Genomic DNA, 50,987 nt, shown 5'->3' with positions numbered 1-50,987 from the left:
GGTGAGCCGGTGCCACCCCCGCCCCCAGAAGTCCAGCCCGCCCCGGCGCAGCAGATCCCGTTGCCGGGCAACGTGAATCCGGCGGACGTCGCGCTCGTGACCGGAACCGCGGTAGGACTGCGCGAGCTGCAGATAGGGCTGGCTGGCGTAGTGCGAAGTGCGGTTCCCCAGCATGTCCAGCCACTCGGGCAGGCTCGCGTGCCGGACGGCGCCGTCGTAGGTCAGTCCGTCCAAGCGCAACAGTCCCGGCGTGAACGACGCGGGCAGCAGCAGATCACTCGTCACGTGCGCGTGCGACAGGTTCAGCACGAGATCCCCGGCCCGCACCGCGAACGCGTGCCCGCCCTCGCACATGAGCCTGCCGCCGACGCGGGCCCCGACGAACCGGACGCTGCCGGTCTCGTGCCTGCCCTCGGCCCGGAAACCGTGGTTGATCATGACGTTGCTTCGCGTGCTCAGGTAGTCCGCGACCAGCGCCGGGCCGTGCAGGTTCGCCAGCCACGCGCCGGTCAGGTTCAGCTGCCCGCCGAGTTCCGCGCCCGACAACCGGACCGTCCCGAGCGGACCGCCGCCCTCGGCGCGGAAGCCGCGGTTGAGGAACACCCCGGCGCCCGTGCGGAGGTTGTTGCCCTGGAAGACCGGGCCCTCCCGGTGCCGGTTGGTGAGCTGGCTGCCGGACACGTCGAACACCGAACCGATCCGCGCGCCGCCGAAGTTCACGGCCCCCTCGGCGCTGTCGCAGCTCAGCCGGGCTCCGATGAGCAGCACGCCGCGTTCGATCCGCGCTTCCACCGCGATCACGCTGGTGCCCACCAGACCGCTGAGGTCCACAGTGGACAGATGACTGCCGGAGAGCCGGATGGCGCCTTCGGACCGGCAGTCCACCAGCCGCAGCGGCAAGTCCGAGGACACCTCGGCCAGATCGAGCCCGTCCTCGATGGTGGCGCCCCGCAACCGGATACCGCGCGGGTCCGGCTTGCGCTCGCCGGGCCACGGGAACCCGTCGAGGAGCAGCCAGCGCAGCGCCTCCCCGCGGACCGGGCGATCTTCGCCGGTCAGGTCCAGCTCCGTGCCCGCCAGGACGGCGTCGACGAGTCTTCGTTCCGTGTTGGTCAGATCCGCCAAGGTCGTGAAGGCCACCGCGGCAGCTTACGGGCGCCCGCAAGGCATTGGTCCATTCGCAGTAGCGAGATCCCGGGCGGGCACCGGAGGCGTCGGCGCCCGCCCGGGACTCCCCCAGTCAGAACGGCGTCAGTTCCACAGTGCACGACGACGGGGCGCCGTCCTGCACGTACGACGCCAGGCTGACCACATCGTCGAACGGGAAGCCGTAGGCCTTGCCGTCGACGGTGTTCGCGTGCATCGCCTGGGAGTAGTGGTTGGTGACCGATCCGGTGTAGAACGTCGCCGGATCCGTCGCGGGCTGCGTCGTCTGGGTCAGCAGCGTGGAGCGGTTGAAGCCCGCGCCCAGCACCGCGGCGACCGGGCCGGTGATCCCGTCGTTCGGGGCCGCCAGCGCGCCGTCGCAGTAGAACACATTCTGCGTCGTGGGCTTCGAGAACGACGCCACGCCACCGGAGAACTGCATCGTCCCGCCGGAAACCCGGCCGGTGTAGGTGCCGGAGTCCACCTTCACGGTCAGCGTCTCCGACGCGTACTTCTGCCACACCTGGTCGATGGAGGAGTCGAAGTACGTGGCCGGGAAGATCCCGGTGTCGATGCCGTGCCCCGGCGCGATCACCCGCAGGTCGTCCACCACGAGCGGGGCGAAATCGGCGTTGCCCTTGATCGCGGCGAAGATCTTGTCGCGGCCGCCGTCCACGAGCCTGCCGGTGGTCTGGCTCGACGCGCCGTCGAGCTTGATCGCCAGCGGGATGCCGAACATGTCGACCATCGTGGTGTTGCAGAACATGCCCGAGCTGTTGTACGTGAACTCGACGAAATCGTGCAGCACGTGGTAGCTCGGATCGCCGGGCACCCAGCCGGCCGGGTACTGCAGCGCGGCGTTGCCGTTCCCGTCGGTGACGACCTTGAACTTCACCTTGTCACCGATGGAGAAGTAGACGCGCCCGGACATGTCGGCCGGGATGGCCAGCTTCGTGTCCCCGTCACCGGCGAGCGGTATCGACAGGTCCGCGAACCCGTCGGAACCGTTGTCCGACAAGGAAACCGTACTGGTCGAGCCGTCCGCCTCGGCGTAGACCTGCTTCCCGGTGTTCAGGTCCGTGCCCACGATGGAGACGAAGATCTGCGCGTTGGGGTAGCGGTAGGTGTGGTTGACGATGGTGAGCGGCAGCCCCGTGCCGGCGGCGCGGGCGCCGCCGCCCGAGGTCTGCGCGGCCACCACGGCCGCGCCGATCGGGGCCCCCACCAAGGCCACCCCGGCCCCGCGCAGGAACGAACGTCGGTTGAACATCAGCCCTCCCGGGTCAGAAGGCGCCGAACGCCTTGGTGAAGTCCAGTGCCTGCTGGTCGATGCCGCTGCAGGTGGCCTGCGCGTACCCGGTGGCGCCGCCGGGGCAGGGCTGGTCGCGGGTGGCGGACCACATCGCGAGCCACGCGAGGTTCTTGCCGGTGGCGAAGTCGGTCAGCTGCTGGGCGTCCGAGACCCGGAAGACCTCGCTGGCCGTGTCGTTGACCCCGATCATCGGCGTGACGGCGACGTGCGACCACGCGTCGGCGTCGGAAAGGCCGAGCACGCCCTTGATCTGGGCCTGGGTGGCGGTGGCCGCGTCGATGGCGTACTGGCCCATCCGGCCGTCCGGGTTCGGGGCCGCCCCGTCGCCGTAGTCCATCGCCATCACGTTCACCGAGTTGACCGTGACGCCGTTGTCCTTCGCGTTCCGCACCAGGTTCACGCCGTCCTGGGTGAGCCCGGACGGCAGCACCGGCAGCGTGAAGGAGACGTCGAGCTGCCCCTGTTTCTGCAGCTGCGCGATCGCCTGCGCGCGGCGGGTGTTGGCCGCGGTGTCGGCGAGCGCGCCGCCCTCGATGTCGAAGTCCACTTTGGTCAGTCCGTAGGTGCTGATCACCTTGCTGTAGGCCGCCGCGAGCGAGGAGACGTCGGAACACGCCTGCGCGAGCTCGGTGCCGTTCGCGCCACCGAAGGAAACCCGGACGTCCCCGCCCTTCGCGCGCAGCTGGTCGATCTCGCCGGGCACGCCGTCGGTGTTCAGTTCCGTGGTGCCGCCCCATTTCGGCGTGCAGCCGCCGCTGGAGAGCACGAAGGCGAGGGTGAAGTTCTTGACCCCGGTGGCGTCCGCGGTGCCGAGCATGTCGTAGGCCGGGTAGAGCGAGGTGTCCACGTACGGCGAGAACCTGCCGGAAGCCTCGGTCACAGGCGCCGGGGAAGTCGTGGATGACGTTTTGGAGCTGGTCACCGGCGCACTCGTGGACGAGCTGGGCGGGGCGGTGGTCGTCGAAGCGGGTGGGGCGGTCGTCGTGGTGGGCACGGTGCCGCCGCTGCCGGTGGTGCAGTCGGCGCCGTTGATCGAGCACGCGGCCGGGTCTCCTGCGCCGCCGGAGACGACGAACCCGATGTCGAGGGAACCGCTCGGGGCGATCGCGGCCTGCCACGTGGGCGGCGTGACGGTCACTTGCTGCCCGTCGACGTGGTACGCGGCGTTCCACAGCGAGGTGAGCTTCGCGCCGGCGGGCAGGGTGAAGGTGAGCGTCCAGCCGGTCATCGCGCCGTCGGTCGGGTTGGTCACTTCGTACTGGCCGCTGTACCCGGAACCCCAGTCGCCGGTCTTCGTGTAGACCGCGCTGAGGCCTTCGGCGCTGGCCGTGCCCGGGACCGCGGCGAAGGCGACCCCGCCGGCCACCGCGATGGCCGCCGCCGCGCCGGAAACGAGCTGGCGACGGCGGCGCCGGTGCCGGCCCTTGTAGGACGACATTGCGTGTTTACCTCCTTGGATCGGGCTTTCGCGGGCGGACGCTAGCCCGCATCCGAGCGGTCACGGCCCGTGCTCAGGGACCGCGAAAGGTCTCTTAAGGAGGAGTTAAGGAAGAAGGTCCAGACCAGTGTGGATCAGGGGCGCGGCGGCGGGCTCAGGAGCGCGTCAGGCTCCGCGACCGCCGGTGCCGGGTGCGGCGCCCGGTGGTGGCAGCCGCGGGCGCGGTGCGCAGCCGGATGCGGATATCCGCGCCGCCCAGGGGGGAACGGCCGATGACGACGTCGCCGCCGGTGGACTCGGCCACGCGCCGCGCGATGTCCAGGCCCAGGCCCGTCGACCCGGCGCCGCCGACGCCCGCGCCCCGCCGGAGCGCGGCCTCGGGATCGGCGATGCCCGGCCCGGCGTCGAACACCCGCACGGTCACCGCGTGGTCGGTCGCGCGCACGTCCACCGCGAAGTCCACGCCCTCCGCCGTATGCCGGAAGACGTTGCCCAGCACGGCATCCACCGCGGCGACCAGGTCCGCGCGTGACACCGGCACGAGCGCGCGTCCCTCGGTGCCGGTCACCCGCCAGCGCCGGCTCTGGTCCTCGGCCAGCGCGGACCAGAAATCGGTCCGGTCGCGCACCACGTCGGCCGCGTCGCAGCCCAGCACGACGGTTTCGTCGTCGCCCCGGCCGCGGGCGGCGCGGATGATCTGGTCCACCTCGTGCTCCAGCCGCGCCACCGCGTGCCGCGTCTGGTCGGCGGCCTCGGTCTCCCCCAGCGCCGCGGTGTTGAGCCGCAGCACGGTCAGCGGGGTGCGCAGCCGGTGCGACAGGTCCGCGGCCAGTTCCCGTTCCGTGGCAAGGAGTTGCTGCACCCTGGCGGCCATCGCGTTGAACGCCGCGGCCGCCTCCCGCAGCTCCGGCGGCGCATCGCGGTCGCGGGCCGGGGCGCGGGCGCGCAGGTCACCGGAGCCGAGCTCGCGGGCCGCGGTGGCCAGCCGCCGCGCGGCGCCGACGATCCGGGTGCCGAGCCTGTCCGCCACCAACACCGAAATGAGCACGAGCGCCGCCGCCACCCCGCTCAACACCAGCCAAGCGGCGGTGACGCCCTGACTCAAAGCGGCCTCCGGCACGAAGACTTCGACGACCGCGATCCGCGCGTTGTCGACCGCGACCGGTTGCAGCAGCGCGAATCCGCCCGGCACACCGACCGTCGAAGACCGCCCGCTGGCCGTGGCCGAGGCCAGCTGCAAGGCGTCCGCCCGTGGCGTGCCGAGCGTGCTCAGCCCGCCGTCTTCGGGCACGTGCACCGCGATCAGGCCCTGCGCGCCACCGCTCGTACTGGCCAGCGCGCGCTGCAACGCCGTGTGGTCGGTGGTGATCGCCAGCGCCGGACCGAGTTCCGCGGCCTGGCGCTCGGCGGCGTTGAACGCGCGGTCGTGCGCCGTCTCGCGCACCATCAACCCCAGCGGCACGAGGAAAGCCAGCGCCACCATCGTGGTCACCGCGACGGCGACCCGCACCAGCGCCCACCTCATGAGCGCGGCGCCTCGAGCTTGACGCCCACCCCGCGCACCGTGTGCAGGTACCGCGGCCGCGCGGCCGTCTCGCCCAGTTTCCGGCGCAGCCACGACAAGTGCACGTCGATGGTCTGGTCCCCGCCGTAGGACTGCTGCCACACCGCGGCGAGCAATTCCCGGCGCTGCACCACGACTCCCGGCCGCGCGGCGAGGAACGCCAGCAGGTCGAACTCCCGGCGCGTCAGATCGAGCACCCGGCCGTCCAGCACCACTTCGCGGCGCCGCGGGTCGACCGAAAGCCCGCCGACGCGCAGCACCGGCGTCTCGCTGACCGGGCTGGAACGCCGCAGCACGGCGGAAATCCGGGCGTTGAGGTGCTCCGGCGAGAACGGTTTGACGAGGTAGTCGTCCGCGCCGCTGTTCAGCAACCGGACGATCCCGGCTTCGTCGTCGCGCGCCGTGGCGACGACCACCGGCACGTCGGTGACCCCGCGGAGCATCCGCAGCGCCTCGGCGCCGTCGAGGTCGGGCAGGCCGAGATCGAGCACCACGAGATCGCAGCCGACCTGCGTGGCCTCGCGCAACGCCTCCAGCGCCGTGCCGACACTCCGCACCGCGTGGCCCGCGCCGGACAGGTGCCGGACCAGCGCGGCCCGCACGGACACGTCGTCCTCGACCACCAGAACTGTCGCCATACCGCGCTACCGTACGCACCGCGATGAGGCAGGATGTCGGGCGATGAAGCGACCGCTGCTGCATTTGCTGGCCTGGGTGGCCGCCACCGCGCTGGGCATCGGGATGTCCTGGTTCGGGGTGCACGCCGTGCTGTCGGAGGACACCTCGGAAGCCGCCGCGCCGCAGGCCATCGCGGTGGAAGCGCCGGTTCCCGACACGTCGAGCCCGCCCCCGTCCCCGCCCGCGACGACCACCACTGAGCCGCCGCCGTCGTCGTCTTCCCGCACCAGCAGCAGTTCGGCGCCGACCACCACCACGACGCCGCCCCCTTCCTCGTCCGCGGCCCCGGACATCCGGAGCGTGCAGCTCAGGGGCGGGCGCGTGGTGCTGGAAATGACCGACACCTACGCCAAACTCGTGTCCGCGACCCCGGAGCCGGGCTGGCAGGTGCAAGCGTGGCAGGCGGATGGCTGGCTCCGCGTCGACTTCTCCCAGAACGGGACGACCTCGTCCTGCTTCGTCACGTGGAACGGCCACCCACCCGCCATCCAGACCACCTAGGTTGTGTTCGACAAGCGGCGGAGCCGCTTGCGGTGGGCCGTCACCTTGCACCGCCGGGGGTTCTGAGGTGGCCGCTGGCGAGGACAGCTCCGAAGTGGTGAAGGCTCCGTCGCGCGAAGCGTGTCCTTGAGGGTGGTGGCGGGTGACGGGAGGGGCCCCCACCCGCACCGCCACGCAAACCACTTTTCACAACAGTTCCTAGCAGGCGCCGTTGTCGGTCCAGACTCCGGCGGCTCCGCCGGGGGTGTCGCCGTAGGTCCACCACTTGGCGGTCCACTTGTGCCCGTTGTAGGAGACGACCGCTCCTCCGTTGTATGCGGTGGTCGCGCTCCAGGCCGCCGCCGCGCAGCTGCCGCCGTTGCCCGGCGTGGTCGTGGTAGTAGTCGTCGTGGTGGTGGTGCCCGAGGTGGGCGGGGTGGCGCCGGCGAACTTCGCGGTGTACTTCGTGAAGTCCCAGTCACTCTGCGGAACGTTGCTGCACACCCCGTTGTCGGTCGTGGTGGTGCAGGCACGGTCGCGGTTCACCGACCAGTACGTGAACCGGCCCAGCCCGTGGCCCGTCGCGTAGTCCAGCACGGTCTGGAAATCGGCCTGGTAGAAGTACTCGCCGGCGTCGCTCTTGCCGTTCATGCCGGAGAAACCCTCGTGGGCGTAGGCGGTCGCGCTGTCCCAGCCGAGGTGGCTCATCAGCAGCGAGTGGAACGCCTCCAGCGCGGAGGTCTGCGAGGACGCGCCGTTGAACCCGCCGTCGAAGGGCATGATCGAGAAGTTGTCCGGGGTGAAGCCGAGCGTCTTCGCCTTGTCCAGCAACTGGGTGCCGAACCAGCCGGTGCCCGCGGCGGTGCCCGGCATCGTGACCGACACGAACAGGCCGGGGTTGTCGCGCTGCAGGATCTGCGCGGCGCCGAGCTCGTTGTTGATCGCGGCGTCGTTCTCGTACTCCGGTTCTTCCAGGTCGAAGTCGAGGGCGTGCAGCGAGTACTTGTCGATCACCTGCTGGTAGGCGGCCGCGGTGGCGTTCGCGTCGGAGCAGGTCTGGCCGAGTTTCGTGCCGCCGTACCCGCCGACGGACACGGAAACGTCGCCGCCGGCGCCGCGGATCTTGTTGACCACGCCGGTGACCGTGGTGTCGGAGGAGACCGCGGACGTCCCGTCCCAGGTGGGGCTGCAGCCGCCACCGCTGGGCGCGAGGATGAACGCGAGCTGGAAGGCTTTCTGCCCGGTCGCGGACATCACCGCGGCCGGGTCGGGCGGGTTGTTGCTCTGGGGCATCAGGTACGGGGCGGAGGCGTACCAGTTGTCGCTCAGCGCGGCGGTGGCGTTGACCGAGGCCGAAGCTCCGTGGGTGGCGAGGGTGGCCGCGGTGCCGGCGGCGACCGCGACGGCGGCGAGGACCGGACCGATCCTGCGAGTGCGCATTTTTTCCTCCTCGGAAGCGGGAGTAGCACCCCGTAATGTGGACTAGACCAATACGCGTGGTCAAGACCACTGCCTACTTTCGGACGGGGTGCCCGGGCAGCGGGCTGAGGGACATCTCCGGGTCCGCCTCCGGGTCGTTCCCGATGCGGGCCCGCCGCCCGCACGGCAGGGTTGAGGCATGACGACGACAACCTTGACGAGGTCCCGTTCCGACCGGTGGATCGCCGGGGTCTGCGGGGGCCTCGCCGCCCGCTACGGCTGGCGGCCGGGCACGGTGCGCCTGCTCTTCGTGCTGTCCTGCCTGCTGCCGGGCCCGCAGTTTCTCATCTACCTGCTGCTGTGGGTGATCATCCCGAACGAACGGTAAGTCCACAATGGACTTTTGCGGATTCTCTCCCGCCGGTGCGCCCGCCGGTGGTAAGAAGATCAGGTGACCAAGTTTTCCGAGCTTGCCGGGTATCTGGACCTGCCGAGGGCGGCGGGCCTGGCGCTGTCGCCGGACGGCAGCCGCCTCGTGGTCGGCGTGTCCGTGCCCGAGGGCAAGAAGACCGAGTTCACCGGCTCCCTGTGGGAGGTCGACCCGGCTGGCGAACGCCCGGCGCGGCGGCTCACCCGCGGCAAGGAGGGCGAGTCGGGCCCGGCCTTCACCCGCGAAGGGGACCTGCTGTTCGTCTCCAAGCGGCCGGATCCGGCGAGCGAGGAGGAGGCGAAACCGGCGCTGTGGCTGCAGCCCGCCGCGGGCGGTGACGCGCGGATGATCGCCGCGCTGCCGGGTGGGGTCCGGCAGGCCGTGGTGGCGGCCGACGCCGGCACGATCGTGCTCGGCTCGTCGGTGCTGCCCTCGGCCACCAGCGTGGAGCACGACGCGGAGCTGCGGAAGGCCCGCAAGGAAGGCGCCGTGTCCGCGATCCTGCACGAGGGATACCCGGTCCGTTTCTGGGACCACGACCTCGGCCCGGACCGCACCAGGCTGTTCCTCGGCGGCGAAGGCGACTGGAAGGACCTGACGGCCGACGCGGGCGCGGCGCTGACCGACGAGGCGTCCTGGGACATTTCCCGCGACGGCACCACGGTCGCGGCCGCCTGGACGGTGCCCGAGGCGGGCGGCGCGCACAGGCAGACGATCGTGCTGATCGACGTCGCCACCGGCGAACGCCGCGCGCTGGCCGACGACCCCGGGCACGAGTACGACTCACCCCGCTTCTCCCCCGACGGCACGCAGGTGGCGTTCGTGGCGCGACGGCGATCCACGCCGGAAGACCCCGGTGACGTCTGGCTCGCGCTCGCCCCCGTGTCCGGCGGCGAAATCCGCGCGCTGACGCCGGAGTGGGATCGCTGGCCGGGCGGGCCCCGCTGGACGCCGGACGGCGCCGCGCTGGTCGTGGCGGCCGACGATCTCGGGCACTGCCCGTTGTGGCGGGTCGACGTGGCCACGGGCGTCGTCGTGCGGCTGACCGAGACAGGCGCCTTCAGTGACCCGGTGGTGTCGCCGGACGGGCGCTGGGTGTACGCGCTCCGGTCCGCTGTGGACAGTCCGCCGCGCCCGGTTCGCGTGGCGCTGGACGGTTCCGGGGTGGAGTTCCTGCGCGGCCTGGAGCCGCCGGAGCTGCCCGGCACCCTCGACGAGGTCACCACCACGGCGGCCGACGGCAGCCCGCTGCGGGCGTGGATCGCCTTGCCGCACAACGCTTCCGCGGACGAGCCCGCGCCGTTGCTGCTGTGGATCCACGGTGGTCCCTTGAACTCGTGGAACGCCTGGCAGTGGCGGTGGAACCCGTGGCTGGCCGTGGCCCGCGGCTACGCGGTGCTCCTGCCGGACCCGGCGCTGTCCACCGGGTACGGCATCGAGTTCATCCGGCGCGGCTGGGGCGCCTGGGGCGGCACGCCGTTCACGGACCTGATGACCGTGACCGACGCGGCCGAGCAGCGCCCGGACATCGACGCCACGCGCACGGCGGCGATGGGCGGTTCCTTCGGTGGCTACATGGCGAACTGGGTCGCCGGGCACACCACGCGGTTCTCCGCGATCGTCACGCACGCTTCGTTGTGGGCGCTGGACCAGTTCGGCGGCACCACCGACGAGTCGAGCTACTGGCACCGCGAGCTGACCCCGGAGATGGCGGAAGCGAACTCGCCGCACCGGTTCGCCGACGACATCACCACGCCGATGCTGGTCATCCACGGCGACAAGGACTACCGCGTGCCGGTCGGCGAGGCGCTCCGGCTGTGGTGGGACCTGCTGTCCAGGGCCAAGGGCGAGGACGGGACGAGCCCGCACAAGTTCCTGTACTTCCCGGACGAGAACCACTGGGTCCTCACCCCGAACCACGCGAAGCTCTGGTACGAGACGGTCTTCGCGTTCCTCGCCCAGCACGTACTCGGCGAGGCGTGGCAACGGCCGGAGCTCCTCGGCTAGGCCCCGGTCGTCGAACCGGGGCGGAGGATCATGAGGATGGTCACCGCCGCCCAGAGCAGGTTGAACACCCCGGTGAACATCGCGAGCTGCTTCGCCGTGGCGGTGACCGTGGCGGCCTGCGAGCCGCCTTCACCGGCGGGCTGCAGCGCGGCGTCCAGCGCGGCCTGCTGGCGCGGCAGGATCATCACCGCCAGCACGGCGGCCGCCAGCGCGGTCAGCCCGATCGAAGCGATCACCCACGCGTCGCCCATCACGTGCATGGCGCCGGCGGTACCGAAGCCGAAAACCGGGACGGCGATCCCGATCACGGCGTAAACCCGGCAAAGTCTGTGGAGCGAAACGGCGTCCTGGGGCGTGGCGCGCACCACGGCCGGGAACCGGCTGGCGGCCACCGCGACCGGTCCGATGGCGAGGATCGCCGCCAACACGTGCAGTATGAGGAAAACCTTGGTCACGGAAGTGAACCTAGCCGGACGCCGACGGGGCCGGACAGTGGCCTGAACGCCGCGGTTCGACGGGATCTCGCCAGCCGCGCCCCGTCCCGGGGTACGTTGAGCGCCATGCACACCGTGGCCGTTCTCGCGTTGGACCAGGTGATCCCGTTCGACCTGAGCACCCCGCTGGAGGTGTTCGGCCGCACGCCCGGCTACCAGGTGCGGGTGTGCGCCGCGGAGCCGCACGTCGACGCCGGCCGGTTCACGCTCACGGCGCCGTGGGGCCTGGACACGCTGGAGGACGCGGACACGGTCATCGTGCCCGGCACCGAGCACGGGGCGAAACCCGTTTCCCCGATGGTGCTCGACGCCCTGCGCGGCGCGGCCGCCCGCGGCACCCGCGTCGCGTCGATCTGCGCGGGCACGTTCACGCTCGCCGCGGCCGGGCTGCTCGACGGGTTGCGCGCCACCACGCACTGGCTCGCCGCGGGTGAGCTGGCCCGGATGTACCCGACGATTTCAGTGGATCCCGATGTCCTGTACGTCGACAATGGACAGATCCTCACCTCGGCCGGCGCCGCGGCGGGGCTGGACCTGTGCCTGCACATGATCCGCCGGGACCTGGGCTCCGAAGCCGCCGCCGACGCCGCCCGGCGTTCGGTGGTGCCGCTGGAACGCGAAGGCGGCCAGGCGCAGTTCATCCCGCACGAACTGCCCCCGGCGCCCCACGGTTCGACGCTCGAGCCGGTGCTGGAGTGGCTGCGGGCCAACGCGGGCCGCGACCTCACGCTCACCGAAATCGCCCGGCAGAGCGGGATGAGCACCCGGACCCTGTTGCGCCGGTTCCGCGACCAGCTCGGCAGCACGCCGTTGCAGTGGCTGCACCGCGTCCGGATCAGCCAGGCGCAGCACCTGCTGGAAACCACGTCGGAATCGGTGGACCACATCGCGAGCCTGACCGGTTTCGGCTCCCCGACGGCATTCCGCGACCGGTTCAAACGCATCGCCGGAGTGAGCCCGAACGCTTACCGCCGCTCCTTCCGGGCTTAGGTTCTGTTTGACAAGTGGCGGAGCCGCTTGCGGTGGGCCGTCAACCAGCACCGCCGGGGGTTTGAATCGGCGGAGTCGCGCGCAGCGCGCCCGTTGAGGGTGGTGGCGGGCGACGGGAGGGGCCCCTACCCGCACCGCCACGCAAACCACGTTCGAAAACACTTCCTAGCCCAGCGCCGAACTGACCACCGTATAGCCGAGGAGCGCGGCGCCCAGTCCGGCGACCACGCTCACCAGTACGTTCAGCGTCGCGTAGAAGTACGCTCGTTGTTCGGCCAGGCGCAGGGTTTCGAAGCTGAACGTGCTGAACGTGGTCAGCGCCCCGCAGAAACCCGTGCCCGCCAAGGCAAGTATCGACGCGGGCAGTGCCGTGCCCGCGCCGCCGAGCCCGCCCAGCACGAAGCTGCCGCAGACGTTCACGACGAACGTGCCCCACGGGAACGGGGTGTCGTGCCGCGCCTGCACCAGGCGGTCGGTCACGTACCGCAGCGGCGCCCCCACCAGCGCCCCGACGACGACCAGTACCAGCGTCATCGCGCCGGCTCCGGGAAATGGACCACTTCGACGTCCTCGAGCGTGACCAGCCTGTCCCCGGCCAATTCGGCCAAAGCGGGCAGGAAATCGCGGATCCGGTCGTCGGCGTCGACGACGACCACCACGACCGGCAGGTCCTCGGCGAGGCTGAGGATGCGCGTGGTGTGAATGGGCGAACCCGCGCGGTATCCCTCACAGCCGCGCAGCACCGTGGCCCCGGCGAGACCGGCTTCCTTGGCGCGCCGGACGATCTCGTGGTGCAGCGGCTTGTGGTGCCAGGTGTCGTCCTCGCCCACGTACACGGAAAGCTTCGTCGCGATCGGCATTTCAGGCCCTCTCTCCCCGCCCGGCGAGCGCGCGGGTCAGCCACACCCCGCACACCACGGCGACCATCGCCCCGGCGAGACTCAGCAGCAGGTACGCCGCCGCCACCAGCATCGTGCCCGGCTGCAGCAGCGCGCGGATTTCGTTGGTATAGGTGGAAAACGTGGTGTAGCCGCCGAGGATCCCGACGCCGAGGAACGGCCGCGCCAGCCGGTGCGCCGACCACACCTCCGTGATCAGCACCATCAGCACGCCGATCAGGAAACAGCCCGACAGGTTGACCAGGAACGTGCCCCACGGGAACTGCCCCGGCCGCGTGGGCAGCCATTGGCCGATCCCGTACCGCCCCAGCGCGCCGATCGCGCCGCCGGCGGAGATCACGGCGAGGACCGCGCCGTGCGCCCGCCACCAGGACTCGCGGCGGCGCGGCAGTACGGCCGATTCGGCCACTTCGGTGTTTTCGGGCATGAAAGTCTCCTACTCGCGGCGGTCTCCGAGTAGGGACTGTTGGCGGCTGGGCGCCGCGGTTCTCCCCACGCTGGGAACGGCGAGCCCCACCGCCGTCGCGACCACTCTACCGATACCGCCCGCGACGGTCCCGTTAGGATCCGCCGGTGCCCGAAAACAAGTCCCCCGAACGGCTGGTGTTCTTCACCGACGCCGTGGTCGCCATCGCCATCACCCTGCTGATTCTCCCGCTGGCCGACGCGGTGCCCGAGGCCGTCGCCGAGCACCAGAGCCTGACCGAACTCTTCAGCCACAACCTCGCGAAGATCTACAGCTTCCTGCTCAGCTTCGCGGTGATCTCACGGCTGTGGGTGGTGCATCACCACGTGTTCGAACAGGTCAAGTCCTACAACCGGCGGCTGATGTCGCTCAACTTCGGCTGGCTGCTGACGATCGTGCTGCTGCCCTTCCCGACCGAGATCACCGGCCTGTACGGCAACGAGGAGTTCACCTCGGCGCTCTACATCGGCACGATCCTGGCCGCGTCGCTGTTCCAGGTGGGTATGGTGCTCGTCATCCGGCGTGACCACCGGCTGCGCGACGACGACTCCGAGCTGGCCACGCAGCCGGTCCTGGCCACCTCGTCCAACGCGGTCGTGCTCGCGATCGCCTTCGTGGTGGCGGTGTTCGTCCCGCAGATCGGGTACTACATGATGCTGCTCCTGCTGCTGCCCCCGCTGGCCGAGCGCATTCGCGGCGCCAGGGCGCAGGTGGCTTAATCGCCTTCGCCGCGGGCCGCGAGGGCTTCGCCGAGTTCGTCGGCGTGGCGCAGGGTGCGGACGAGGAACGGCACGACGAACGCTGTCGGTGAACGGTCCGCGCCCCGCGCACGCGCCGCTTCCCGCACCTCACCGGCGATTCCGCTGAGCGCGGCGACCGCTTGCAGCGTCAGCCCGGCCAGCAGGCCGATCCGTTCCGGGCGCGCCCCGAACCGCCGCAGCGGGCCGGCCGCACGCTCCACAGTGGACACCAAGTCCTCGATGCGGGTGGTGGCGGTGAACAGGTTCGCCGCCCCCAGCGCGGCGGCGATGCGCAGGCACACCACCGCCGCCGTCACCGGATCCAGCAGCCACCACTGCACCGCGAACACGACGACGACCAGCACGACGATCGCGCGCAGCTGCCGCAGCGCGCGCCGCGCGGGGATTCCCGCGACGAAGTAGCCGAGCACGACCAGCACACAGATCACGCCCAGCCACAACGGCGAGCCGAGCAGCACGACGAGCACGGCCAGCGCGAACATCGCGACGAGCTTCACCCCGGCGGGCACACGGTGCAGCGGGCTGGTCCCGGGTTCGTAGCCGACGAGCGGGTTCATTCGACGAGCTTCCGGTAATGGCGCAGCGCCGCGCCCGGTTCGTCGTCCGCGGCCACCCGGCCCTCGTCGATCACGACCACGCGGTCGAAGCCGCCGAGCAGGTCGAGATCGTGGGTCACGAGCACGATCTGCTGCGGCAGCGAGGTGAGCAGCTCCGTGAACCGGCGTTTGTTGCGCAGGTCCAGCAGCGTGGTCGGCTCGTCGCAGACCAGCACGTCCGGCTCCAGCACGAGCATCGCGCACAGCGCCAGAAGTTGTTTCTGGCCACCGGAAAGCTGATGCGCGGGATGATCTTCGTACCCGGCCAGCCCGTGTCCGGCGAGCACCTCAGCGGCCCGGCGCTCACGCTCGGCCTTGGACAAACCGCTGCGGCGCAAGGAAAACGCGACGTCCTCCCCCGCCGTCGGCATGACGATCTGGCTGTCCGGGTTGGTGAACACGAACCCGACCTTGCGGCGCACCGCGCGCCCGTCCTCGCCGGGGTCGAGCCCGTCCACGCGCACGCGCCCGGTGGTGGGCCGGACCAGGCCGTTGATCATCCGCGCCAGCGTGGACTTCCCGGACCCGTTCGCGCCGACGAAGGCCACCCGCCGCTCGGCCAGCGTCAGGTCCACATCGGACAGTACGGTCCGGGTTCCGTAGCTGTGCCCGACCCCGTCGAACTCGATCACGAAACCGCCTCCCACCACGTCGCCACACCCACCCCGCCACCCGCGGACAGCGCGGCCAGCCCGGTGCGCCCCGCGGCCTGGCGCACGAGCCTGGAGAACAACCGCACCACCAGTATCGCCCCGGACGCGCCCCACGGGTGCCCGAGCGCGATCGCCCCGCCGTCCGGGCTCACCGTCAGCTCGTCGATGCCCGCCGCGTCCAGGCAGGCCAGCGCCTGCCCGGCGAAGGCTTCGTTGAATTCGACGACGTCCGGAGTCCCGATCATGACCTGCTTCATCGCCGGGACGGCGCCGAGGCCGAGCCGGTTCGGGTCCACTGCCGACGTGGCCGCGCCGCCCAGCCGCAGCCCCGGCACGCCGAGCCGGCGCCGGGTTTCCTCGCTCACCACGAGTACGGCCGCGGCGCCGTCGTTGACGCCGCACGAGTTGGCCGCCGTCGCCGTGCCCTCGGGGGTGAACGCGGGGCGGAAGCGCGCGAGGCGTTCGACCGTGAACCCCGCGCGAGGACGCTCGTCGTGGTCGATTCCCGCCACAGCAACGATTTCCGCGTCGAATCGGCCCGCTTGCTGGGCCGCCACCGCACGGTCGTGGCTGCGCACGGCGAATTCGTCCTGCCTCGCGCGTGAGATGCCCGCCTCCGCGGCGACGAGGTCGGCGGCCGGGCCCATGTCGGGGTCGCCGATGTCGGCCGGGGCGAACGGCGCGCGGCTGTAGTGCCTTGAGGGATCGTCGCGCCAGGAACGAAGGGGAGCCGTGGAAGCGCTTTCCACGCCACCGGCCAACACGGCTTCGGCTTCGCCCGCGCGGATCATCGTGGCGGCGTGGGTGATCGCGGCGAGCCCGCTGGCGCACTGCCGGTCGATGGTCACGCCCGGGACGGCGTTGCCCAGACCGGCTCGCAGCGCGGCCACGCGAGCCGGATTTCCCCCTGGACCGAACGTGTTCCCGAGGACGACATCGTCCACAGTGTCCAGTCCGGCATCCGTGAGCACGGCGCTCAGTACGGGCGCGGCCAGCTCGTCGACCGTCTGCGCCCGCAGTGCACCGTTGGCGGATCCGATGGGCGTGCGCCGCGCGGCCACGACGACCGGAGTGCGATCGCCGGTCACGTCAGGCGCTCCAACGTCCCGTCGGCCAGCTGCCCGGCCAATACCGCTCGCGCCGGTTTTCCGGAAGCCGTGCGGGGCAAGGCTTTCGTGCTATACCAGCGATGCGGCCGCTTCCCCGGCTCGAGCCCGGCCCGCACCTGTTCCCGCAACGCTTGCAGCTGCACGCCGTCCGTCTCGACCACGGCTGTCACAACCTCGCCGAGGGTCGGGTGCGGCGTCCCCGTCACCACCACGTCGCTCACCCCGGGAACCGCGCGCAGCACGCCTTCGACCTCTTCGGCGGACACGAGTTTGCCGCCGCTGGACACGACCGTGCCTGCCCGGCCGAACAGCGTCAGCACGCCGTCCTTCAGCTCGGCGAGATCGTCCACTGTGGACCACTCGTCGTCGACGGGGCAGACCTCGCCGCCCCGGAGGTAGCCACCGAAGACCATCGGCGAACGGACCCACAGTACCCCTTCGCGGATCTCGACATCGGCCACCGGCCGCAGACCGTCCGCGCCGCGGCGGATCGCGATCAGGGAATGCTCCGCCGCGCCGTAGTACTCGATCAGCTCCGCGTCCGGCAGCACGCGGGCGAACCGTTCGCGCACGGCGTCGTCGAGTTTCGCCCCGCCACAGACCACCGTTCGCAGCGCGCTTCCCGGGTGTCGTTCGAGGACGGCCAGCAGCGAGGACAACATACTGGGCACGAGATGCACGGCCGTAGCGGTGCGGCACGCCTCCGCCGCGGCGGCCGGTTCCCACTTCGGCAGCAGGCGCACGGAGTTGTCCGTCCACAATGCATGGAGCGCGCCGAAGAGGAACAGCGAGGAGCTGAGCGGCCCCGGGATCAAGACCTCCCCCGGCGCGAACCGGCCCAGCACCTCGAAGCTGCGTAGCCAGGATTCCCTGGTACGCAAGAGAACCTTGGGGCTTCCGCTGCTCCCGGAAGTGGTCGGCAAATAGAACCAGGGACCCGCGGCGGCTTCCACAGTGTCCGTTGTGGACGGTGCGGATCCGGTGACCACCACATCCGGCGCCACGTCGGCGAGCACGGCTTCGCGTTCGCGCGGGGTCCAGGCCGGCTCGACGACCAGCGCGGCCGCGCCCAGCAGGTCTGTGCCGAGGAACCAGGGCAGCACGTCCGGCGAATCGATCGCGACGCGGTTTCCGGGCTTGATGCCGAGCCCTGCCAGGTGGCGGGCCGCGCCGTGGGCCCGGGCCAGCAGTTCCGGGGAAACCCGGCCGTCGCCGGTGATCGGCGGGTTGGCGGGAGTCACTCGCTTCGCGCCCCCGCTTTCGTGAACCGGCCGGGCAGCGCGCGGTGCACCACGGATGCCACGAGCGCGGCGATGACCACCTTCACCAGATCGCCGGGCACGAACACCATCGACTGCACGAAGGCGGTGCCCATGTGCCCGGTGTAGAAACCGAGGTACGGGATGCCGATGACGTAGTCCGCGACCACGCCGGCCAGGCAGGCGAGCAGGAGCCAGGCCAGGTTCGGCTTGCGGAGCCTGCCGACGATCAGGCCGGTGACGAACGCCGAGAGGATCCAGCCGTAGAGGAAACCGCCGCTGGGCCCGATGAACGGGCCGATCCCGCCGCGGCCGCCGGACAGCAGCGGCAGTCCGATCGCGGTGAGCGCCAGGAGCAGGACGACGGAGGCGGTGCCGCGCCGGGCGCCGAGGATCGCGCCCGCCAGCATCGGCCCGATGTTCTGCACGACGATCGGCACCCCCGAGCCGCCGAGGTAGAGGCCGGGGAAGAGGCCGAGCACGGCGATGAACGCGGCGAACACCACGGTCCGGGCGAGGTCGGCGGCCGGCAGCGAGGCGGGGGTCTTGGGCACGAACGCACGGTAACCCGCTTCCCGGGTCAACCAAAAAGACCGCCGTCACATTGTGCGGAGTCCACAGTGCACTGGCTCACACCCGCGCCCGGGGTGGGATGCGCCAGCGGGTGAGTGGGCGGTTACCGCCGGGTGGGGCGGCGGAGGCGCGAGGACCGCCGCTCGCTCACCCGCCCCGCGCCGGCGAGGCAGCGGCCGAAGCACCTCCGCACCGAACCGGATGCGCAAGCGGGCCCAGCCGCGCACCGCGACCCTCCGCCAGGGAGCGGCCACGCACCACCACACCGAACCAAATACGCAAGCGAGCCAACCCCACCAGCCACGCACCGCGACCCTCCACGAAGCAGCGGCCACGCACCACCACACCGAACCAAATACGCAAGCGAGCCAACCCCACCAGCCACGCACCGCGACCCTCCGCCAGGCAGCCGCCCAGCAGACCGAGCGCCGCCCTAAGCAACCTCCGCGAGGCGGCCGTCCAGCGCCACCCCGCCACCCGCCGTGTCCCGCCGGCCACGCAGCCTCCAGGCCCGAGCGCCGCCCGCCGCGACCTACGCAACCTCCGCGAGGAAGCGCCTCAGCAGGTCCGCGCCGCGGGCCGGGTCCTGCAGCATCCACCAGTGCCCCAGCCCGTCCAGCACCTCCGTGCGGGCGCTCGCGCGGCCCGCGGCGCGGCGGCGTTGTGCGTCGGTGCCGACGTAGGTGTCCTCGGTGGCCAGGATGTTCAGCCCGGGTCGCGCGGCCGCGATGGGCAGTTTTTCGCCCAGTGCGGCCAAATACTCCGGCCCCGCCGACCGGTACAGCGCGAGCACGCAGCGCCCCATCTCCTCGCCTTGCCCGGCCGCCACCGCTTCGGCGACGTCGGCGGGCAGGCCGAGCCCCGCCATCCGCTTCGTGCGCTCGGCGAGCGGGGCGCCCAGCATCGCGGAGATCAGCTCCTCACCTTTCCCCGGCGTCCGCCAGATCTGGGCGAGGTCGTGCCACACGTATTCCGGGTCGGCGAGCCCGAGCACGTCGGAGGCCCAGCTGCGCAGGAGGTCCGGCCGGGTGGCGGCGACCGCCAGGACGTGCCCGCCACCCCAGTCGTGCCCGACGAGGTGCACCGGCTCACCGAAACCTTCGAGTTCGCGGACGAGCCAATCCCGGTACTCCTCCGCCGTGGCGCCGAAGCCCGGCGGCACCGGGGCGCCGAACCCGGGCGGCGACAGGCAGACCACGTCGTCCCGGCCCAGTTCGTCCAGCAGCGGCCCCCAGATCGCGTCGGTTTCCGGATTCCCGTGCACCAGCGCCACAGTCATGGCCCCAGGCTAGGGCAACGGAACACCCACCGCCCGCGTGTTGTCTTCGTCAGGCACGAACAACCGGCTGAAAGGGGAAAGGCCATGTTCACGAAGCGGATCGCCGGCCTGGGGGCCGCTTTCCTGATGTGCGGGATGATCGCGATAGTGCCGCTCGGCTGGCCCGGAGCGGGCGCCACCCCGGCGGGAACCGGCTGGAACGCGACCCCCGCCGGGTCCGGCTGGAACGCCACTCCGGCCGGGTCCGGCTGGAACGCCATCCCGGCGGGCAACAACTGGGAGTGACGGCACCCGCGTCTTCCGCGCCGGGTTCGTGCGCACAGTCGCGGCTCCGCCATCCCCGGTGCCCCGGACGTGTGGTTTCCCGGGCGGCCCGCGGTGCTACCTCGTCTGTGCATCCCGCCCGGAGGAGGACTCATGTCGGCTCGGCTCCACGCGGTCACCGCGGAGGTGGACTTCGGCCGGATCGCGCGGGCGGTCGACACGACGCTCGAAGACTTCCTCGAGGACCGGGCCCGGCATCCGATCGATCGCTGCCTGCCGCCGCTGGTGGACGTGGTGCGCGAATTCCTCGGCGGAGGCGGGCGCTCGCGGCCCCTGTTCTGTTACTGCGGCTGGCTGGCCGGGGACGGCGACCCGGCGGGCGGGCCGGTGCCCCGGCTCGGCGCGGCGCTGGAGTTGTTCCACGCCTTCGCCCTGATCCACGACGACGTCCTCGACGGCGCGGCGCTGCGCGAGGGCAGGCCGACGGTGCACCGCCTGCTGCGCGGCGGCTACCACGGCAAGGACGACTCCGCGGCGGGCCGGTTCGGCGTCAACGCGGCGATCCTGCTCGGCGACCTCTGCCTGACCTGGGCCGACGAACTGCTCTACACCGGCACCGCGGACCAGGACCGCATCCGCCGCGCGGAACCGGTGCTGCATTCGATGCGCAGTGAGGTGCTCATCGGCCAGTACCTCGACCTGGAGGGCGGCTGGACCGAGGACGTGCTCGACCGCAGCTGGCGCACGCTGCGGCACAAGACCGCCGCCTTCACCGTCGAACGGCCGCTGCAGGTCGGCGCGCTGGCCGCCGGTGTGCGGCCGGAAGCGCTGCGGGCGTGCGGCGCGTACGGGCGCCCGCTCGGCGAGGCCTTCCAGCTGGAGGACGAAATGCTCGGCGTGTTCGGCGACCGGGACTCGCTCGGGGCGCTGCGCGCGGGCAAGCGGACCGTGCTGATGGCGCTCACCTGGCGCCGAGCCGGGAAACGGCAGCGCGAGCTGATCGGCAAGCTCTACGGCGACCCGGAGCTGGATCGCGACGGCGCCGAACGCCTGCGCACCATCGTCCAGGACACCGGCGCCGACCTCGCGATCGGCGACCTCATCGAAGCCCGCAAACGGGAAGCCCTCGCCGCGCTGGCCACGCCCGCCCTGCCCCGAGTCGCGCGCGGCGCGCTCGCGCGGCTCGCGGGCGGCCGCTGAGGTGTCTCAAACTGCGACCGGCGGCGGGCGCCGCGCGGCCTAGCGTGCCCAAGAGAGTGCCTCGCCACCGGAGGCACGGGCGCGGGAGGCTGTCATGAAAGCGCTGGTGTACCACGGTCCTGGCCGCAAAACCTGGGAGGACGTCCCCGACGCCGAGGTGCGTGAGCCCGGCGACGTCGTCGTCCGCGTGGACACGTCGACCATCTGCGGCACCGATCTGCACATCCTGCACGGCGACGTGCCCGCGGTGACCGATGGCCGCGTGCTCGGCCACGAAGCCGTCGGCACGGTGACCGAGACCGGCAGCGCGGTCACCGGGTTCCGCACCGGCGACCGGGTGCTGGTCCCGGCGATCACGAGGTGCGGGCGCTGCGCGTACTGCCGGCGCGGGATGCCTTCGCACTGCCAGACCGTCGGCGGGATCGGGTGGATCTTCGGCCACCTCATCGACGGCACGCAGGCCGAGTACGTCCGGGTCCCCTACGCGGACTCCTCGCTCTACGCGGTACCGGACGAAGTGACCGACGAGCAGGCGATCTTCCTGGCCGACTCGCTGCCAACCGGCTACGAGGTCGGCGTGCTCGCCGGGCAGGTGCGGCCGGGCGACGTGGTCGCCGTGGTGGGCGCGGGCGCGGTCGGGCTGGCCGCGATCCTGACCACCGGCCTGTGGGGCGCGTCGCGCGTGATCGCCTTGGACACCAACAAGTTCCGGCTCACCAAGGCCGTCGAGTTCGGCGCCACCGACGCCGTGGAAGCTGGCCCCGGCGCCGTCGCCGAAGTGCGCGAGATGACCGACGGGCTGGGCGTGGACGTGGCGATCGAGGCCGTCGGCTTCCCGGAGACGCTGCTGACCGCGGCGGCGCTCGTCCGGCCCGGCGGGGCGATCGCGAACATCGGCGTGCACGGCGTGCCGGTGGAGCTGCCGATGCAGGACCTGTGGATCCACAACGTGCGCCTCACGATGGGCCTCGTGGACACGGTTTCGATCCCGACGCTGCTGAAGATGGTGGCGAGCGGACGGATCCCGGCCGAGCGGATGGGCACGCACACCTTCGAGCTCGACCGGATCGACGAGGCCTACGACGTGTTCGGCAACGCCGCCGCGCACGAGGCGCTGAAGGTGGTGCTCACCCGCTGACCCGCGCGGGGAACCACGGCACCACCGCGGAGGTTTGCCGTTGGTACTCGGCGTACTCCGGGTACCGGCCGCGGCTGATGCTCTCGGTGAACCGCGTCGATCCCACGAACAGCAGGGTGAGCAGTACGGCGCCGAGCACCGTCCACTGCCACAGCGAACCGGCCGCGATCACGCCGAAGAAGAACATCACCCACCACTGCGCCTGCTCGAAGAAGAAGTTCGGGTGCCGCGAGTAGCGGAACAGCCCGGTGCGCAGGAACCGGGGCTCGGGCCGCCGCCCCGCGGCGATCTCGGCGTGCTTCCACTGGTGGAAGTTCCACTGCTGCTGATCGGCCACCGTCTCCCCGGCGAGGAAGGCCAGGAACACCACGGTGGCCACGACGTCCCAGGCCCCGAACGGCGAAGGGTGGCTCCACGCGGTGTACGCGGGCAGCGTGATCAGCAGCAGGATCACGTTCTGGTACACCGAAATGAAGAAGAAGTTGAACAGTTGGTACTGCCAGGGCGCCATCCGCTCGCGCAGCACGGCCCAGCGGTAGTCCTCGCCGCCGCGGGCGTAGCCGCCCTTGCGCGCGAAGTTGAACGTCAGCCGCGCGCCCCAGAGCACGCCGAGCACGAACATCACGTTCAGGCGCGCGTCGGAGAACCCGAGGTCCCCGGCGAAGATCCCCAGGTAGACAAGCGGGACGATCGACCAGATCCGGTCCACCCAGGAGTACTCGCGGGTGATCACCGACACCAGCCACGTGACGAGGCAGACCCCGCCCCACACCACCAGGCACACGCCGAGGACGTTCATGATTCGCACCTTAGACCGCGCCTAAACTGGAAGGGTGCGAACGCGGCCGACCCTGACGTGGACTCCCACCGGAGAGGTGTGGCCCACCACCGAAAGCCTCGACGAGGTGGCCGGCGTGCTCGCCGAGGGCAACGTGCTGGTGCTCTCCGGCGCGGGGCTGTCCACCGAGTCCGGCATCCCCGACTACCGCGGCGCCACGGGCAGCCTCCGCAAGCACACCCCGATGACGTACCAGGCGTTCGTCGAAAGCGCCGATGGCCGGCGCCGGTACTGGGCGCGCAGCCATCTCGGCTGGCGCACCATCGCCCGCGCGGCGCCGAACGACGGCCATCGCGCCGTCACGCTGCTGCGTGCAGCCGGGTACGTCTCCGGAGTGATCACGCAGAACGTCGACGGGCTGCACCAGGCCGCGGGCACGCCGGAAGTCGTGGAGCTGCACGGCAGCCTGGACAGGGTGATCTGCCTCGGCTGCCGCCGCACGAGCGCCCGCGAGGAGCTGGACGCCCGGCTGCGCGCGGCGAACCCCACGTTCGAGGCCGCGGCCACGCGCATCAATCCGGACGGGGACGCGGAGATCTCCGGGGCCGCCGTCGCGGATTTCCGGCTGGTGTCCTGCGCTTCGTGCACCGGCGGCGTGCTGAAGCCGGACGTCGTGTTCTTCGGCGAGAACGTGCCCAAGGAACGCGTGGACCAGTGCCACCGGCTGGTCGAGGGCGCGGATTCCGTGCTGGTGCTGGGAAGTTCGCTCACCGTCATGTCCGGCCTGCGGTTCGTGCGCCGCGCGGCGGAGGCGGGAAAGCCGGTGCTGATCGTCAACCGCGGCGCCACGCGCGGCGATCGTTACGCGACCGTACGCGTGGATCGCGCGCTCGGGCCCGCGCTCACGGAACTCACGCGCAGGCTGGACGCGGCGTGAATCCGGGCAACCGGCACAATGTGGCGGATGCGAGTGAGCGAACTGCGGGCGGTCTGGGAGAAACTCGGCAGTGACGACCCGTTGTGGGCGGTGCTGTCGGACCCCGGGCGCAAGGGCGGCCGCTGGGATCTCGGGGAGTTCATGGCCACCGGCCACGAGCACATCGACTACGTGCTGAGCCTGCTGGAGCGCCACGGACTCGCGCTCGGCCACCACGTGCTCGACTTCGGCTGCGGCGTCGGCAGGCTGACGCAGGCGCTCGCCACGCACGTGCCGCGGGTGACCGGAGTGGACATCGCGGCGTCGATGATCGGCAAGGCGCGCGAGCTGAATTCCTTCGGGGAGAAGGTTTCCTACGCGCACTACGACGGCGGGCCGCTGCCCTTCGACGACGACAGCTTCGATTCCGCGGTCAGCCTCATCGTCGTGCAGCACATGCCGCCCGCCGCGCAGCTGCCGGCGATGCTGGAGCTGAACCGCGTGGTGCGCCCCGGCGGGCTGATCGTCTTCCAGGCTCCGCGCGCCCCGCGTTCCGCGCAGCCGCTGGTGGCGGACAACTGCCGCGCCGAGATCATCCCGCTGGAGGGCCCGGAATCCCTGCCGCCCCAAGGGATCGGCACCGTCCGCGCGAGAGTTCGCAACATCGGGCCCGCGGCCTGGACGATGGACCATGACATCAAACTCGCCAACCACTGGCGCCGCCACGGCGAGATGGTGACGCGGGACGACGGCCGCACCGAGCTGCCGCACCGTGTCGCGCCCGGCGAAGCGCTGGAGCTGGAGCTGGCCGTGTGCGCGCCCGCCGAGCCGGGGCGGTACGAGCTGGAGCTGGACATGGTCGAGGAGTTCGTGGCCTGGTGGTCCGACCACGGCAGCCCGACCGTGCGGCTGGAAGTGGCCGTCGGCGAGGAAACCGGGGCCAGCCAGCTCGCGTTCAGCGCGCCGGAGCCCGACGACCAAGTGGACGAGGCGGCGCCCGAGCCGGAGGACAACGAGGGCATCGAGATGCACCCGGTGCCCGCTCCCCTGGTGCGTTCGGTGTTCGAGCACCTGGGCGCGGAGCTGCTCGCGACCGACGACTACGCGCTCGCCGGGCCGGAATGGGCCAGCCGCACGTACTTGATCCGCGCCGGACGCCGCTAGGGATTCCGGTGCAGGCGCCACAAAGCGAGCGTCGGCTGCAGCCGCAGGCGGCCGTTCGGTTCGCGGACCGGCCAGCCGAGTAGCCGTTCCGCCTGGGAAAGCCTGTCCTGCAACGTCGAATGGTGCACGACGAGAGCGGACGCGGCGGCCCACAGGCTCGGCTCCGCCGCGACCGTGACGAGTGTGGCGAGCGTGGCGAGCACCCACGGAGCTGCCTGCGCGGCCCGCTCCACCGCATGCACGTCGGGTACCGGCTCGGTCTCCGGGCCGACAGCGGCGGCGAGCACGCTCAGCCCGCCGGGCTCGTCGGCGTGGACTACCCGCGGCCCCGGATCCCGCGCCATTCCCTCCGCCGCGAAGCGCATCGCAACCCTGACCGCGGCCAGGGAATCCGGCAGCTCCAGCACGCCCACCGCCGGGCCGACGCCCGCGCGGCTTTCCGGTCGGGCTCGGAAACCCTTGCCACACGGGCGATCCCACCACTCAGCGCGATCGCCCGCGCCTGGTCTCGTTCGCCGAAACCGAGCTGCCGGGCCGCGCGCAACCGCGCCGACTCGGGGGCCGCCGCGTCGAACACGACCGACGTGGGTTCCGCTCCCCTGGTCCGTTCGAGTACGCCCCGCGCGGCGGCGCCCGCGCGTTCGAGGATCATCGCGTCGACCGCTGTGGCCGGGCCTTCGCGCTCGAGCCACAGCTTCGCCGAACCGGTCGGCCAGGTTTTCGGCCAGGTGTTCGGCCAGTCCGGGTCGGTCGTCTCGGACTTCAGCGCGCGGCCGTCCGGCGCGGCCAGCTTGCCCAGCGGGTCTCTCATGACCCATCGTGCCCTCAGGTGTCGAGCAGGCCGTCGAACCCGTGGAAACCGCCCGGCCACACGTGCAGCTCGGCCTGGCCGCCCGCGCGCCAGAGCCGGGAGGCGTAGTCGACAGCAGCGTCACGTCGGGATCTCCGGCCGGGCCGGGCACGCGGCGTTCGGTGGCCTCGAACCGGCCGCCCATCCGCAGGTCCTCGTCGGTCGGGCGGTGTTCGGATTCGAGCTCACGCAGCCGCGAAATCAGATCCGGCGTGAAAGTGGTCGGACCAGCGCGGCGGCCAGCTCCGGGTCGAACGGCGGCGGCGGGCCCACTTCACGGGCCGGGACGGTACCGGTCATTTGCGCTCCTTTGCCCAAGTGCCGCCCATTTTCGACGCAGGGACAGGTCCGCCGACAGTGCCACGCGGCGGGCGTTCCCCGCCATCTGGCGGGTTTCAGCGCGCGGCGGTGGCCCGCTCGAAGAGATCGGCCAGCTCGCTCGCGTAGCGGTCGAGGTCCATCGACGGGTCGGCCGCATAGGCCTCCGCCGCGCCCTCGATGGCGTGCGCGATCGTCCGCGCCATCACCGAGGGCACGAACTCGCCGAACGCGCCTTCGCGCTGCCCCTGGGAAAGCAGCCGTTCGAGCTGCCCCGCCTGCAGGTCCTTCAGCATGGGCCCGGCGACGGACCAGCCGTCGGGATCGTCGGCGTTCGCCGCCACCTCGCGCAGCACCCGCACGCACTCCGGGCAGTCACGCAGGAACGCCACCTCGGTCTCGATGTGCGCGCGCAGCATGACCGCGCGATCGGCCGTGCCGGCGGCGCGTTCTTCGAGGAACTTGCCCTTCATGTCCAGCACCGTGCTGACCACCGCCTGCACCAGCCCGGCCTTGCTGCCGAAGTGGTAGCCGATGATCCGGGTGCTGCTCAGCCCGGCCCGCTCCTTGATCCGGGCGAAGGTCGTCTTCCGGTAGCCGGACTCGGCGATGGCCGCGATGGTCGCCGAGATGATCTGCGCCCGGCGGGCCGCCTCGGTGACGCTGAGCCCGAGCTCGGGCTGGAGGTCCACTTGTACTTGCACGAGTTAAAAGTAACTCATGTAGATAACAAGGGGCAAGCGGATTTCCGGTCGGCCGGGCGGGCAGACTCGGTATCGGCGGGAACGAGAACGGAGGCCTCGATGAACCACGCCGCGGGCGCGCTGACCTTTCTGTGGCTGGGCATGGTGCTGGCGATCTCCTTCCTGGAGGCGCCGCTGAAGTTCCGCGCGCCGGACGTGACGATCCCCATCGGACTCGGCATCGGGCGGCTCGTGTTCCGCGCGCTGAATCTCGCCGAAGCGGCCCTCGGCGTGGCCGTGCTGGTGCTGGCCATCGGCGGCGGTTCCGGCGCCGTGCTGGGCTTCGCCACCGGGGCGCTCGTCGTGCTGCTCGCGCAAGTCGCCCTGATCCGGCCGACGCTGAACCGCCGCTCCGACCGGGTGCTCGCCGGGGAGGACCTGCCCCGCTCGCCCGCGCATTTCTGCTACGTGGGCGCGGAAGGCGTGAAGGTGCTTGTATTGCTGGGGCTCGGGATCAGCGCTCTGGTTTAGGACGTTCTTCGTCCTCGACGGGGGCGCCGCAGGCCGGGCAGCTCGTGGCGGCCGGGCCCTCGCGCAGGCGCCCGCATTCCGGGCAGACGAGGTTCAGCCAGCAGACGGGGTCGCCACCTTCACTCACTCCCCCAGTGTGTCAGAACTGGCAAGACGCCTTCGCGAACGGACCGGACGCGGTGGCGGTCTTGGCCTGCTTGCCGTCCACGCTCACGGTGCAGGTGACTTCACCGCCGGCCTGCCCCGCGGTGACGGTCAGCGAGCCGCTCTTGACCTCCCCCTTCGCCGAGACGTCCTTCGACCACGGCAGGTGCGGCACCTGCTCCTGACTGGTCGAACTGGTGCCGTCGCCGCCGAGCGAATACGAGACCGTGGCGTCGTTCGCCGTGCCGGTGACCCCGTAGTGCACCGTGACGGTCCGGTCGTTCGCGGTGCTCTGGGTGTGGGTGAACAGCAGCACCCACAGCACGCAGATGATCAGCCCCAGCACCGAAAGCACGAGCCCGGCGATCGCGAGTCCCGTGTTGTTCGCCTTGTCCTTGCGCACGCGCGCGACGCCGACCGCGCCGAAGACGGCACCGAGGATCACCAGCGGCCACGCGATCACCCCGATGATCGGGATGACCGAGAAGATCGCGCCCGCCAGCCCGAGCACGAACCCGGCCGTGCCGGGACCATTGCGGTATTCGACCGGGCGCGTGAACACCCCGGGCGGCTGCACGGGACCCGGATAAGGCGGATACATCCTTTTCCTCCGAACTGTTCGGGCACACTGGGACCATGACGAGCGGTTTCCCGGACGAAACCAGCAGAAAGCGCTATCAGCGGGTCTACGACTCGTGGCTCGATTGGCCCGTCCCCCGCCGAGGACAGGGTTCTCGAGGGGCCATTCGGCCGTACGTATATGCGGTGCAGCAACGCTTCGGGCACCGGCACCCCAGTGGTGCTGCTGCACGGCGTACTCGCAACCTCCTTGTCCTGGCAGGATTCCGTCGCCCGGCTCGCGGCCGGGCATCCCGTGTATGCCGTGGATTCCCTGGGAGAGCCGGGAAGGAGCGTACAGACCGCGCCGATCACCGGCGCACGCGCTGTCGCCGACTGGCTGGACGGGATCGACCCCATGCACCGGGACCTCGTGCGCGCCCAGCTTCGCGCGGCCGATCACGGATGAGGACTGGCGCCGCATCCGTGTTCCGGTCACGCTGGTCCTCGGCGGCCGGAGCGTGCTGCACGACTCGCGGCGGATCCTCAGCGACGTTCGAAGGTCAGCTCCAGGCGATACGGCGAGTTCAGGCTGAGCCCCACCTGCCGCGGGATCTCCGCGCCGGGCTTGAGGCGGAAGTTCGTGGCGCGCGCCAGGAGCTCCTCGAACGCGATCGCCAGCTGTAGCCGGGCGAAGTGCAGTCCGAGGCAGCGGTGGATGCCGAGCCCGAAAGCCAGGTGCTGGTTGTGCTCGCGGCCGAAATCGAGCTCGTCGGGGTGGGCGAACCGGGCCGGGTCGCGGTTGGCGGCGGTGAAGAAGACGGCGATCCGGTCGCCCGTTTTCACCGGCGTGCCACCGAGTTCGGTGTCCCGCGTCGCGGTGCGGGCCATGAACGCGACCGTGGTTTCCAGGCGCAGGAACTCGTCCAGCTCGCCGCGCCACCAGTCCGGCTTGCGCAGCAAGGGTTCGACGTCCGGCCGGGTCGCCAGGTGGTACGCGATGTTGGTGAGCACGCCGCGGGTGGTGTCGAGTCCGCCGAGGAACAACGTCGTCACGATGCCGAGCCGCTCCTCGAGGGTCAGCTCGCGGTCGCCGATCTTGGCCGTGACGAGCGCGCCGAGCAAGCCGTCCGGCGACGCCTGGCCGAAAGCCTCGACGGCCAGGCCTGCCAACGTCTGGAACGCCTCGGGCGTGCTGGCGACAGCGGCCTGTTTCGCCGCGGCGACGCCCCTGTCGACGAGTTCGGTGTTGTCGGTGGCGAACACGATCCGGGCCAACGAGCCGGCGCTGAACGGCACCGCGAAGTCGCCGACCACTTCTAACTCGCCGCGGTCGAGGAACGCGGCGATGGCGTGCCGCGCGATCTCCCGCATCTGGTCCTCGTAGCGCAGCAACGCTTCGCGCGTGAAGAACGGGTTGAGGATCTTGCGGTATTCGCGGTGGTCCGGCGGGTCGGTGTCGATCGGGATGAGCCGCACCGGGACGCCGCGGAGGCTGGGTTGCGCGGAACTGAACGTCTCTGCGTCCGCGCAGACCGCGCGCACGTCTTCGTAGCGGGTGAGCACGTAGTAGCCGCCGTCGGCCTCGCTGCGCAGGACGGGACGGCTGCCACGCGCTCCGGCGACCGCGTCCAGCAGATGCTCGCGCTGGTCCTCGTCGTAGAGGTCGATGCCGTCCAGGATCTCGTCGACCGACTTGGTCATGGGGCCTCCCCGGCTAGCGGAGCCACCACGGTAGAGCCGGGCGGGGCAGCTGGGCATCGGCCAGCCGGGGGAAGCCCTTTCACCGGGCGACGCTCAACCGACCGTCCAGGGGTCCGTCGACAGGGTCTTTCCGGTCTCCAGCAAGGACTTCAGGTTCGACAGCACCGCGGGCCAGCCACCGGAGACCGCTTCGAGGTCGCTCTCGCTGGGCAGGTCCACGTGCGTGACGGTGAGTTTGACGATCCCGTCGTGGCGCTCGATGTCGAACGTGACCTGCGACGGCGCCGCGCCGTCCGGCGAGTCCCACGTGGTGACGAGCCGCTTCGGCGGGGTGCTCTCGACGACCGTGCCCGTCACGTCCGCGATGCCGGACCCGTCGAGCCGGACGTGTTCCCACTTCGAGCCGGACTGCCAGTCGGAAACGTTGCTGTGGCCCCAGTACCGGGCCGTCAGGTCGGCGTCGGTCAGCGCCTCCCAGACCTTATCCGGGGTGCTTTCGATGTAGGTGACGTAGACGTAGCTGGGTTTGTCGGACATGCCGTCCTCCGCCTTTCTCTTCACCGCGCTCAGCGCGCTCAGCCGCGGGCGCTCGAACCGCGCGATCCAGCGTTCGGAGATCTCGTGCAGCGGCACGGGATTCAGGTAGTGCAGCTTCTCGCGGCCGCGCCGCACCGTGCTCACCAGGTTCGCCGCCTCGAGTATCCCGAGGTGCTGCGTGGCGGACTGGCGCGTCATGTCGAGGCGTTCGCATAACTCGCCCAGCGTCTGCCCGTTCCGCTCGCGCAGCAGATCGAGCAGGTACCGCCGGGTCGGATCGCCGAGCGCCTTGAATACCTCGTCCATCGCGCCGCCAGAATAGGCAGGCAAATGCCTGCATGTCAACCTGGCGAAAACCCGTACGCAGCGGTCCCCTGGTTGCTACGGTCCCTTCCCATGAAGCTCGCGGCGATCGCCGTACTCGCCCTGTTCCTCACCGCCTGTGGCAGTTCCGCCAGCGGATCCGGCGCGCCGAAAGCCGATCCGGACGCGCTGTGGAGCGCCTACGTCACCGCCTTGCCCAAGGCCGACGCCTCGGCCGTGTGCCCGCTGTTCACCGGCGAGGGCGCGCACGCTTTCGCCCAGGCGTGGGAGGCCACGGACTGCTCCGGCGCGGTGAGCAAGGCGGCGGCGGAGTTCTCGGGCACGCACGCGAGCCCGCACACCAAGGACACCAAGGGAAACCTCGTCACGATGACCGACTGCGGCGTCGGATCCCTGACAGCACAAAAGGTCGACGGCGGGTGGCAGTTCTCGGACTACGCCCCGCCGCCGACCGTGGGCTACTGCGGCGGCTAGGTTCTGTTTCACGAGCGGCGTAGCCGGTTGCGGTGGGCAGTCAGCCGCACCGCCACGCAAGCCACTTCGCAACACTTCCTAACGCAGCCCCGACCGCACGAAGGCGTCCATCACCTGGCGCTGCAGCACGAGGTACAGCGCGAAGATCGGCAGGCAGGCGATCCCGGACGCGGCCATCACCGCGCCCCAGTTGTCGCCCTCCGCGGACAGGAAGCTCCGTACCCCGATCTGCAGCACGGAATCCGTGCGCTGCAGCACCAGCGCGGGCCAGAAGTAGTCGTTCCACGCCGAGATGAACAGCATGATCGTCAGCGACGCCAGCGCGGGCCGCAGGTTCGGCACGACGACCGTCCACAGTGTCAGCCACGACGAGCGCCCGTCCATCCGCGCCGCGTCGAGCAGTTCCTTCGGGAACGCCTGCAGATGCTGGCGCAGCAGCATGACCGCCATCGTGGAGCACACCGTGGGCACCACCACCCCGGCCAGCGCGTTGAGCAGGCCGAGCTGCGAGAGGTACACGTAGTTCGGGATCATGGTGACCTGGAAGGGAACCAGCCACGCGCCCACGAACAGCAGGTACACCAGGTTCCGCCCGGGAAAGGTCCAGGCCACGAAGGCGTAGGCGGCCAGCAGCGCCACCAGCAGCTGCACCACGCTGCTGGAAGCCGCCACCAGGAACGTGTTGAACAGCATCTTGGCGATCGGGATGACGTGCCACACGTAGTCGTAGCTCAGCGGCGAAAGCGGCCACGGCACCGGGCTCGTGCCGAGCACGTCCTCCGGGCGGCGCAGCGAGGTCGCGTACATCCAGTAGATCGGGAAGACCGCGAACAGCGAGAGCACCACCAGCAGCACGTGCCCGGCCACCGACCGGCCGCGGGTGATCTCCCCGACCGGCCGGTCGCCGGCGTCGGCGGTGACGGGCGGCGGCGCGGCGACCGCGGGCGGGTCGAGTACGGCGAGAGGCATGGGGTTTCCTCAGTTGTCGTAGAAGCTCAGCTTGTCGGACAGCCACACGAAGACCACCGCCAGCACGCCGAACCCGGCGAAGAACACGGTGCCCGCGGCCCCGGCGAACCCGGCGTCGAAATTGCGGAAACCGTACTGCCACAACAGGTAGTAGACGTTCGTGGTGGCGCCGTCCGGGCCGCCCTGGGTGAGGATGTCGATCAGCGGGAACGTGATCTGCACCGAGAGCAGGGTGGTCATCAGCACCAGGAACAACACGGTCGGCGACAGCAGCGGCAGGGTGATCAGGCGGGTGATCTGCCAGCGGGACGCCCCGTCGAGCGAGGCGGCCGCCGGGTACTCGGCGCTGATCCCGGTCAGCCCGGCCGAAATCACCAGCGTCGCGAAGCCGAGCAGGCTCCACCCGGACACCACGATGATCGCGATGATCGCCGCGTGCTCGTCGCGCAGGAAGTTCACCGGTTCCCCGCCCAGCGCCCGGATCACCCGGTTCACGGGCCCGCTCTGCGGGTCGAACAGCCAGCGCCACACGGCCGCGCTGGCCACCGGCGTCACCAGCGTGGGCAGGAAAATCAGCGCCTGGTAGACGGTTTTCGCCCGGCCCCGCACACGGCGGGTCAGCAGCGCCGCGGCCGTGGGCACCACGACGGTGAACGGCAGCAGCGCGAGGATGTAGACGACCGTGTTCCCGACAGCCTGGCCGAGTTCGGGCAGGGACAGCACGCGGGAGAAGTTGCCCAGCCCGGCCGGGGTCATCGGCGAAGTGGGCAGCAGGTTCCAGTTGTAGAAGGAAAGCTGGACGGTTTGCACCAGCGGCCGGTAGGTCCACAGGTAGAGGAAGACCAGCGCGGGCGCCAGGTACAGCAGCGGGACGAGCCAGCCTCGCAGGCGGCGGGCCACCGAAGGCCGGCTGGACCGGCCTCCGGTGCCCACCGCCGGCGCGGGGGCGGTGACGGGAACGAGCATCAGTGCGAGTATTCGGCCGCCGCGGCCAGCATTTCGCTGATCGCGCCTTCGTAGACCGTCTCGCTCGCCCCGACCGGGACCGAGATCGCCGTGGCGGTGTCGTCGTACACGTCCACCCGCGTGCAGGCGGCGCCGACGATGCCGCGGATGCGGTCCGGGCCCACCAGCACGTCCTGGGTGTAGGCGTTCGCGCCGCTGATCCACACCGGGATCCCGGCGAGCGCCCCGGCCGCGGCGTGGTGCGCGTGCCCGCTGAGCACGATCTTGACGTCCGAACCGCGCAGCACATCCGCCAGCTTCTCCGGCTCGTGGAAACCGACCTCCGCCATGATCGGCAGCGGCGACGGCATCGGCGGGTGGTGCAGCGCGAACACAGTGCCGGCGGGCGCCGGGGTGGCCAGTTCTTCCTTCAGCCAGGCCAATTGCTCGGGCGTGAGTTCGCCGTAGTGGTGGCCGGGAACGGTGCTGTCCATGACGATGACACGCAGCCCGTCGATGATCCGGCTGTAGTCGTAGGGTTCGGTGCCTTCGGCGTCGAGCAGGCCGGCCCGGAACGCGGCGCGCTCGTCGTGGTTGCCCATCATGTAGAGCACGGGCAGGCCGGTGCGCTCGCTGAACTCGTCGACGTGGCCGCGCAGGCGCTTGTACGCGGACGTGTCGGCGGTGTCGGCGAGGTCACCGGTGAGCACCACGGCCTTGGCGGTGCCCAGCTCCTCGACCGCGCGGAACGCGGCCAGCAGGTTCGCCGTGGTGTCCACCTTGTCGTGCAGCAGACCGCCCTCTCCGACGATGTGGGTGTCGCTGATCTGCACGAGGGTGTGGGTGAGCGTGCTCAAGTGCGTTTCCCTTTCGCTTCAACGGGTTCGACGAGCGCCGTGCGCAGCGCCGCCAGCTCTTCGGTGGTCGCGCCGTGGGCCAGCAGGAAGTTCTCGACGCTGCCGTGCGCGGTGGTGACGCGGTCCAGGGTGGCCAGGATCAGTTCGGGCGGGCAGGCGATGACGAGCTCGTCGAAGCCCTGCGGCAGCCCGAGTCCGGCGTACTTCCGCCGCACCTCTTCCAGGAACGCCCCGCCGAGGTGCACCGAGGTGAGCGCGTAGTCGGCGGCGATGTCCTCGTGCGCGACCCCGGCCACCGACAGCGCCAGCGCGATGACGACGCCGGTGCGGTCCTTGCCCGCGGTGCAGTGCACCAGCGCGGGCAGCGCGTCCGGCTCGGCCAGCGCCCGCACGGCGGCGGTCAGCCGCGCGCCGCATTCGTCGACCATGCGCTCGTAGACCCTGGCCAGCTCCAGCCCGCCGTCCGCGGGCATGTTCCCGTCGAAAACCGGGAACCAGCGCAGCACGGGCACTTCCCCGGTGAACGGTTCGGGCGCGCCGTCCCGTTCTTCCTGTTCGCGCAGATCGATCACCGTGCGCAGGCCGATCCCGGCCAGCCGGGCCTGGCCCTCGGCGTCCAGCCTCGACAGCCCGTCCGCGCGAAGCAGCGTCTGCCAGCGGATCGTGCCGCCGTCGCGGGTGCGGTATCCGCCCACGTCGCGGACGTTGTGGGTACCGGCCAGCGGCAGGTGCCGCCCGGGCCTCGGACTGTCCACAGTGGTCATTTCGGCATCAGCTCCTGTGCCCTCGCCTGGGCTCCGGCGAGCGTGGACCTGGCGTCCGCGCCCTGGTACACCACATTCTCCACGGCCTGCATCATCAGGTCCCTGATCTGCACGTAGTTGTCGCCGGGGAACGAGGTCCACGGCTCCAGCCGGTCCAGCTGCGCCAGGTTCGGCTTCAGGTAAGGGTTCTTGGCCGCCCAGGCCTGCAGCCCGTCGGGGTCGTCCACGAGCCCGGTGCGCAGCGGCAGGTACCCGATCTTCGAGGAGATCGCCGTGTATGCCTCGTCACTGGTCATGAACTTGATCAGCTCCCAGGCGGCGCGCTGCTTGGCCTGGTCGTCGGAGAAGATGAACAGGCCCGAGCCCGAGTTGGTGGGCACGGCCTGTTTCCCGTCGTACGAGGGCTCCGCCGCGGCGCGCAGCTCCCACTTGCCCGCGGACTGCTGCTGCAGAGTTCCTTGCAGCGCACTCGTTTCGAGGAACATGCCGAGCTGGCCGCGGCCCATCGCGTCCATCGCCTGCGACTGGGCGAGGTCCGGGGTGGCGCCGGAGGACACCATCTGCTGGGCCATCGTGATCGCGTCGACGGCGGGCTGGTCGCCGAAGGTGAGGGTCTTGCGGTCCGCGGAGATCACGGTGCCGCCGGCGGAGCGGACCAGCGACTGCAGGCACCAGTCCCCGGAGGTCTTGGTCAGGCAGTCGAGGTAGGCGCCGTCCGCGCCGGCCTTCGCCTTGATGGCCAGCGCGTCCTGCTGGACCTCGGCCCACGTCGTCGGCGGCTTGTCCGGGTCGAGACCCGCCTTACGGAACAGGTCCGCGTTGTAGAACAAAACCGGCGTGGAGAACACGTACGGCATACCGTAGGTTTTGCCGTTCAGCTGCGCGAGAGGGCGGGCGCGCTCGTGAATCGGGTGCGTGCCACCGAAAGCGGCCTGCACGGCGTCCGCGCCGAAGAGGTCCTCGAGTGCCTTGGGCTTGAGCTTGTTGACCGCGTAGTCGAGATCGCCGAAGGTCAGCTGCGCCACGTCGGGCGCCTTGCCGACCATCAGCTGGCTCTGCACGCTGGAGACGGTGTTGGTGCCTGCCGATCCCCCGCCCTGCGGCGGCTGGGCGTGCACGGTGATGTTCGGGTGCAGCTGGTGGAACTTCGCCAGCAGGTCGTTGATGGTGTTGGTCCAGGTCCCGGCGGTGGCCAGGTTGTAGCTCTCGAAGGTGATCTCGACCTGCTGGTTCGGGTCGAGCTCGGGCACCGGCGAAGCGGAACTGCCCGTGGTGGCGGTGGCGCCGAGCCCACCGCACGCGCTGGCGAGCACAGCCACGGCGGCGAGCATCACACCCGCGCCATGACGACGGCGTGGCAATCTCACGATTCTCCTTGGGGTATCGGGGTTTCAGGCGGCGGCGAGTACGGGTTCGGGCCGCCAGACGAGCCGGCGGCCGGTCGGCGCGTCGAAAAGATGGACGTGCGCTGGATCGGCGGCCAGCGCGACGTTTTCGCCCGGGGTGAGGCCGAGCGGGCGCGGGCCGCGCACCGCGACGGTGGCGCCGCCGAGCTCGCAGATCGCGACCTCTTCGCTGCCCAGGTTTTCCACCGCGGTCACGGTGGCGCGCAGCAGCGGGCGATCGCCCGGCTCCTCGGTGAGCGGGGCGAGTTTCAGGTGCTCGGGCCGGATCCCCAGCACCACCTCCTGTTCCGGCGTCTCGCCCGTCCACAGTGGAACGTCGAGGTGCTCGCCGACCACCCGCACGCGCCCGTGCACGGTCCGGGCGAGCGCGGGCAGCAGGTTCATCGGCGGCGCGCCGAGGAAGCCGGCGACGAACACGGAGGCGGGCTCGTCGTAGACGTCGGCCGGGGTGCCGACCTGTTCGAGCCTGCCGCCGTTGAGCAGCGCGATCCTGGTGGCCATCGTCATCGCTTCGACCTGGTCGTGCGTGACGTAGACGAAGGTCGAGCCGAGCCCGCGGTGCAGCGCGGCCAGTTCGGTGCGGGTCGCGGTGCGCAGTTTGGCGTCCAGATTGGACAGTGGCTCGTCCATCAGGAACGCCTTCGGCTCCCGCACGAGCGCGCGGCCGAGCGCGACGCGCTGCCGCTGTCCGCCGGAAAGTTCCTTGGGGCGACGGCGAAGCAGCGCCGAGAGGTCGAGCTGCGCGGCGACCTCGGCGACCCGCTGCCGGATCTCCGCCTTCGGCCGCCGCCGCACGCGCAGCGGGAAGCCTATGTTGCTGGCGACGCTCAGGTGCGGGTAGAGGGCGTAGCTCTGGAACACCATCGCGAGGTCACGACGCTTGGGCGGCAGGTGCGTCACGTCCTCGCCGTCCACCACCACGCGGCCGGCGCTCGGCGGCAGCAGGCCCGCGATCATCCGCAGCAGCGTGGTTTTCCCGCAGCCGCTGGGGCCCAGCAGCGCGAGGAAGTCGCCGTCCCCGATCTCCAGGTCCACCCGGTCGACCGCGGTCGTGCCGCCGAACCGGCGGGTCAGCTCTTCGAGGTGTATCCGTCCCACGACATCCTCCCGTGAATCCACGTTACAGAGATTCGTTGATCTCTGGTACGCGCTTACACAGGGAGTGTTGGCGAGGGACATGAACGGAGGGTGACGCGCGGCGGAGCGTTTTCCGTCGCGGGGACCAGGATTCGGGAAGCGGGCGTAAAGGTCAGCTACGCCGCGTATCGGGCGTGATCACGCTCCACACCTCGTCCAGCACCTCGGCCGAGACGTCCGGCCTGCGGAACCCGGCGATGAGCTGCAACGACACCAGCAGCGTCAGCTGCGCGACCGGGCCGGCCATGACGTCGTTGCCCTGCAAGGGAAGCGTGCCGGTGACGAGCGTGATCCCGGCCACGCCCGCCAGCGGCGAGCGGGCGAACGACGTGACGCCGACGACCGTGGCGCCCGCCTTGTTCGCGGCCTCCGCGACGCGCAGCGTCAGCTCGTTGGAGCCGCTGGAGCTGATCGCGACGCACACGTCCTCCGGCGCGAGTAGCCTGCCGATGATCTGCTGGCTGACCGCCTCCGGCGGCGCCTCGGCCAGGAACCCCGAGGTGACGAACCGCAGCGCGGCGGCCTGCGCGACGAACGCCGAAGCCCCATTGGCCACGAACAGGATCCGGCGCGCGGAGGTCAGCACGTCGGCCGCTTCGCGCAGGGCGGCGGGCTCGATCGCGCCCATCCCCTCGGCGACCGCGGCGCTGACCGAGGCGAACACCGCGCCGGCGATCGCCTCGGGCGTGTCCTCCGGCCCGAACTCGGGGCGCGCCGGCTCGGCGCCGGTCCCGACGTCCCGCGCGAGCAGCAGGCGCAGCTGCTGGAAACCGCGGAACCCCAGGTGCTGGCACGCGCGCACCGCGGTGGCCGAAGAGGTGTTCGCCGCCGCCGCGAGATCGGCCACCGACCAGTCGATGACCTCGGTCGGCCTGGCCAGCACGACCTCGGCCACCCGCTGCTCACTGGGCAGCAGGGCGGGCAGCGCCGCCCTGATCACGGCGAGCGTGTTGCCGACGGGCTGGTCGCTCATGCGCTCATGGATACCACTGCCCGCACCGGCGGCGACAATCGATCCCACGACATGTCTTGCGCCAGAATGAAATTCACCCGCGAGTTGGCCCCTCCCGTCGGCATGTTGGTCGCCCCGGTGCGCGTGTTGGCCGCCCCGGTGCGCGAGTTGGCCGCCCCGGTGCGCGTGTTGGCCGCTCCCGTCGGCATGATGGTCCGCAGCGGGCAACTGCGGGCCGCGGCCGGACCACCCGCGCCGTACGCGCCGCCCGGGTGTCCGCGGTGTCCGCCGGTTCCGGACAGGCATCCGCCCTGCGGACGCGCCGGGCGGCTAACCTGCTCCTTATGCGTCGAGACGGCAACCCGGAGTTCATCGAGGCCCTCGCCCGTGGGCTCGACGTGCTGCGCTGCTTCCCCGCGGGCCGCGCGAGCATGACCCTGACCGAGGTCGCCACCGCCGCCGGGCTGGCCAGGCCCACCGCGCGGCGGATCCTGATCACCCTCGAACAGCTCGGCTACGTCCGCGGCGGCGAAGGCGCGTTCACGCTGACGCCCCGCGTGCTGGAGCTGGGGATGGCGTACGTCGGCTCGATGAACCTGTGGGAGCTCGCCCACCCCCACCTGCGCGCACTCGTGGACCGCACGCACGAGTCCTGCTCGATCGCGCAGCTGGACGGGTCCGACATCGTCTACGTCGCGCGGGTCGCGGTGCCCAAGCTCGTGACGCTCGCGGTGACGATCGGGACGCGCTTCCCCGCCGCGCAGACCTCGCTCGGCAAGGTGCTGCTGGCGGCGTTGCCCGCCAAGGAACTGGAGCGTGTGCTGGCCGAGCCGAGCCGTTCGGGGATCACGCCGCGCTGGCAGCCGAACCGCCGCGAGCTGACCGCCGCGCTGCGCGACGTGCGCGCGAAAGGCTGGGCCGTCACCGATCAGCAGCTGGCGCTGGGCATCCGCTCGGTCGCCGCGCCCATCCGCGACGGCGACGGCAAGGTGGTCGCCGCGGTGAACGTCAACGCGCACGCCGCCGAGACCACCGTCGAGACGCTGACCGGCCACCACCTTCCGTTGCTGCTGCACGCCGCGAGCGCGATCGCCGCCGATTGGGACGCCTGGCATTCACGGCCACTGGAGACCGTGACTCGCTGAGCGGCGTCAGTCGGCCGGTTCGAGATGCCGCCGCAGCACCGCGGCCTCCGCGCGAAGCTGCCCGGCTTGCTCCGCTCGTCCGAGGCGCTCGTAATCCTCCGCGGCGCCCGTGCGTTCACGGACCTCGTTCTCCACGATGGAACGCACATCGGCCTCGGTGAGCGTGCGGCGCCGGGCTTCGGCGGCGCCCACCCCGAGGGCCGCGCCGGCCACGTGTTCGTTCCCCGCGGTCGTGTCCACCGACTGGTCTACCGGGATCGCCTCGGCGTTGTCGATGGCCGCGAGAGCGGACCGCAGCGCACTGATGGCGGAGCGGTCCCGGCTCTTGAGGGCCGTCTTCAAGGCGTCACGGAGATTGTCGCGCATGGCCGGAGCCTAACCGGACGGCAGGCGCTCCCGCGAGCCGATTTCAGGTGGCGATGTCGGGGTAGGGCAGCGTCCGGTCCGAAAGGCGCCGCGCGTACTCGCGCTGGAAACCCAGCGGCGGGTGGTCGCGTTCGAACATCGCGATGAACAGGGTCAGCGTCAGGAACGGGTGCGCGCCAAGGTCGAACAGCGCCGGATAGTCGTGAGTGGACAGTGCGTCCCGCTCGCTCTCCTCGAACCGCAGCCAGGAAGAGGACTCCGCGCCGTGGCAGTTCAGGATCACGTTGGCGCGCTCGGCCTCCCACCACGCCACCGTGCCGCGCGGGTCCTCCCGGTAGCGCTCGACGAGCTCCGGGTCACGGTCCACTGTGTACAGGAACTTGTCCACGAGGTACTTGCTCACCGCGCACCCCCGGGATACCAGGTGAAGTACGCCTCCATCGTGTGGAACAGGTCGTAGGTGTCGGCGTAGTCGGCGCGGGCGCCTTCGCCGGCCACGCCCATCATCAGCATGAAGTCCATGAACCCGTGGGTGGCGTTCCCTGGCAGGTGGAGGCTTTCCAGCGTCACCTCGCCGAGGCATTTCTCCAGGTCCCCGCCCGCGATCCAGTCCACGGCCCTGCGGTCGAACTCCGGATCCGGCCCGTGCGCCCCGAACTGCCGCGGCCCGCCCAGTTCGAGCGAAAGGTGCCCGGTGCCGATCACCGCCACCCGCTGGTCCGAGGGCCAGGACTCCACGAGCCGCCGCAGCGTCTGTCCTAACTGGACGAATCGCTTCGGCTGCGGCAGCGGCGGGGCGAAGATGTTCGTGTACACCGGGACGATCGGCAGGTCGTTCCGCGGGCGCAGGGTGAGGATCGGGCAGGTTATCGAGTGATCGATGCGCAGCTCGTTGGAGAAAGCCAGGTCGAACCCGGCGTCGAGACCTTCCCGCAGCACGTAGGCGGACAGGTCCTCCTGGCCCTTGAGCACCATGCGCGGCAGCCCGAACTCGCGTTCCTCGTTGTACCAGTTCGCGTCGTACACCGGCGCCTTGCCGACGAGGAACTGCGGCATGTTGTCCAGCCACAGCTGGTGGAAATGGTCCGAGCCGACCATCACCAGCACGTCCGGCCTTGCCCGCGTCAGCGTCTCGCGGAAGCGCTCGACCTTGCGCACCCACTCGTCGGCGAACGGCGGCCGGTCCTCGCCGGTGGCGGTGCTGGCCCGGTAGTAGAAGGGGTGGTGGGTGGACGCGATCACCGCGACCAGTTCAGCCATCGCTGCCTCCGTCGGGGTCCGGTGGCACGGACACCGTGTTTCCGTCCACGGAAAGGAAGATCTCGTTCGCGACCGGGCTGCGCAGCTCCTCGGCGAGCTGCCCGATCAGCCCGGCCGTGCGGGCCAGCAGGGCGAAGCCGCGTAACAGTTCCAGCGGCAGCCCGAGGTCCGCCAGCGCGGCCCCGCACGCCCCGGCGCCGTTGAGCGGCAGGGTTTTCCCCAGTACGCGCGGGTGCACCCGGCCGATCGCCTCGAACAACGTCAGATGCGGGCCGAACAAGTCCTCCTCGCGCGCGATCTCGAACAGCCGCCGCGTGCGCGGGTCGCCGTCCTTGTGCACGTGATGCCCGAGCCCTGGCACGAACTTCCCGGCTTCCCGTTGCGCGGTCACGGTTTTCAGCGCGAGCTCGTCCCAGCCCGCTTCGCCGGGAGGCAGCTGGACGCCGGTGAGCACCTCGTGCAGGAACCGGCCGCAGTCCTCGGTGACGCCCAGGAACCGCGAGCCACCACCGAGCAGGCCCGCGGCCAGCGCGCCCTGGATCGAGTCCGGCGCCGACAGGTACGTCAGCCGCGTGACGATGGCGGTCGGGGTGAAGCCGTGGTCGGCCAGCGCGGCCAGCACGGCCTCGAACACACGCACCTCCCCCGGCGTCGGGCGACGTTGCGTGGCGAGGCGGAAAGCCAGCTCCCCGAAGGAAACCCGGCCCATCACGTCCTCGGCGAGATCCTCTCCCAGCAGCGTGATCCGCTCCGGCGTGGAGGCGCCCAGCGCGGTCGGGTACTCAGTCATGCTCCTCCTCCAGCCAAGCCCGCAGCTGGGCGCCGTGTTCGTCGAGTTGCGGGGGCGGCAGCCGGTAGCTCGCCGGGGTTCCGGAGAAGCGGATCGGGTGCCGCGTGGTCGGCACGCCACCGACCTCGACCACCGGCTCCAGCTCGAAGCGCTCGGCCATCGCGAACCCGCCGTCGATGGTGTTGATCGGCCCGCTCGGCACACCGGCCGCCACGAGCAGTTCGAACCATTCGACCGCGCCCCGTTCCTTCAGCCGCTCCGCCAGGATCGGCCGCAGCTCCTCGCGATGGGCCGTGCGGTCGGCATTCCTGGCGTAACGCGGGTCGTCGGCGAGCTCCGGGATCCCCAGCACGTCGCACAGTTTCCGGAACTGCGCGTCGTTCGCGGCGGCCACGATGAGGTCGTTGTCCGCCGTGGGCAGTGGCTCGTACGGGAACACGCTCGGATGCGCGTTGCCCATCCGGTACGGCACGGTGCCGCCCGCGACGTACGCCGAGCTGTGGTTCACCAGGCCGGTCAGCGCCGAGGACAGCAGGTTCACCTCCACCAGCTGCCCTTCGCCGGTGGCGTCCCGGTGCCGCAGCGCGGCGAGAATGCCGATGGTGGCGTGGTTTCCGGCCATCACGTCGAACACCGAGATCCCCGCCCGGTACGGCGGGCCGTCCGGGCTGCCGGTCAGCGACATCAGGCCCGAGATCGCCTGCACCATCAGGTCGTAGCCCGGCACGTCGCGCCCGGCGCCCGAACCGAATCCGGTGATGGACGCGTAGACGATGCCCGGGTTGCCCTCGCGCACCGATTCGAAGTCCAGCCCGTACTTCGCCATTCCGCCGGGTTTCAGATTTTCGATCAGCACGTCCGCGCGGCGCGCCAGTTTCCCGGCCACCTCCGTATCCGCGGGATCACGCAGGTCGAGCGCGATCGAGCGCTTGCCCCGGTTCACGCCGAGGTAGTACGTCGAGACCTCGCCGCGGACCGGCGGCATCCAGGTCCGGGTGTCGTCCCCGGCCGGGCCCTCCACCTTCACCACGTCCGCGCCGAGGTCCGCGAGCAGCATCGTCGCGTACGGGCCGGCGAGGATCCGCGAGAAGTCGGCGACCAGGAGACCTTCGAGTGGTCCGGACATCCCGTCCCCTCACCGGCCGTGCGTGGCCGCGCTGCGGTATTCGGTGTACGTGTAAGGATTGTCGAGGATCTTGGTCTGCGGGATGTCCGGGTTCATGCCCTTCTCCCACGCCTCCTCCCCCATCGTCGAGCGCAGGTACTCGACGGTCCGCTCCACGTCGCGGCGGGCGGCGGCGAGGTCGACGCCGAGCAGCCGGTGCTCGTGCTTGACCACCTTGCCGTTCACCACCACCGTGTGCACATCTCCGCGCTGCGCCTGGAAAGCCACGTGCCCGTACGGGTTGAGCAGCGGGAACGAAACCGGGGAAGCGTCGTTCTTGATCAGCACGACATCGGCCTTCTTGCCCGGTTCGAGCGTGCCGAGGTCATCGCGGCCGAGCGCGTGCGCGCCGCCGCGAGTGGCCCATTCGACGACGTGCTCGGCGCGCAGGCTGCAGTGTGTCACCGTGTCGCCCTTCGCGTGCGCTTCGAGGTGCTCGCGCGAGCGGTCGGCGCCGAGCGTGGTTCGCATGGCGGAGAACAGATCCCCGCTCCACCACACCGAAGTGTCCATCGACAGCGAAACCGGGATGCCGTGCGCGCGGATGGCCCAGGTGGGCGGGTAGCCCTGCCCGGCGCTCTGCTCGCTCTCGGTGGACACGGAGATGGAGCCGCCGGTGGCGGCGATGCGGTGGTAGGAGTCCGCGGCCAGCGACGCGGCGTGCACGTAGATCGTCTCCGGGGTCATGAACCCGTTGTCGTGCATGAGCCGGATGCCGTCGTCGTTGGTCGCGCCCCACACCCCGGCGTGCGTGGTGACCGGCACGCCCAGCTCGCGCGCCACCTCGAACGCGGGCTTCTCGGGGAACGCCGGGTCACCGGTCACGTCGAACGCGAGCTGGAAGCCGAACATGGCGTCCCCGGTCACGCGGCGGCGCACGAAGTCGCGGAACTCCGGCGTGCCCGTCCATTCCGCGGGCGGCGCCTGGATGTTGCCGTAGGCGAGGACGAACCGGCCCGGCACCGACTGCAGCGCGTCCGCGGCCGCGTCGGCGTGCGCCACCGTCCGCAGTCCGTGCGACCAGTCGACGACGGTGGTCACGCCGGCGTCGAGTGCCTCGATCGCGGAGAGCACGTTGCCGGCGTGGATGTCCTCCGGGCGGAAGAGTTTGCCGTTTTCCAGGTAGTACCAGACGAAGTACTGCGTCAGCGTCCAGTCGGCGCCGTAGCCGCGCATGGCCGTCTGCCACATATGCCGGTGGGTGTCGATCATGCCGGGCAGCACGATGCCGCCGTACGCGTCGATCTCGGCGGTGCCTTCGGGGACGGCGAGCCCGGGCCCGACGGCGGCGATCCGGTCGCCGGTGATCAGCACGTCCGCACCGGTCAGCACCCGGCGCGCGGAATCCATCGGCAGCACCGTCCCGCCCCGCAGGACCACCGGCCGCCCCGGCACGAACTCGTCCATCGCCGAACTCCTCACCGTCGCTGGTGCGGACAGATGTCCGTCAGACGGTCAGCCTGGTCGGCTCCGGGGACGGTGTCAAGGCGCGAGCGCGACCAGCTCCGCGACCACTCGCGGCCAGGCGAGGCTGTACGGGTCGATCAGCTCGAAATGCCCCATGCCGGGCAGCTCGACCAGACGTGCGGCGGGATGCGCCGCGACGTACGCGCGGCTCTGCGCTATCGGGACGTGACTGTCGCGGGTGCCGTGCAGGAGCACGCAGGGGGCCTCGGGATCCTTGAGCGGCAAGGGATCCAGGTCCGGCCGCTCCGACGCGGGGCCACCGAGGAACGTCGCGACGGCGCCGCCGTCGAGCCCCTCCGCCTCGGCTCCGACGAGATCGGCGACCGGGGCGAGCGCGACCGTACCGAGCAGTCCGGCGCGGTTCGCGGCCAGCCACAGCGCCAGGTGCCCGCCCGCGGAATGCCCCACCAGCAGCACCCCGGGGCCGGTGGAATCCAGTACCCGCAAGAGATCTTCGGTGGCGGCGTCGGGGTTTCCGGGCCGGCGGCGGTATTCCGGCGCGAGCACCGGCCAGCCCGCGTCCCGCAACGCGGCCGCCATCGGCCGGGTGTGCTTGCGGTCGTACTCCGGGCTCCAGAACCCGCCGTGGACGAGCACCAGCCGCGGGCGGCGCGGGCGGGCAGGCACCCAGGAATCGGCCACGTGATCGGGATCCGGGCCGTAGCGCAGCTCTTCGTCGGGGTTCATCGGCGGAGCTTCCTCGCCACGCCCGCCACCGCGAGCGCCGCCACCGCACCGGCCCCGGCGACCGCGCCGTGCTGGCGGCGCACCCTCCGGCCCACCTGCGCGTAGGGCACGGTCGAGAACGACACCAGCTCGTAGCGCGAGACGTACCGGCCGGGCAGCAGCCGCTCGAGGGAGTGCTCGATCCGTTGTCCCAGGCGGAAAACCGGGGAAGCGACCTTGTCCCGCATCTCGACGAAGTTCGCCAGCGCCATCCGCGCGATGGCCTCGGTGTCGGCACGGCGGCCCGCTTCGAACAACGGCAGCGCGCGGGCCCAGTCGCCGCCGGCTTCGGTCAGGCAGCGGTCGAGCACCACCACGTCCTCGAACGCGCAGTTCGCGCCCTGGCCGTAAAACGGCACGATGGCGTGCGCGGCGTCGCCGATCAGGCCCGCGCGGCCCGACTGCCAGGAGGTGCACCGGACAGTGCCCAGCAGGCCGACCGGGTTGAGCTGGTAGTCCTCCACGAGGTCCGGGATCAGCGGCACGACGTCGGGATAGTGCTCCGCGAAGTACCGTTCGACGGCCGCCGGGCTGCTCAGCGAGGCGAAGCCGGCGGTGCCGCTGGTGGGCCAGAACAGGGTGGCGGTGAAGGAGCGGTCCGGGTTCGGCAGCGCGATCATCATCGACCGGCCGCGCGGCCAGATGTGCAGCGCCCCGGGATCCAGCGCGAACTCCCCCGCCCGCGCGGGGATGGTCAGCTCCTTGTAGCCGTAGTCGAGGAAATCCAGCGATTCGGTGGTCGCGCCGACGCGCAGCAGCTGCCCGCGCACTGCCGACCCGGCGCCGTCCGCGCCCAGCACCACGTCGGCCGTGGCATGCACTTCGCCGCCCGGGGTGTCGAACCGCATCTCGCCACTCTCGGGATCCAGCCGGGTCAGGCGGTGCTCGAAGACGATCCGCGCGGATTTCCCGGCCGCGTCGAGCAGGATGTCGTTCAGCGCCGCGCGGCTGATCGAGTTGATCGCGCGCGTACCGTCGGCGCTGTAGGGCTGGAAACCGGTCTCGCCCTCCACGGGGTGGATCATCCGGCCGCGCATCGGGAGCGCACCGGCGAGCACGTCCGCAACGAGGTCCACCCGGCGGAGCGCGTCCAGACCGCGCTCGGACAGGGCCAGGTTGATCGACCGGCCGCGCTCAGCGCCCGCGGCGCGCGGGTCGGCGCGGCGTTCGTACAGGACGACCTCTTCGCCCCGGCGGGTCAGGAAACACGCGAGCAGGCAGCCGGCCAGGCCACCGCCGACGATGGCGATCATGCTTCCTCCTCGAACGCCCGCGCAGCGCGCCAGCAGTCGTGGTAACTCGAATACAGCGGCACCGGGGCGATCCGGACGACATCGGGTTTCCGCGCGTCGGTGACCACGCCGTGCCTGACCCGAAGGCGGCGGGAAAGGTCGTCGGCGTCGCGCACGCGCAGCGAGAGCTGACAGCCTCGCCGGGCCGGATCGCGCGGGGTGAGCACTTCGGCGGCGGGGATCTCGTCGAGAAGGCTTTCCAGGTACCCGGTGAGGCGGATACTGCGCTCCCGCAACGCTTCCATGCCGATCTCGTCGAAGATGCGCACCGACGTGAGCACCGGGGTCAGCGCGAGGATCGGCGGGTTCGAGACCTGCCATGCCTCCACTGTGGACGGTGGCCGGGAGACCGGCGCCATCTCGAACCGGGTGCTTTCCTCGGTGCTCCACCATCCTTCGAAGCGCGGTAGTCCACCGCCGTGGTGGCGTTCGTGCACGAAGACTCCGGCGACGGCTCCCGGGCCCGCGTTGAGGTATTTGTAGGAGCACCACGCCGCGAAGTCCGGGCCCCAGTCGTGCAGCCGCAAGGGGACATTGCCCACGGCGTGCGCGAGATCCCAGCCCACTACCGCGCCCACCGCACGCCCGGCCGCGGTGATGCGCGGGATGTCGAGCAGCTCGCCGGTGCGGTAGTTGACCCCGCCGAGGAGCACGAGCGCGACCGTTTCCCCTTCCGTGGCCAGGAAATCCAGGATCTCCTGAGTTTCCAGCCGGACCACCGCGGCGTCCGGGTCGAGCCCGTGGAACCGCGCCTGGCTGCGCACCGCGTAACTGTCGGACGGGAACGCGGAATCCTCGATCACGATCCGCGTGCGCTCCCCCGCCGGGCGGTAGAACGACACCATCAGCAGGTGCAGGTTCACCGTCAGCGAGTTCATCACGACGGTTTCCGATGACAGCGCGCCGACCAATCGCGCGGCCGGGGCGGTGAGCAGAGAATGATAAGGCAGCCAGGGCCGTTTCGCCGCCAAATGTCCTTCGACGCCGAGCCGCGCCCAGTCGTCCAGTTCCGCGAGAAGCTCTTCGCGGACCGCGACCGGCTGCAGTCCGAGCGAATTCCCGGCGAAGTAAGCCGTTTCGGGATACGCGCCGCCCTCGGCGGGCGGGACGCGGAACAGCCCTCGGTGCCCCGGATCGGCTTCGTCGAGTTTCCTGGCTTCTTCTTCGGTGCTCATCGCGGGCCTTCCCCGGGACTCCGGGAAATGCCCGAGAATGCCGTTTCCCGGGAATTGCGCGCGCTTTCCGTCGCGCTGGCCGAAGGTGCCGCCGATCTCCGCATACGGTCCATGCTCGCAGCGCCGGCGGGGGTTTTCCAGCGGACGGCGGTCAGCTGGTGGGCGCGGCGCGCCGGTGCGCGTTGCCCGGCAGCCAGCGGGCCTGGCGCTGCTCGACCGCGACGTCGATAGCGTCGATGATGCTCGCGGCGACGAGGTCGTGGATCTCCGCCGAGGACAGGCCACGCTCGGCCGTCGCCTTGGCCAGCGCCGGATAGCCCTCCACCGGCACCGCCGCGCCGTGCGTCTCGTGCAGCGCGCTGCTGATCGCGAACAGCTCCAGCGCGTCGAGCAGGGGCATCACGGCGGCGCTGGGCACGCCCTCCTCCATCAGCCGCGCGGCCCACGTGTCCAGCACGCGCGCGCCCATCCCGAGCGAACGGTGGCGCGCGACGACCGGGACGAGCGCGGGGTGCGCGAGCAGCGCCTGGCGCAGGTGCCGGACGCTTTCCGGCAGCCACCGCCGCCAGCCGCCGGCGTGCGCGCCCGCCGCGCGCAGCTCCGCCAGCGCCAGCTCCGCCGCCCCGGCGACGATCTCGTCCTTGTCGCGGAAGTGGTGGTACAGCGAGGCGCCGTTGACGCCGAGCGCCTGGGCGAGCCTGCGGATACTCAGCCCCTCCAGCCCGCGCGCGTCGATGATCTCGAGCGCGACGGACAGCGCCCGGTCACGCGAGATGAGCGGGATCCTGGGCCTCGCCATTACGACCGCCTCCCGGAAACAGCGTCCCGCCCGGAACCGAACACCCGGGCATCATAGCGAACGGGAATTCGGCGCGGAAACGCCCGAATTTACCGCTGTGTCAATTTCACCGGGCGCGGTCCGTCCTTTTTCCGGCCGCGTATTCCCGGCTACCACAAAGTGCCTTCCAGGAGCCGGCAGAACTGTTCGACCACCGACTCCAGTTGCTCGTGCGTCCCGACGAATCCGGCGTACAGCCCCATCCCCCACAGCACCGCGACCAGCATCTCGGTGACCGCCGGAACGTCGGTGTCCGCGCGGATCTCGCCCGCCTCCACCGCCGCGCGCAGCGTGCCGTCGACGAACTCGCGCACGTCCGCCAGCTGGCCCTGCGCGCCGTCGCCGAGCTCGGGGTGGCGGAACGCGTCGAGCACCGAGGCGGCCATGAACCGGGCGAAGGACCTGTCGTGGGAATCGACGCGCGAGGCCGACCAGAGGAAGACCGACAGCCGCCCCGACAGGGTTTCCCGCTCGCCCGCGCTGGCCGCCCCCGCCGCCACCACGGCCTGCCGCGTGGCGGCGAACAGCGCCCGGTAGAGCGATTCCTTGGTGCGGAAGTAGTGGTGCACGGCGGGCCTGGTGACCCCGGCGCGCCGGGCGACCGCCGTGACGGTGGTGCCCTCGTAGCCCTGTTCGCTGAACACGTGCCGCGCGGCCTGCAGGATGATCTCGCGGGTGGTCGGCCCGCTCGACACCGGCGGCCTGCCGCGCCGCCGCGGCTCGGTCAACGCCCACCACCCCCAGTGCTCGTGGCATCCAGCTTAGCAATGCCGATGCGTTCGGGGGGACCGAATCCGCCGGACAGTCTCGAATGGACAGTCACAGTGCACAGTCCGAAACCGGCCGCCGATGTCAAGGGCCGGAAGGGGGAAAGCGCTTCCTCCGCCGGTGTCGCGGCGTGGCGGCGGAAACCCAACAATGGTAGGTGATCCCCCGACCCGCGTACCGGGCCCGGCGCGGCGGCCGATATCTTCTTCGCCCTGCGTGGTTTCACCGGCGGACGAGGAGGAACGGCGAAGATGTCAGCGGAGCACGGTGAGGGAATCCTGCACATCCTGCGGATCAGGGCACAGGCGACGCCACAGCAGCTCGCCGGGGCGCTGGATGCCGGGGAGCCGGAGATCTCCGCCGCGTTGGTCCGTTTGGCCGAACAGGGTTCGGTACGGGACACCGGGGATCCGCGCACGGGCTGGACCACCACCCGCGCGGGCCGCCGCATCGCCGAGGAGAAGATGCGGGACCTGCCCGAGGACTCGGCGCCGGTGCTCGAGAAGGCCTTCGAGGCGTTCCGCGCGCTCGACGAGGAGCTCAAGGGGCTGTGCGCGGACTGGCAGACGCGCGACGCGATCAAGACCGGCGCTAAGGACTTCGCCCCGCGGCTCGCGTCGGTGGACGACCGGGCGCAGGCGCTGCTCGCGGAGGCGGTGCCCGCGGCGGGCCATTTCGCGCCCTACGCCGAACGGCTCGCCAAGGCGCGGAAGCGTTTCGACGGCGGCGCCGACAGCTACCTGACCGGCCTCACGGTCGACTCCTACAACACGATCTGGTCCGAGTGCGATGAGTGCTTCTTCATCACCCTGGGCCGCTCGCGCCAACCGGACGAGGCTTCGAAGCCCTGACCGGCGCCCGTGGGTAAGCGCTTTCCACCATCCCGCCCCCGGGCGGCGGTCGGCGCGCGGGCCGGGTAACCGCCCGCCACCGGCCCACCGCAGTCCGGATCCCCGCGCGAACGCGCGACCCTGCCCGCCGATTTCGCAATCCCGCTCCACCACCGCAGCGAACCGAGGCCCCGACGTCCTGACCCGCAGAGTTCCGGACGCCGGCCATCACCCCCGGCCGCACGACAGCGAGCCGCCGCGGGTAAGCCATCATCCTCGGCCGCACGACAGCGAGCCGCCGCGGGTAAGCGCTTTCAGGCATCCCGGCCATGGGCGGCGGGCTCACGCGTGGCGCGGCCATGCCTGGATCCCTGGGCCGCGCGAGCCAATGAGCCGAAGCACTCGAAGCCCTTGCCCGCGCACCTGCGGGTAAGCGCTTTCACCCATCCCTCGGCGAGTCCGGGGGCGGCCTGCCGTAGCCTCCCCGGCGGACTCAGAAACCGAAGTCCTGCGTCCAATACCAGCCGTCGCGGGCTAGGCCGACGCCCAGTTTCGCGTAGGAACAGTTGAGGATATTGCGGCGGTGCCCGTCGGAGTTCAGCCACAGCCGCATGGTCTGGGCCACGGTGCTCGACCCCTCCGCGATGTTCTCCGCGCCCGGACTGGGATACCCGGCCGCCTTGATGCGCTGGCCGAAAGTGACGCCCTCGGGCGTGGTGTGCGAAAAGTAGTCCCGGGCGGACATGTCGTCGCTGTGACGTTGCGCCGCGTCGGTGAGCCTGCTGTCGAGAGTCAACGCGCGGCAACCCGCGCCGGCCCGTTCTTCGTTGACCAGTGCCAGCATCTGGCCTGCGGTCGACGAATCCGTAGCGGGCCGGGCGGTCGTGGCGGGCTTGGCTTGGGTGCTGGTCTTGGAAAGCGGCGCTGTGGTCGGCGGCGCGGAGGACGTCGTGGTGGGCGGGACGGTCGTCGTCGTGGTGGGCGGGACGGTGGTCGTCG

Annotated in this window: 58 protein-coding genes and 1 pseudogene; 15 read left to right on the top strand and 44 right to left on the bottom strand. The window is 71.0% G+C overall.

The genetic code is table 11. The features are described 5' to 3' along the window. The 5 genes from FPZ12_RS32555 to FPZ12_RS32535 form a co-directional block, all read right to left on the bottom strand. A partial coding sequence (locus FPZ12_RS32555) for a hypothetical protein (RefSeq protein WP_150980585.1) occupies positions 1-1,140 on the bottom strand: 1,140 nt, incomplete at its 3' end. A gap of 100 nt (positions 1,141-1,240) precedes the next feature. Continuing rightward, positions 1,241-2,416, bottom strand: a complete 1,176-nt coding sequence (locus tag FPZ12_RS32550; protein WP_144762576.1) for a beta-1,3-glucanase family protein — start codon at positions 2,414-2,416, stop codon at positions 1,241-1,243. 13 nt (positions 2,417-2,429) lie between these two features. After that, a complete protein-coding gene (locus FPZ12_RS32545; protein ID WP_150980582.1) occupies positions 2,430-3,896 on the bottom strand; it encodes a glycoside hydrolase family 18 protein in 1,467 nt (488 codons plus the stop codon). 154 nt (positions 3,897-4,050) lie between these two features. Further along, positions 4,051-5,421 (bottom strand): sensor histidine kinase, encoded by a 1,371-nt coding sequence (locus FPZ12_RS32540; RefSeq protein WP_144762625.1) that lies wholly within the window; start codon positions 5,419-5,421, stop codon positions 4,051-4,053. Continuing rightward, the gene (locus FPZ12_RS32535; RefSeq protein ID WP_144762622.1) at positions 5,418-6,098 is read right to left on the bottom strand and encodes a response regulator transcription factor; all 681 of its coding nucleotides are present in this window, start codon (positions 6,096-6,098) and stop codon (positions 5,418-5,420) included. The genes FPZ12_RS32540 and FPZ12_RS32535 overlap by 4 nt, the downstream gene beginning before the upstream one ends. Before the next feature lie 43 nt (positions 6,099-6,141). Between FPZ12_RS32535 and FPZ12_RS32530 the strand changes: the two genes are divergently transcribed. Then, positions 6,142-6,639, top strand: coding sequence for a hypothetical protein (locus FPZ12_RS32530; protein WP_208026098.1), 498 nt, complete (start codon positions 6,142-6,144; stop codon positions 6,637-6,639). Positions 6,640-6,837: 198 nt separating this feature from the next. Here the strand turns inward: FPZ12_RS32530 and FPZ12_RS32525 are convergent, their stop codons facing one another. Beyond that, the gene (locus FPZ12_RS32525; RefSeq protein ID WP_144762228.1) at positions 6,838-8,058 is read right to left on the bottom strand and encodes a chitinase; all 1,221 of its coding nucleotides are present in this window, start codon (positions 8,056-8,058) and stop codon (positions 6,838-6,840) included. 178 nt (positions 8,059-8,236) lie between these two features. Between FPZ12_RS32525 and FPZ12_RS32520 the strand changes: the two genes are divergently transcribed. Then, the gene (locus FPZ12_RS32520; RefSeq protein ID WP_144762231.1) at positions 8,237-8,425 is read left to right on the top strand and encodes a PspC domain-containing protein; all 189 of its coding nucleotides are present in this window, start codon (positions 8,237-8,239) and stop codon (positions 8,423-8,425) included. 63 nt (positions 8,426-8,488) lie between these two features. Next, entirely contained in the window at positions 8,489-10,474 is a 1,986-nt protein-coding gene (locus FPZ12_RS32515) for a S9 family peptidase (protein ID WP_144762234.1), read from the top strand. On the opposite strand, the gene FPZ12_RS32510 is transcribed toward FPZ12_RS32515, so the two are convergent. Beyond that, positions 10,471-10,929: a hypothetical protein gene (locus FPZ12_RS32510; RefSeq protein ID WP_144762237.1), complete on the bottom strand. Its 459-nt coding sequence runs from the start codon at positions 10,927-10,929 to the stop codon at positions 10,471-10,473. The genes FPZ12_RS32515 and FPZ12_RS32510 overlap by 4 nt on opposite strands. A gap of 105 nt (positions 10,930-11,034) precedes the next feature. On the opposite strand from FPZ12_RS32510, the gene FPZ12_RS32505 reads away from it, so the two are divergent. After that, entirely contained in the window at positions 11,035-11,958 is a 924-nt protein-coding gene (locus tag FPZ12_RS32505; RefSeq protein ID WP_144762240.1) for a GlxA family transcriptional regulator, read from the top strand. Between the two features lie 165 nt (positions 11,959-12,123). Here the strand turns inward: FPZ12_RS32505 and crcB (FPZ12_RS32500) are convergent, their stop codons facing one another. Genes crcB (FPZ12_RS32500) through crcB (FPZ12_RS32490) form a run of 3 tightly spaced genes read right to left on the bottom strand, consistent with a single transcriptional unit; the run spans position 12,124 to position 13,284 of the window. Then, on the bottom strand, positions 12,124-12,492 hold the full coding sequence (gene crcB / locus FPZ12_RS32500) for a fluoride efflux transporter CrcB (protein WP_144752132.1): 369 nt from the start codon (positions 12,490-12,492) through the stop codon (positions 12,124-12,126). Further along, positions 12,489-12,818 carry a DUF190 domain-containing protein gene (locus tag FPZ12_RS32495; protein ID WP_144752129.1) on the bottom strand — a complete coding sequence of 110 codons (330 nt, stop codon included), beginning with the start codon at positions 12,816-12,818 and terminating at the stop codon, positions 12,489-12,491. Before FPZ12_RS32495 ends, crcB (FPZ12_RS32500) begins: the two co-directional genes overlap by 4 nt. A 1-nt stretch (position 12,819) precedes the next feature. Beyond that, positions 12,820-13,284, bottom strand: a complete 465-nt coding sequence (gene crcB / locus FPZ12_RS32490; RefSeq protein WP_144752127.1) for a fluoride efflux transporter CrcB — start codon at positions 13,282-13,284, stop codon at positions 12,820-12,822. Between the two features lie 146 nt (positions 13,285-13,430). Here crcB (FPZ12_RS32490) and FPZ12_RS32485 point away from each other — a divergent pair, with 146 nt between their 5' ends. After that, positions 13,431-14,042 (top strand): TMEM175 family protein, encoded by a 612-nt coding sequence (locus FPZ12_RS32485; RefSeq protein ID WP_144752124.1) that lies wholly within the window; start codon positions 13,431-13,433, stop codon positions 14,040-14,042. Here FPZ12_RS32485 and FPZ12_RS32480 read toward each other — a convergent pair. The 6 genes from FPZ12_RS32480 to FPZ12_RS32455 all read right to left on the bottom strand — a co-directional run bounded on the left by FPZ12_RS32480 (position 14,039) and on the right by FPZ12_RS32455 (position 19,553). Further along, a complete protein-coding gene (locus FPZ12_RS32480) occupies positions 14,039-14,641 on the bottom strand; it encodes an energy-coupling factor transporter transmembrane component T family protein (RefSeq protein WP_144752120.1) in 603 nt (200 codons plus the stop codon). The genes FPZ12_RS32485 and FPZ12_RS32480 overlap by 4 nt on opposite strands. After that, entirely contained in the window at positions 14,638-15,312 is a 675-nt protein-coding gene (locus FPZ12_RS32475) for an energy-coupling factor ABC transporter ATP-binding protein (protein WP_144752117.1), read from the bottom strand. The genes FPZ12_RS32480 and FPZ12_RS32475 overlap by 4 nt, the downstream gene beginning before the upstream one ends. Next, positions 15,309-16,421, bottom strand: coding sequence for a thiolase family protein (locus tag FPZ12_RS32470; RefSeq protein WP_144752114.1), 1,113 nt, complete (start codon positions 16,419-16,421; stop codon positions 15,309-15,311). Before FPZ12_RS32470 ends, FPZ12_RS32475 begins: the two co-directional genes overlap by 4 nt. Further along, the gene (locus FPZ12_RS32465; RefSeq protein WP_243770148.1) at positions 16,418-17,683 is read right to left on the bottom strand and encodes a class I adenylate-forming enzyme family protein; all 1,266 of its coding nucleotides are present in this window, start codon (positions 17,681-17,683) and stop codon (positions 16,418-16,420) included. The genes FPZ12_RS32470 and FPZ12_RS32465 overlap by 4 nt, the downstream gene beginning before the upstream one ends. Then, positions 17,680-18,255 carry a biotin transporter BioY gene (locus FPZ12_RS32460; protein WP_243770147.1) on the bottom strand — a complete coding sequence of 192 codons (576 nt, stop codon included), beginning with the start codon at positions 18,253-18,255 and terminating at the stop codon, positions 17,680-17,682. The genes FPZ12_RS32465 and FPZ12_RS32460 overlap by 4 nt, the downstream gene beginning before the upstream one ends. 551 nt (positions 18,256-18,806) lie before the next feature. Continuing rightward, on the bottom strand, positions 18,807-19,553 hold the full coding sequence (locus FPZ12_RS32455) for an alpha/beta fold hydrolase (protein WP_144752111.1): 747 nt from the start codon (positions 19,551-19,553) through the stop codon (positions 18,807-18,809). Between the two features lie 84 nt (positions 19,554-19,637). Here FPZ12_RS32455 and FPZ12_RS32450 point away from each other — a divergent pair, with 84 nt between their 5' ends. The 3 genes from FPZ12_RS32450 (at position 19,638) to FPZ12_RS32440 (ending at position 22,155) form a co-directional block, all read left to right on the top strand. After that, positions 19,638-19,838 carry a hypothetical protein gene (locus tag FPZ12_RS32450; RefSeq protein WP_144752108.1) on the top strand — a complete coding sequence of 67 codons (201 nt, stop codon included), beginning with the start codon at positions 19,638-19,640 and terminating at the stop codon, positions 19,836-19,838. Positions 19,839-19,970: 132 nt separating this feature from the next. Next, positions 19,971-21,017 (top strand): polyprenyl synthetase family protein, encoded by a 1,047-nt coding sequence (locus FPZ12_RS32445; RefSeq protein ID WP_144752105.1) that lies wholly within the window; start codon positions 19,971-19,973, stop codon positions 21,015-21,017. 94 nt (positions 21,018-21,111) lie between these two features. Beyond that, entirely contained in the window at positions 21,112-22,155 is a 1,044-nt protein-coding gene (locus FPZ12_RS32440) for an alcohol dehydrogenase catalytic domain-containing protein (protein WP_144752103.1), read from the top strand. Here the strand turns inward: FPZ12_RS32440 and FPZ12_RS32435 are convergent. Continuing rightward, positions 22,145-22,954: a DUF1295 domain-containing protein gene (locus FPZ12_RS32435; RefSeq protein WP_144752100.1), complete on the bottom strand. Its 810-nt coding sequence runs from the start codon at positions 22,952-22,954 to the stop codon at positions 22,145-22,147. The genes FPZ12_RS32440 and FPZ12_RS32435 overlap by 11 nt on opposite strands. A gap of 34 nt (positions 22,955-22,988) precedes the next feature. Between FPZ12_RS32435 and FPZ12_RS32430 the strand changes: the two genes are divergently transcribed. Both FPZ12_RS32430 and FPZ12_RS32425 read left to right on the top strand, forming a co-directional pair. Next, the gene (locus FPZ12_RS32430) at positions 22,989-23,870 is read left to right on the top strand and encodes an NAD-dependent protein deacetylase (RefSeq protein ID WP_144752097.1); all 882 of its coding nucleotides are present in this window, start codon (positions 22,989-22,991) and stop codon (positions 23,868-23,870) included. Positions 23,871-23,897: 27 nt separating this feature from the next. Next, a complete protein-coding gene (locus tag FPZ12_RS32425) occupies positions 23,898-25,013 on the top strand; it encodes a class I SAM-dependent methyltransferase (RefSeq protein WP_166462982.1) in 1,116 nt (371 codons plus the stop codon). Here FPZ12_RS32425 and FPZ12_RS46685 read toward each other — a convergent pair. The 4 genes and pseudogenes from FPZ12_RS46685 to FPZ12_RS32410 all read right to left on the bottom strand — a co-directional run bounded on the left by FPZ12_RS46685 (position 25,010) and on the right by FPZ12_RS32410 (position 26,885). Further along, complete coding sequence (locus tag FPZ12_RS46685) at positions 25,010-25,357, bottom strand: helix-turn-helix domain-containing protein (protein WP_243770146.1); 348 nt, start codon at positions 25,355-25,357, stop codon at positions 25,010-25,012. The genes FPZ12_RS32425 and FPZ12_RS46685 overlap by 4 nt on opposite strands. Then, complete coding sequence (locus tag FPZ12_RS46680; protein WP_243770145.1) at positions 25,330-25,824, bottom strand: hypothetical protein; 495 nt, start codon at positions 25,822-25,824, stop codon at positions 25,330-25,332. The genes FPZ12_RS46685 and FPZ12_RS46680 overlap by 28 nt, the downstream gene beginning before the upstream one ends. A gap of 14 nt (positions 25,825-25,838) precedes the next feature. Next, a pseudogene (locus FPZ12_RS46675) lies at positions 25,839-25,949 on the bottom strand (alpha/beta hydrolase); the annotation flags it as partial. Positions 25,950-26,258: 309 nt separating this feature from the next. After that, positions 26,259-26,885, bottom strand: coding sequence for a TetR/AcrR family transcriptional regulator (locus tag FPZ12_RS32410; protein WP_144752091.1), 627 nt, complete (start codon positions 26,883-26,885; stop codon positions 26,259-26,261). Positions 26,886-26,984: 99 nt separating this feature from the next. On the opposite strand from FPZ12_RS32410, the gene FPZ12_RS32405 reads away from it, so the two are divergent. Next, complete coding sequence (locus FPZ12_RS32405) at positions 26,985-27,395, top strand: hypothetical protein (RefSeq protein WP_144752088.1); 411 nt, start codon at positions 26,985-26,987, stop codon at positions 27,393-27,395. Here the strand turns inward: FPZ12_RS32405 and FPZ12_RS45805 are convergent. Both FPZ12_RS45805 and FPZ12_RS32400 read right to left on the bottom strand, forming a co-directional pair. Beyond that, on the bottom strand, positions 27,379-27,522 hold the full coding sequence (locus tag FPZ12_RS45805) for a hypothetical protein (protein WP_166462981.1): 144 nt from the start codon (positions 27,520-27,522) through the stop codon (positions 27,379-27,381). The genes FPZ12_RS32405 and FPZ12_RS45805 overlap by 17 nt on opposite strands. A 12-nt stretch (positions 27,523-27,534) precedes the next feature. Next, entirely contained in the window at positions 27,535-28,116 is a 582-nt protein-coding gene (locus FPZ12_RS32400) for a DUF4190 domain-containing protein (protein WP_243770144.1), read from the bottom strand. A gap of 183 nt (positions 28,117-28,299) precedes the next feature. Here FPZ12_RS32400 and FPZ12_RS32395 point away from each other — a divergent pair, with 183 nt between their 5' ends. After that, positions 28,300-28,566 (top strand): alpha/beta fold hydrolase, encoded by a 267-nt coding sequence (locus FPZ12_RS32395; protein WP_144752083.1) that lies wholly within the window; start codon positions 28,300-28,302, stop codon positions 28,564-28,566. A gap of 77 nt (positions 28,567-28,643) precedes the next feature. Here the strand turns inward: FPZ12_RS32395 and FPZ12_RS32390 are convergent, their stop codons facing one another. Both FPZ12_RS32390 and FPZ12_RS32385 read right to left on the bottom strand, forming a co-directional pair. Further along, entirely contained in the window at positions 28,644-29,801 is a 1,158-nt protein-coding gene (locus FPZ12_RS32390) for a cytochrome P450 (RefSeq protein WP_144752080.1), read from the bottom strand. Positions 29,802-29,894: 93 nt separating this feature from the next. After that, the gene (locus tag FPZ12_RS32385; protein ID WP_144752078.1) at positions 29,895-30,644 is read right to left on the bottom strand and encodes an ArsR/SmtB family transcription factor; all 750 of its coding nucleotides are present in this window, start codon (positions 30,642-30,644) and stop codon (positions 29,895-29,897) included. A gap of 90 nt (positions 30,645-30,734) precedes the next feature. Here FPZ12_RS32385 and FPZ12_RS32380 point away from each other — a divergent pair, with 90 nt between their 5' ends. Continuing rightward, on the top strand, positions 30,735-31,136 hold the full coding sequence (locus tag FPZ12_RS32380; RefSeq protein WP_144752075.1) for a hypothetical protein: 402 nt from the start codon (positions 30,735-30,737) through the stop codon (positions 31,134-31,136). 78 nt (positions 31,137-31,214) lie between these two features. On the opposite strand, the gene FPZ12_RS32375 is transcribed toward FPZ12_RS32380, so the two are convergent. The 7 genes from FPZ12_RS32375 to FPZ12_RS32345 form a co-directional block, all read right to left on the bottom strand. Continuing rightward, entirely contained in the window at positions 31,215-32,105 is an 891-nt protein-coding gene (locus tag FPZ12_RS32375; protein WP_144752072.1) for a carbohydrate ABC transporter permease, read from the bottom strand. 9 nt (positions 32,106-32,114) lie between these two features. Next, the gene (locus tag FPZ12_RS32370) at positions 32,115-33,071 is read right to left on the bottom strand and encodes a carbohydrate ABC transporter permease (protein ID WP_144752069.1); all 957 of its coding nucleotides are present in this window, start codon (positions 33,069-33,071) and stop codon (positions 32,115-32,117) included. Further along, positions 33,071-33,907, bottom strand: coding sequence for a metallophosphoesterase (locus tag FPZ12_RS32365; protein ID WP_144752066.1), 837 nt, complete (start codon positions 33,905-33,907; stop codon positions 33,071-33,073). The genes FPZ12_RS32370 and FPZ12_RS32365 overlap by 1 nt, the downstream gene beginning before the upstream one ends. Then, positions 33,904-34,671, bottom strand: a complete 768-nt coding sequence (locus FPZ12_RS32360) for a tyrosine-protein phosphatase (RefSeq protein WP_144752063.1) — start codon at positions 34,669-34,671, stop codon at positions 33,904-33,906. Before FPZ12_RS32360 ends, FPZ12_RS32365 begins: the two co-directional genes overlap by 4 nt. Continuing rightward, positions 34,668-36,038: an ABC transporter substrate-binding protein gene (locus FPZ12_RS32355; protein WP_243770143.1), complete on the bottom strand. Its 1,371-nt coding sequence runs from the start codon at positions 36,036-36,038 to the stop codon at positions 34,668-34,670. Before FPZ12_RS32355 ends, FPZ12_RS32360 begins: the two co-directional genes overlap by 4 nt. Before the next feature lie 24 nt (positions 36,039-36,062). Further along, positions 36,063-37,175, bottom strand: coding sequence for an ABC transporter ATP-binding protein (locus FPZ12_RS32350; protein ID WP_144752060.1), 1,113 nt, complete (start codon positions 37,173-37,175; stop codon positions 36,063-36,065). A gap of 151 nt (positions 37,176-37,326) precedes the next feature. Further along, the gene (locus FPZ12_RS32345) at positions 37,327-38,187 is read right to left on the bottom strand and encodes a MurR/RpiR family transcriptional regulator (RefSeq protein ID WP_166462979.1); all 861 of its coding nucleotides are present in this window, start codon (positions 38,185-38,187) and stop codon (positions 37,327-37,329) included. Between the two features lie 323 nt (positions 38,188-38,510). On the opposite strand from FPZ12_RS32345, the gene FPZ12_RS32340 reads away from it, so the two are divergent. Beyond that, positions 38,511-39,311, top strand: coding sequence for an IclR family transcriptional regulator domain-containing protein (locus FPZ12_RS32340; protein WP_144752054.1), 801 nt, complete (start codon positions 38,511-38,513; stop codon positions 39,309-39,311). Between the two features lie 6 nt (positions 39,312-39,317). Here FPZ12_RS32340 and FPZ12_RS32335 read toward each other — a convergent pair whose 3' ends face one another. The 11 genes from FPZ12_RS32335 to FPZ12_RS32285 all read right to left on the bottom strand — a co-directional run bounded on the left by FPZ12_RS32335 (position 39,318) and on the right by FPZ12_RS32285 (position 49,118). Further along, positions 39,318-39,677, bottom strand: coding sequence for a GatB/YqeY domain-containing protein (locus FPZ12_RS32335; RefSeq protein ID WP_144752051.1), 360 nt, complete (start codon positions 39,675-39,677; stop codon positions 39,318-39,320). Between the two features lie 43 nt (positions 39,678-39,720). Next, the gene (locus FPZ12_RS32330; protein WP_144752048.1) at positions 39,721-40,080 is read right to left on the bottom strand and encodes a hypothetical protein; all 360 of its coding nucleotides are present in this window, start codon (positions 40,078-40,080) and stop codon (positions 39,721-39,723) included. Further along, positions 40,077-40,937, bottom strand: coding sequence for a DODA-type extradiol aromatic ring-opening family dioxygenase (locus FPZ12_RS32325; RefSeq protein WP_144752045.1), 861 nt, complete (start codon positions 40,935-40,937; stop codon positions 40,077-40,079). The genes FPZ12_RS32330 and FPZ12_RS32325 overlap by 4 nt, the downstream gene beginning before the upstream one ends. Further along, positions 40,930-41,727, bottom strand: a complete 798-nt coding sequence (locus FPZ12_RS32320) for a citryl-CoA lyase (protein ID WP_144752042.1) — start codon at positions 41,725-41,727, stop codon at positions 40,930-40,932. Before FPZ12_RS32320 ends, FPZ12_RS32325 begins: the two co-directional genes overlap by 8 nt. After that, positions 41,720-42,853 (bottom strand): CaiB/BaiF CoA transferase family protein, encoded by a 1,134-nt coding sequence (locus FPZ12_RS32315; RefSeq protein ID WP_144752039.1) that lies wholly within the window; start codon positions 42,851-42,853, stop codon positions 41,720-41,722. The genes FPZ12_RS32320 and FPZ12_RS32315 overlap by 8 nt, the downstream gene beginning before the upstream one ends. 9 nt (positions 42,854-42,862) lie before the next feature. Continuing rightward, the gene (locus tag FPZ12_RS32310) at positions 42,863-44,299 is read right to left on the bottom strand and encodes an amidohydrolase family protein (protein WP_144752036.1); all 1,437 of its coding nucleotides are present in this window, start codon (positions 44,297-44,299) and stop codon (positions 42,863-42,865) included. A gap of 75 nt (positions 44,300-44,374) precedes the next feature. Then, the gene (locus FPZ12_RS32305; RefSeq protein WP_144752033.1) at positions 44,375-45,046 is read right to left on the bottom strand and encodes an alpha/beta fold hydrolase; all 672 of its coding nucleotides are present in this window, start codon (positions 45,044-45,046) and stop codon (positions 44,375-44,377) included. Then, positions 45,043-46,338 (bottom strand): FAD-dependent oxidoreductase, encoded by a 1,296-nt coding sequence (locus tag FPZ12_RS32300; protein WP_144752030.1) that lies wholly within the window; start codon positions 46,336-46,338, stop codon positions 45,043-45,045. The genes FPZ12_RS32305 and FPZ12_RS32300 overlap by 4 nt, the downstream gene beginning before the upstream one ends. Continuing rightward, on the bottom strand, positions 46,335-47,552 hold the full coding sequence (gene kynU / locus FPZ12_RS32295) for a kynureninase (RefSeq protein WP_144752027.1): 1,218 nt from the start codon (positions 47,550-47,552) through the stop codon (positions 46,335-46,337). Before kynU ends, FPZ12_RS32300 begins: the two co-directional genes overlap by 4 nt. 151 nt (positions 47,553-47,703) lie before the next feature. Then, complete coding sequence (locus FPZ12_RS32290; protein WP_144752024.1) at positions 47,704-48,351, bottom strand: TetR/AcrR family transcriptional regulator; 648 nt, start codon at positions 48,349-48,351, stop codon at positions 47,704-47,706. 149 nt (positions 48,352-48,500) lie between these two features. Beyond that, complete coding sequence (locus FPZ12_RS32285; RefSeq protein WP_144752021.1) at positions 48,501-49,118, bottom strand: TetR/AcrR family transcriptional regulator; 618 nt, start codon at positions 49,116-49,118, stop codon at positions 48,501-48,503. 291 nt (positions 49,119-49,409) lie between these two features. Here FPZ12_RS32285 and FPZ12_RS32280 point away from each other — a divergent pair, with 291 nt between their 5' ends. Further along, positions 49,410-50,009: a hypothetical protein gene (locus FPZ12_RS32280; protein WP_144752018.1), complete on the top strand. Its 600-nt coding sequence runs from the start codon at positions 49,410-49,412 to the stop codon at positions 50,007-50,009. 472 nt (positions 50,010-50,481) lie between these two features. On the opposite strand, the gene FPZ12_RS32275 is transcribed toward FPZ12_RS32280, so the two are convergent. Continuing rightward, the coding region (locus FPZ12_RS32275) for a CAP domain-containing protein (protein WP_150980579.1) at positions 50,482-50,987 on the bottom strand (506 nt) is incomplete at its 5' end.

Source organism: Amycolatopsis acidicola (genome assembly GCF_007713735.2).
Taxonomy (GTDB): Bacteria; Actinomycetota; Actinomycetes; order Mycobacteriales; family Pseudonocardiaceae; genus Amycolatopsis_E; species Amycolatopsis_E acidicola.
This window is presented reverse-complemented; position numbering and strand designations above follow the sequence as displayed.

Bases quoted from the DNA above. Each gene is read 5' to 3' on its own strand.
- FPZ12_RS32550 (WP_144762576.1), bottom strand. From the start codon at position 2,416: ATGTTCAACCGACGTTCGTTCCTGCGCGGGGCCGGGGTGGCCTTGGTG.
- FPZ12_RS32545 (WP_150980582.1), bottom strand. From the start codon at position 3,896: ATGTCGTCCTACAAGGGCCGGCACCGGCGCCGCCGTCGCCAGCTCGTT.
- FPZ12_RS32540 (WP_144762625.1), bottom strand. From the start codon at position 5,421: ATGAGGTGGGCGCTGGTGCGGGTCGCCGTCGCGGTGACCACGATGGTG.
- FPZ12_RS32535 (WP_144762622.1), bottom strand. From the start codon at position 6,098: ATGGCGACAGTTCTGGTGGTCGAGGACGACGTGTCCGTGCGGGCCGCG.
- FPZ12_RS32530 (WP_208026098.1), top strand. From the start codon at position 6,142: ATGAAGCGACCGCTGCTGCATTTGCTGGCCTGGGTGGCCGCCACCGCG.
- FPZ12_RS32525 (WP_144762228.1), bottom strand. From the start codon at position 8,058: ATGCGCACTCGCAGGATCGGTCCGGTCCTCGCCGCCGTCGCGGTCGCC.
- FPZ12_RS32520 (WP_144762231.1), top strand. From the start codon at position 8,237: ATGACGACGACAACCTTGACGAGGTCCCGTTCCGACCGGTGGATCGCC.
- FPZ12_RS32505 (WP_144762240.1), top strand. From the start codon at position 11,035: ATGCACACCGTGGCCGTTCTCGCGTTGGACCAGGTGATCCCGTTCGAC.
- crcB (WP_144752132.1), bottom strand. From the start codon at position 12,492: ATGACGCTGGTACTGGTCGTCGTCGGGGCGCTGGTGGGGGCGCCGCTG.
- FPZ12_RS32495 (WP_144752129.1), bottom strand. From the start codon at position 12,818: ATGCCGATCGCGACGAAGCTTTCCGTGTACGTGGGCGAGGACGACACC.
- crcB (WP_144752127.1), bottom strand. From the start codon at position 13,284: ATGCCCGAAAACACCGAAGTGGCCGAATCGGCCGTACTGCCGCGCCGC.
- FPZ12_RS32480 (WP_144752120.1), bottom strand. From the start codon at position 14,641: ATGAACCCGCTCGTCGGCTACGAACCCGGGACCAGCCCGCTGCACCGT.
- FPZ12_RS32455 (WP_144752111.1), bottom strand. From the start codon at position 19,553: ATGACTGTGGCGCTGGTGCACGGGAATCCGGAAACCGACGCGATCTGG.
- FPZ12_RS32450 (WP_144752108.1), top strand. From the start codon at position 19,638: ATGTTCACGAAGCGGATCGCCGGCCTGGGGGCCGCTTTCCTGATGTGC.
- FPZ12_RS32445 (WP_144752105.1), top strand. From the start codon at position 19,971: ATGTCGGCTCGGCTCCACGCGGTCACCGCGGAGGTGGACTTCGGCCGG.
- FPZ12_RS32440 (WP_144752103.1), top strand. From the start codon at position 21,112: ATGAAAGCGCTGGTGTACCACGGTCCTGGCCGCAAAACCTGGGAGGAC.
- FPZ12_RS32435 (WP_144752100.1), bottom strand. From the start codon at position 22,954: ATGAACGTCCTCGGCGTGTGCCTGGTGGTGTGGGGCGGGGTCTGCCTC.
- FPZ12_RS32425 (WP_166462982.1), top strand. From the start codon at position 23,898: ATGCGAGTGAGCGAACTGCGGGCGGTCTGGGAGAAACTCGGCAGTGAC.
- FPZ12_RS46685 (WP_243770146.1), bottom strand. From the start codon at position 25,357: ATGGCGCGGGATCCGGGGCCGCGGGTAGTCCACGCCGACGAGCCCGGC.
- FPZ12_RS46680 (WP_243770145.1), bottom strand. From the start codon at position 25,824: ATGAGAGACCCGCTGGGCAAGCTGGCCGCGCCGGACGGCCGCGCGCTG.
- FPZ12_RS32405 (WP_144752088.1), top strand. From the start codon at position 26,985: ATGAACCACGCCGCGGGCGCGCTGACCTTTCTGTGGCTGGGCATGGTG.
- FPZ12_RS32395 (WP_144752083.1), top strand. From the start codon at position 28,300: ATGCGGTGCAGCAACGCTTCGGGCACCGGCACCCCAGTGGTGCTGCTG.
- FPZ12_RS32390 (WP_144752080.1), bottom strand. From the start codon at position 29,801: ATGACCAAGTCGGTCGACGAGATCCTGGACGGCATCGACCTCTACGAC.
- FPZ12_RS32385 (WP_144752078.1), bottom strand. From the start codon at position 30,644: ATGGACGAGGTATTCAAGGCGCTCGGCGATCCGACCCGGCGGTACCTG.
- FPZ12_RS32380 (WP_144752075.1), top strand. From the start codon at position 30,735: ATGAAGCTCGCGGCGATCGCCGTACTCGCCCTGTTCCTCACCGCCTGT.
- FPZ12_RS32375 (WP_144752072.1), bottom strand. From the start codon at position 32,105: ATGCCTCTCGCCGTACTCGACCCGCCCGCGGTCGCCGCGCCGCCGCCC.
- FPZ12_RS32370 (WP_144752069.1), bottom strand. From the start codon at position 33,071: ATGCTCGTTCCCGTCACCGCCCCCGCGCCGGCGGTGGGCACCGGAGGC.
- FPZ12_RS32360 (WP_144752063.1), bottom strand. From the start codon at position 34,671: ATGACCACTGTGGACAGTCCGAGGCCCGGGCGGCACCTGCCGCTGGCC.
- FPZ12_RS32345 (WP_166462979.1), bottom strand. From the start codon at position 38,187: ATGAGCGACCAGCCCGTCGGCAACACGCTCGCCGTGATCAGGGCGGCG.
- FPZ12_RS32340 (WP_144752054.1), top strand. From the start codon at position 38,511: ATGCGTCGAGACGGCAACCCGGAGTTCATCGAGGCCCTCGCCCGTGGG.
- FPZ12_RS32335 (WP_144752051.1), bottom strand. From the start codon at position 39,677: ATGCGCGACAATCTCCGTGACGCCTTGAAGACGGCCCTCAAGAGCCGG.
- FPZ12_RS32325 (WP_144752045.1), bottom strand. From the start codon at position 40,937: ATGGCTGAACTGGTCGCGGTGATCGCGTCCACCCACCACCCCTTCTAC.
- FPZ12_RS32320 (WP_144752042.1), bottom strand. From the start codon at position 41,727: ATGACTGAGTACCCGACCGCGCTGGGCGCCTCCACGCCGGAGCGGATC.
- FPZ12_RS32315 (WP_144752039.1), bottom strand. From the start codon at position 42,853: ATGTCCGGACCACTCGAAGGTCTCCTGGTCGCCGACTTCTCGCGGATC.
- FPZ12_RS32310 (WP_144752036.1), bottom strand. From the start codon at position 44,299: ATGGACGAGTTCGTGCCGGGGCGGCCGGTGGTCCTGCGGGGCGGGACG.
- FPZ12_RS32305 (WP_144752033.1), bottom strand. From the start codon at position 45,046: ATGAACCCCGACGAAGAGCTGCGCTACGGCCCGGATCCCGATCACGTG.
- FPZ12_RS32300 (WP_144752030.1), bottom strand. From the start codon at position 46,338: ATGATCGCCATCGTCGGCGGTGGCCTGGCCGGCTGCCTGCTCGCGTGT.
- kynU (WP_144752027.1), bottom strand. From the start codon at position 47,552: ATGAGCACCGAAGAAGAAGCCAGGAAACTCGACGAAGCCGATCCGGGG.
- FPZ12_RS32290 (WP_144752024.1), bottom strand. From the start codon at position 48,351: ATGGCGAGGCCCAGGATCCCGCTCATCTCGCGTGACCGGGCGCTGTCC.
- FPZ12_RS32280 (WP_144752018.1), top strand. From the start codon at position 49,410: ATGTCAGCGGAGCACGGTGAGGGAATCCTGCACATCCTGCGGATCAGG.